Here is a 57,671-nt window from a genome sequence, read left to right on the forward strand (position 1 = left end):
ACGCTCAACAGTCCCACCATTTGGTACGCGGCCGACGGTCGGCGTATTGATCACCACCCGGCTACCATCTAGCCCTTCAGCACCAAGGCCGCCCACAATCATGCTACCTTGTGCAATCGCGTACACATTGCCATCAACCCCTTTAAGAAAAGTTTGCAGTAATGTCCCGCCACGCAAGCTACCAGCACTTCCGATAGAAGAAACTGTCACGTCAATCGTTTGACCAGGTTTAGTAAACGGTGGTAAGTCGGCATGTACGGCCACTGCGGCAACATTCTTTATTTTTGGTTTTAGCGACGCAGGTAAAGTGATCCCAAAACCACTTAGCATCGCTTTAAAGCTTTGCTCTGTAAATCGACTTGACTCACCTGTGCCAGGTAAGCCAACAACTAAGCCATAACCTACCAGTTGGTTTGAGCGAACACCTTGTACCATACTGACATCTTTAATACGTTCAGCGTTAGCGAACGGGACAAAACCAATTAAGGTAATACTTAACAATAGGTGAAATAATTTCATAATTTTCAAACCCTAAAATGGGAGCAATGTACTCATAAAGAAGGATGTTAACCACCCTGGGCTTTGTGCTTCTTGCCCTTGACCTTTGCCTGAATACTGAATACGTGCATTAGCAATGCGGTTAGACTCCACCGTGTTGTCCGCTGCAACATCAGCGGCACGAACTAAGCCTTCAAGGCGAATAAACTCTTCACCCGTGTTTAAAGTTAACCACTTCTCACCTCGGATCACTAAGTTACCATTGGGTAAAACCCGCATCACATTCACCGAAATGTTACCAAATAAACTATTTGACTGGTTTGCTTTACTATCACCTTTAAAAGAAGAATCTGATCCCATTCCAAACTGAATATTGTCACCGCCAATATTTACTGGCGTCCCATTAAAGCCTAATACAGGGTCAAGACTTACGTCAGTTTCTTTATCTGTTTCACTGTTCGCTGCTTTTGACGCCTGTGTCGATTCGCGCAGCACCACCGTTATAATATCGCCAGTACGTAATGCTTTTTTATCTGCATATAAATCGTTGGCTCGATTAGGGTTAAATAATGACCCTGTTGACACCACCTGTTCTAAATCTTCTTCAGGATACATAGGCGCATAGTAAGGATCGTCCTGCACTATCGTACTATTTTGTGTTGATACGCACCCAGATAGCGCTATCATTGTTACTACAGCCATACTAAAAGTACGCATACAACCTCCTAAGAATTTATAACTGTTGATTGATGTAACTCAGCATCTCGTCAACTGAAGAGATCACTTTCGAGTTCATTTCATAGACACGTTGGGTTTCAATTAAGTTAACTAACTCTTCCGTCACGTTGACGTTCGAGGTTTCTAACGCACCTTGCACAATAGAACCTAAGCCATCTGCTCCCGGGTTACCTTGCACAGGTGCACCACTAACAGCGGTTTCTGTGTATAAGTTTTGGCCCATTGGTTCTAAACCCGATGGATTAATAAAATCACTGATCACCAGTTGACCAATGACCGTGTTTTGCGCTTGACCTGCAACTCGCACCGACACTTCCCCATCTTGAGAGATGGTGATCGATTTTGCGTCATCAGGCACGTTCATTTCAGGTTGAACAGGAAAACCAGCTCCAGAAGTGACTACTCGACCATTTTCATCAGTCGTAAATTGACCATTGCGACTGTAGCCGATAGTGCCATCTGGCATTTGAATTTCAAAAAAGCCCGGCCCTTGGATCATCCAATCTAAAGAATTCTCAGTGCTTAGCATATTACCTTGAGAAAAGTTCTTTTGGTTGGCAACCACTTTAGCACCGGCGCCTAGCATTAAACCTGAGGGTAGTTCAGTATCTTGTGACGAGCGGCCTCCAGGTTGGTTAATATTCTGATAGAGCAAATCTTCAAAAATTGCTCGGCTTTTCTTATAACCTACCGTACTAGCATTCGCGAGGTTATTCGAAATTACCGATATATCAGTTTGTTGGGCATCTAAGCCAGTTTTACTGATCCATAACGCTGGATTCATAACATATACCTCACTTCGTTAGACTATACGCAGCAGCGATACATGACGTTCGTCAATTTCTTCTGCTGTTTTCATTAGTTTCATTTGCATTTCAAACTGGCGTTGATGGTTGATCATATCGACCATTTCATGCACGGGATTGACGTTTGACATTTCAAGCGTGCCACTCATTACTTTTGCAGTCGGTGACACATCACAAAAGCCGCATAAACCGTCATCAAGACTGCCTTCTTTAGGCCTAAATAACCCGTCATTGCCTTTTTCGAGTTTACTGTTATCAGCTTCAATGATTTTTAAGCGATCTACCACCTCTAAGAAGTTGGCTGGGGCACCTTGAGGCCGTACTTGAATTGAGCCATCATCACTAAATGTGACCTTCTCTACCGGGATGGGCAGAATAATTGGGCCCCCTTCGCCAACAACTTGGCGCCCATGACTGGTGACTAATGCACCGTCAGCTGTAATGTTCAAAGTTCCGACTTTGGTATAAGCCTCATTGCCACTTTTGTCCATAACACTGATCCAAGACTTATCTGACACTGCAATGTCTAAGTCTCGGCCGGTTTCAACAATCGCACCACTGGTCATATTAGTACCTGGTCGCTCTTGCATAGCAAAAACACGGGTCGGTAACCCTTCACCAAATGCCTGCATAGACCGCGCTTGCGCAAAATCGGATTTAAATCCAGTCGTATTTGCATTGGCTAAATTGTTTGCTTTAATAGCAACACCACGCAGGTTTTGTTTCGCACCAGACATAGCGATATAGAGCATTTTATCCATTGCATTGACCTAAAAATTCATCATATGTATAGCAATGCAATTAAAGTGCCAACTAAAAATTGACAGATTATTCAAATAACCGTGAAGACTTTTTAGGTAAGGAAGTGTGAAGAGTGACAAAAAAGGCCGCAATGGCGGCCTTATGTATAAAAATAATCGAATTATCGAATTTGTAGGATTGCTTGCTGCAAGGTTGAGTTCACTTCAAGTGCTCTTGAATTGGCCTGGAAGTTCCGCTGCGCACTGATCAAATCAACCAGTTCATTTGTTAAGTTTACATTAGATTGCTCTAAAGCAGATGAATTAATCGACCCTAGGGTTCCTGAGGCAGGCTCACCCGCAATCGGCTCACCCGATGTTAAGCTTTTCTTCCATGACGTATTTCCAACCTGTTGCAAACCCTGCGAGTTTGAAAAGCGTACCATTGCGACTTGGCCTAAATAAGTTGAGTCGCCATTACTATAAGACGCCACTATTTTACCATCAGTACCAATATCAACACCAGCCAAACGGCCCACTGTCGCGCCATCTTGTTCAAGTGCTTTTACTTCAAAACGACTTGCATATTGCGTTGGTAATTTATTGGTTGTATTCGCTTCATCTCGCCAGTTCATTGTTAATGCTGCAGGAAAGGTAGCACCGTTACTTAGCAAAGTCGATAAACCGGTACCTGCGCCACTTGGTAATGTTAGCGGATCAAAAGTACCACCAGCGGCCACTGCTACTGGAGCACCTGCGGCACCTGCAGCAGAGTAAGGAATAGTCGCACTCGGAACACCCGTCGCATCAAATGTAAATCCAGCAATTGGAACTGGACCACCCGCAGTACCATCAGAAGTAAATGGCTGATTATCAAGCGTACCGTAAACTTCCCATTCGTTTGCCGTCGCTGTTTTTCTGAAATACAGCTGAGTGGTATGTGGCTGACCTAACGAATCATAAACTGTAGTTGAGGTTGAGCTATTAAATGATGCGCCGACACCCGGATCAAACGGTATCGTTGGCTGAACAGCAGTTGAGTCTAGGTTAAACGACGAATATACGTTAGTCGTAGCTCGAGGTGCACCTGAAGCATCTGGGATCTGCATCGCAGCAGCTGTACTTAAGCTCACTGATGTGGTTGCACCAGTGCTAGCATCGACAGGGAACCCTTGCAAAAAATTACCTTGTGCGTCTGAAATAAAGTTATCTTTATTTAACTTAAATGCCCCTGCGCGAGTGTAGCTATAATCTTGTGAGCCCAACTCAGAACTCATGGCAAAGTAACCTTCACCAGTGATCGCTAAATCAAGCGAGTTAGATGTAAACTGCAAAGACCCTTGGTGGAATTGCTGGGCCACCATCGTCGTTTGTGCACCATCACCATTTTTAGTTTTTCCAGAACTAAATACTGACGAAGCATATACATCAGCAAACTCTGCACGTGACTCTTTAAAGCCTGTGGTATTCACATTGGCAATGTTATTTGCGGTGGTATCTAGATCTTTTTGAGCCGCCGCTAAACCTGTTAATGCAATATTGAAACTCATACTCTCACCTCTTGTACGTAAGGCCTATTCTATAAACTTGAATTAAGCGATTTCAGCGACGTCAGTAAGCCTTACTGCGCCTGCTTTTGTGTTAATAATTATGCCATTGGCGCCATTCACGTTGACGCTATCGATATTTTTAAAGGTGGCCGTGGGTAAAGTTGAAAATTCGCCATTAATATTCGCTTCGGCTTTAATTTCATACTCGCCTTGAGGCATCACCTCCCCTTTATCATTTTTTCCATCCCACTCAAAACGAATGGCACCTGTGTCTTGTTTACTCATGTCAATAGAGCGGACCAACTGATTTGATTCGTCATATATATTCACAACTAACTTATCGACCGGTTCAGTCGCAATAATCGAAGCCCTTGCTGATCCACTCGTGCCAAGCTCTAGAGTGTCTGATTCTAGTAGCGCTTTCTTCCCTACAAGCGTAGATGCTTGTAAAGCGGAATTTGAAGTCATTGATGCCGACAAAGACTCGAACTTAGTATTTAGGTTTGAAATACCCTCAGCCATTGTAAAACTTGTCATTTGCGCAATCATTTGATCGTTATCAGCCGGTTTACTTGGATCTTGATAAGATAACTGCTGCGTTAACAGCTTAAAAAAGTCCTCTTGCTTTAACGTATCATCCTTTTCAGCGGTCTTAGGCTTTTCGGACCACCGTAACGAATCAACTTGACTGGTCGTTTGACTTACTTCGCTACTCATCAGCTAGCACTCCCGTTAACGCTTGCCAAGTAACAAGGTTTTGCTAAGCATTTGTTTTGCCGCATCTGCTACTTGAACATTAGTTTGGTACGAACGTGAAGCGGAAATCATATTGGCCATTTCCTCAACTACGTTTACATTTGGTTTATAGATATACCCGTCTTTATCAGCACTCGGGTGATTAGGACTGTATTCCACTTGCAGAGGCTTATCACTTTCCACAATGCCTAATACTTTCACTCCGACAGACGACGCAGCAGCGTTTGAACTTTGTAAGTCGTTCGCCTTATTCAGCTCAGCTGCAAATACCGGATGCCGTGCTCGATACACTTTATCTTGACTGGAACTGATACTATTAGCGTTCGAAATATTACTCGCGGTTGTATTCAGCCGAATATTCTGCGCGCTCATACCGGAACCCGCGATGTCAAATACATTGTATAAACTCATAATTATGATCCTTGACCGGCAAGGGCTTTTTTCAACCCTTTAAACTTACCCGTGAGAAACTGCAAACTTGCTTGATACTCTAATGCATTCTGTACATACAAGTTCCGTTCCACTTGTATGTCTACCGAGTTACCATCGCCTGTATCTGCTTGATTTGGATTACGAAATAGCTCGACACCATCATTTAAACGGGTGCCACCAGAGATATGTTTTTCGTTGGTGCGCAGCATTGTATTGCCACTTTGCTGGTTAGACTTTGCCGCTTTAAATGCCCGAGCAAAGTCAATGTCTTTTGCTTTATAACCGGGGGTATCCGCGTTGGCAATGTTACTTGCTAACATTTCCGCACGTTGCGATCTGATAGCTATTGTCTGAGGGTGAACACCTAAGGCTTTATCAAAACTAATCGCCATAACGTAACTCCAAAAATTTGACTATATGGAGTTTTCTGCAATTCTTAGGCCAAAATAGAAGAGGCGGTGAACACCGCCTCAAGTTATTGTTTTTTCTGGTATATAATACCCGGATTACATCTTATCATATCAAATTCATCGCTTAGACCAGCCATGGATTCTGATGCTCCGAGAAACAAATAGCCCTTAGGATTAAGTGCTTGCGCAAATTGAGAAATGATTTTTGCTTTTACTTCTGGTGAAAAGTAAATTAACACATTACGACAAAATATAACGTCAAACTTGCCCATTAATGCATATGAATCAAGCAAATTTAAATGCCTAAAATTCACCATCTTTTTAACTGGGTCAACAACCTGCGCCATCCCGTTGCCACTGTCTTTAAAAAACTTTTGTCTACGCTCAGCAGAAAGACCTCTCGCAAGCGCCAAAGCGTCGTACTCAGCATTCTTACACATGTCGAGCATTGTATTTGATATATCAGTGCCGATCACTTGAACGCCCATTTTTAAAGCGCCCGGGCTTTTCTGCTGATATTCACTGGCAGACATGCCAATTGAGTATGGTTCTTGCCCAGAAGAGCTTGCAGCAGACCATATCTTAACAGCACGACGTAACTCCCCAAACTCAGGAAATATTTTCGTTTTCAATAGCTCAAATGGATACGAGTCCCTAAACCACAAAGTCTCATTTGTTGTCATTGCATCAACAACAGCGGCGCGTAATTGCCGCTCATGAGGGCTAAGTGTTTTTGCAACCAATTCAGATAATGACTCAACACTGAAACGAGCCATTAACGGTGCTAAACGACTTTTTACTAAATACAGTTTATTGTCCCCAAGCACAATACCACACTGCTGCTCGAGAAAAGTTCTAAACTGGTCGTATTCGTTTTGTTGAAGGTTCTTGTTTTCCAAAGTATTACCGCCATTCATTAATCACAGTGAACCCATTTCTTCACAGCTGTAGCCAATTCATCTGGGTTAAATTTTGCGATAAAGTCATCAGCACCAACTTTTTCTATCATGGCCTGATTAAATACACCGCTCAAAGAAGTATGTAAGATAACATGTAAAGGTGCCAATTTAGGATCTGCCTTTATTTCAGCGGTGAGTGTGTACCCATCCATCTCTGGCATTTCAACATCTGAAATTAACAGCCCTACCCTTTCCGTGATGTCATTTTGGCAATCATCTTTTGCAATTTCACGTAACCGAATAAGCGCTTCCTTACCGTTCTTTGCTAACTCAGTTTGCACGCCTAAAGGTTCAAGTGCTCGTTTTACCTGGTTTCTCGCAACAGCTGAATCATCCGCGATAAATACAATCCGTTCACCCAAATCTTTCTGCATTTCGCCATCAGAGACAATATCTTGACTGACTTCGGTATTCACAGGGCAAATTTCATTCAATATTTTCTCAACATCGAGTATTTCGACCAGCTCTTTTTCAATCTCTGTTACAGCAGTCAAATACGAATACCTACCAGCGCCATCTGGCGGTGGCATAATTTTTTCCCAGTTCATGTTCACGATACGCTCGACCGCACCAACCAAAAACCCTTGAACTGAACGGTTATATTCTGCAATGATAATAAAACAATTGGTTATGTCTTCAATTGGTGGCCCACCGACTGCCAAGGACATATCAATAACTGAAATAGTTTGCCCACGAATGTGCGCAACCCCTCTAATATACGAATTTGACTTCGGCATATTAGTAAGTGGAGGGCATTGTAGTACTTCTCGTACTTTAAATACGTTTATGCCAAAACGTTGACGCCCCTTCAATCTGAACAGTAATAACTCTAGGCGGTTTTGCCCTACCAACTGCGTTCGTTGGTTGACCGAGTCTAAAATACCAGCCATTTCAATCTCCTACATATAAAACTGCTTGCCGGAACGATATTTGCTTACACTACTAAGGATAAGATTTACCTTGAAGAGGTGTCACAATTAACGCAAAATCTTTATACCTTGTTTCCCATGATAAGCATAGTCGAAACATCATGTGTTTGTTAAAAAAAACCAAAACCTACGGGTTTTTTTGCTCAATGGCTTATATTCTAGCCAGTTGTCATGTCTATGCAAAGGACTATAGCACTAAAGAACTAGAGCAATTAGCACAAAACTTTATTGCATCACAAACAATAACTAAGCCAGATGTAAAAACGGAAATTAAATCGCTAACGCTCGATAAACGTATTGCAACTAAATTTTGTGCTCAACCCGTTAATCTAACGACGGCTGCAAAGCCCCCCTTTAATCGCCAAGTCACTGTGCAAGTTCGCTGTGAACAAGCGCCTCTTTGGACACAGTATGTCCATGTGAGAATTAATGAAATGCACCCAGTGATTGTTAGTACACAACTGGTCTCTAAAGGTGAGTTGCTCACACAGAGTCATTTAAAAATTGAGTATCGTGCGAAGCAATTTGTGAGAGCGGCCTACATGAATGACTTATCTTTATTGATAGGCAGTAAAAGTAAACGCAACATACGTGAAGGAATGCCCGTTGGTACCCACCAAGTGTGTATGGTCTGTAAAGGTGACAAAGTCACTATATTTGCTAAAACACGCTCTTTAACAATAAAAACCTCAGGTATTGCACTCCAAGATGGTAATTTAGGTGAACAAATTCGTGTTAAAAATCAAAAGTCTGGAAAAACACTTTCAGCTCGTGTAAAAGATGTTGAATCAGTAGAGGTCAATATCTAAAAAATTTGCTAAAGTTAAAGGTAAGTAGGTCGATAACCTAAACAAGGTGTTTAATAACCAAGGGTCGAAAGTTATGGTTAATAATATTAAAGGTCAAGCACAGCCAAACAGTGTGCTAAATAATGTTAAGCAACAAAAAGCTGAATTGCAAAAAAATGATGCTCAAAATGCAGCGTCTAACGCAAAAGCGCCACAAAAAGCAGCTACCGATTCAGTCAGCTTAACGCCTCAAGCACAACAGTTGAAAAGCTTACAAGAGAAAGCGCAAGATGCGCCTGCATTTGATAGTAAGAAAGTCGAAGAGCTAAAAAAAGCGATTAGTGAAGGTAAGTATCAGATTGATGCACAGAAGCTAGCTAAAAATATTGCCGCTTTTGAGTTTGATGTCTATGGCTGATCAAACCACCTTATGTATACATAAATTAGAAAATCAGCTCTCCAATTTAGCAACTTTGACCCAGTTGCTCGATGGAGAGCTTGACATTTTAGCGTCTAAAAAAGGGGAAGGTCTAAAAGAAGCTGCTCGGGAAAAGTTAACTCTACTCACTGCAATTCAAAAATTGGACAAAGAGCTAGCCACATTTCCATCTGAAATATATCAACAAGACGCCGTTAAAGATCTCACTGCAAGTATTAAAACACTTTTACTCGAATGCAAAACTAAAAATGATGTCAATGCCAAAGCAGCTCATCAGGCACAGCTCAGCGTTAGACAGTTAAAAGAGATTTTAATTGGCAGTCCAAGTTCAATTACATATGGCCAAGACGGTAGTGTTGTCGCTGACAATAGTGAATTAGTGAAAGATATCAAAGCATAAAACCACACTGGCAAACGCTTTGATATCAAAAAAAATCTACGATAATCAAGTTTCCCCTTTCACCGCTCTGAGACTCAAAGCTTAGTAATAGGTCACTCTTTTTACCTTTCTTGGTTTTACCTGAGTGATGTATAGATCGTGAACACGTTTCATATCCAATTCAAGCTCAGTAGTATAGGTATCGCCTACTGCGTATGACTTTACTACCCGTGCCCCTCTAATTAGTCCTTTGACTTGACTCTTTAATCCATCATTTTGTGCAATCGCGCCTTTGACCGTCATGTCTGCTGACAGGCTTTGACCATATACTTGCTCAGCAAGCTCGCGATAAGCTTCCAGCTTAGACACCTTGAGCGCCATAAGCATTTTCTGTGCGTCACTACTTCCAGGCTGAGCACTTAGTGGTGCATAACCTATCGCTTTTATTACTGGGTAGTTATCCGGTTCAACAATGCCGTATTCAATATGCTTGTCGAACATTGAGCTACATCCCGCTAGCCAAAATATGATCACAATCAACACAATAGATTTGGAGTTTACAATCGAGTATGGCGAAGGTGCTTTCATAATCACTTACCTTTTCAACTTAAGTGAATTTCTTAATGCACATTCCTTGCCAATAAATATGGCATAGCTATTGCTGTAATCATATTGTTCGTTTTGATGGGAATCAGTCATGAAGCAGTTAGTCTTAATTTTTACAGCATTTTTGTACACTACTATCGCCAAAGCAGAGTGGTATGAGGTAACAGGTTATGCAAATATACTCGATAGTAATGTAGCTGACGCAAGAAAAGCGGCAGTTAAAGATGCTATTACACAGGCGTTAATCTTTTCAGGTGCGACAGTCAGCAGTGTACAAACTGTTGCTGATGGCTTGCTAAGCCAAGATCAATTGAAAATCAAAGCTCATGCTGAAATACAGCAAGCAACGCTTGTCAGTGAAGAGCAAAATAACAACGATTACATAGTCACGCTTCATTTAGATATTTACTCAACCAAAGAGCAATGTACACAGCAACAGTTTCATAAACAAGTTACCGTCACACAAAGTCAACTTATCCAACCCCATCAAGCACGCTTAGGTCAAATATTTGACATAGCAAAAGCCAGTTCACAAAGACTATATAATACGCTCAGTGGGCGCGCCACGGCCATCAAAGCCATACCCTATATAAATAGTGCAATAAATGTGAGACCTTTTTTCTCTCAAAGGTTCGACTATGACCCAGCCTTAATTGAAACTTTGAGTAACAACAGCAACAGTCAGTATGTGTTGTTTAGCCAAATTACGGACATAGCACAAGGTAAACAGCTTAACAGTGATTACGCTTTTTGGGAGGGTGACCGGTACTTACGCAGCTTTAAGGTAGACTTTGCGCTTTATGATGCATTGACCAGAGAGCAAGTATGGCAAAACCACTACGCAGTGCAAGGTGTATGGCCATTCGAGAAAACCACGCTGATCGATGTGTACAGTGATCAATTTTGGCAGTCTAACTACGGTAGCCAAATACAAGGGGTATTTAATAAAGTCTCACAGGACCTCAATACCGCTATAGGTTGTATGCCAACAAAAGGAAAAATTTTACATATTGATGGCGACAGACTCGCAATTAACTTAGGAAAAGCACATGGTATAAAAGCAGGACAAACTTTAGCCATAATGCAAAAAAACAACTTTACGACTCAACAAGGCATGATGTTAAGTAACCATAGGCAAACAATTGACCAGCTTAAAGTTATTCAAGTAAACGAGCAAACTGCTATCACCACCAATTTACATATTCGACCACTGAGTAACATTCAACTCAATGACATTGTTCAAGTCATTATTAAAGAAGATGACGCTTTTGCCCTTAATTAGTCTAAACTGATGGTGTCAGCGACTGATTAAAAAAACAGATTGCTTTAATCTAAGTAATTAATTTTACTGAATGTGAATGAACCATCATAATAGCGGCATCAAATTAAAGGAGCGCACTATGCTAAGCAATATCGAAGGTAAAACTATTCCACAGGTTACTTTTTCCACCCGTAATAATGAACAATGGGAAAAAGTATCCACCGATGAAATATTTAAAGGTAAAACAGTAATTGTCTTTGCACTACCAGGGGCTTTTACACCGACGTGTTCATCGACTCACTTACCTCGTTATAATGAGCTAGCAAGCACCTTTGCTAAAAATGGCGTAGATGAAATAGTGTGTTTATCAGTGAACGATACTTTTGTAATGAATGCATGGGCGCAACACCAAGAAGCCGATAATATCCGTTTATTACCAGACGGAAATGGAGAGTTTACCGATGGAATGGGTATGCTCGTTGATAAAAACGACCTAGGCTTTGGCAAGCGTAGCTGGCGTTATTCTATGCTAGTAAAAGATGGCGTTATCGAAAAAATGTTCATTGAACCAGATGTCGCAGGTGACCCATTTGAAGTATCTGATGCTGACACCATGCTAGATTACATCAACCCGGATCAAGTTAAACCACAAGCCATTAGCCTATTTTCCAAAGCGGGTTGCCCATTCTGTGAAAAAGCAAAGCGCTTATTGTCTGAGCAAGGCTTTAGCTATGAAGAAATCGTGATTGGGCAAGACATCACATCAACAAGTTTAAAAGCAATGAGCGGACGCGAGACTGTACCTCAAGTATTTATTGCTGGTGAACATATTGGTGGTTCAGACGACCTTGAAAATTATTTGGCAAAATAAAATGTATGGCGTCCCCGGCAAGAATCGAACTTGCATCTAAAACTTAGGAGGTTCTTGTTTTATCCATTAAACTACGGGGACCTCTAAAGCAATTTTAGTATAACAATTTATAACGGTATTTGAAGCGCTTACAGTCATATATAGCCAATTAAATCAGTTATAAATACAACAATTGGGGTAACGCGTTATGCGCATATCCCCTCTTGTCGAAAAGTAACCATGAGTGATGCTTTATCAACATACCCCACCAAATTAGCCACAACCTGCCAATCAGCACCCACCACGATGATGCGAGGAACATGGTTATTTTCTAGCCCAGCATGTAACGGCTTCGGCGCTATAATCGCCGGAAATTCATTAGACATCCGTCGAAGTGCGCGTTTATAGCCGCTGTCATTTCCATTTATTCCGACCATCACAGGGTTTATACCCCGACAAACAATACTTAACTCTTTCAATACGCGATGCTGTTTCTTGCACCATGCGCATTCTGGGGTAAAAAAACTGAGAGTCATTGCCGAGCTGTGTAATGCCTGCAACGAACTATAAGTTTGACTATCTAGCCTTTTTAAAGGCAACTCTACAAAGCCATAACTCAAACCCGCGCTTAAAGTTAACCCTATCCATACAACCAGACGTACGAGCTTAAAATGCCCAATCAAACCCCGCATATATGAGCCACCCTCGCAGCGGCGCATAAATATACGTTACGTCGTACCCACCTTCATCATCAAATAGCAATGGTGAACTTCCCTCACTCCCCTGATTATAATCAAACAAGTTATTCACTCCGACGTATAATCCCAAAGATGCTCTTAGCTTATAATTGTACTTGGCATCCAAGGTTGAAAAAGCAGATACAGACGTCGGCTTTTGTTGCGTTGCAAATCGATTTTCATACCCTGAATACTGATAATCTGACAGATCTCTGCTCGGTATATAGACCAAAGAAGCATCAACTGTATGTGATTCATGTTGCCAATTAATTGATACTGTCGCTCGCTGCTCTATCGGTGCAATGGCAAACGACGTTTTAAATACATCATTGTAGTGATAGGCTTCGCCAGTGACTGTGATATTCAGGTCGCTGAGAAGTCTACCGCGAGCACTCGAGCAGTTTCCTTAAGCTGGCTTAATACAGGCACTCCTAATGTATTATGCTCTAACGTAGCCAAATCTTTGACTGATGTGTGCGCCATCGATAAAGTGCTTACCCACAGCGCATTTTCAAAATTCAGAGAATAATTGATGCTCGTTGATCGCTCTGGTTCAGATACATTCAATAAATACCCTTTTTCCGCATCTAAAATCCCATGATCACTTTCAAAGAATGATAAGGGTGCTCGGTATCCCTGACCAAAAGACAGTCTAGAGGTTAATTCATCAGTGTGAAAAAAGCGGCTATCAATACGCGGTGATAATAGGGTTTTATCTATTTCAACACCCGGTTTTTTAGGTCAACAAAATCGGCTTTAATACTATCAAGCCTCGCCGCCGCAGATCTTTCCAGTGCAGGTGTTACCATCCAAGAGTCCTTTATATAAATACCCTGTACAAGGTAATCAAAACTATCTGATACATAATTTTCTACACCAATTAAAGCATCTGAATGCGATCGCATTCTTTCTTTACGATAGTCCACGCCAAAAGTAATAAGGTGCGACGCATTTAAGTCAAAATTAAACCGCGCATCCGCGTAATACATTGTGTCTGTCGCATCATAATTTATACCTTCATAATATGAGACTTGTTTATGATTAACATGCGCCAGACTAAAAGTGCCATTTAAACGCGTATTAAAGTCGTGCAGTATTGAGGCGAGTACTTCATTGCGCTGAGTTTTAACCCATTCTGCCGTTTGCCAGGGCTGACCGATATAACGATTCGCTACGTGACCGTTTTCAAATAAGTTATCTGAGGTACCTAACTTTTCACTCGCAATCGCGTCTTCAATAGATGCCGTGATATCACCCAACATAGGCCCGCCAAACACTTCCGATTTAGTGTGATTAAGCCTTAGCCTCATATTGGTGTCGCGGTCATAATCGTATGAAAAAAGTGTGGTCAGCGATGTATTGTCTAAATAGGGGTTTTCACTCACCCCATTTTTGTCACCATCAAACTGCTCTCGTTCATCGACCTGAAGGATCACACTGGCGCTCATATTTTTCTGTTGAGGTACTAGCGAGCCCATTAAAGCGGCTTTTTTATAGCCCATGTTTCCCACTGAGACATCAAGATCTCCACCACTATTTGTCGGTACTTGTGTTACTAAGTTTATGGTGCCACCAATTGCTTCTGGCGCAGTGAGGGATGCGCCAGCGCCCCTTGCTATTTCAATTTGACCAACGCCAGACATAGCGACAGCATCCATCCCATAAAAACCAGATAACATAGTGTGTAGTGGGATCCCATCAACCAAGACATTGGTATGCTCACCTTTTAAGCCATTTATCATGACACGCTTGGCACCACACATTGAACACTCATTAGACACACGAATACCAATAGAATTTGATATAGCATCACTTAAGTTAGCCGCTTGATTTGCTTTGATCTGTTGTTGTGAGATTAATTCAGTTTTTACTGTACTGTCTTTCAGTAATCCTTGTTGATATAGCCGTTTTCTAACTCCGACAACTTCAATCACTTCAGTTTTGTCAGTCACAGATATTAGGTTAATGGGTAAGTCAACGGGTTTAGCAAATGTAACACTTGGCAGACACAGTAGAATACAGAATAAAAAATGAGATGGACTAACTAACAAAATTTACACCAGAAATAATTAATGATATTGATTGCCATTAAGATTAAGGCTGATGTAAACCTCTTTTTATAAAACTAAGTACAGCAAACGTCATTAAGACCCAATTGCGGCGCTGTTAAGGACATAGCTTGGCACCAATTTAGTACTGCTTGCTATAACACGTTTCGAATCAATATCAATCACCCGAGCATTCACTTCAACACCATTCGCTCGATACAGCAAAGTCCCCGACAAGACATGGCTCGCGATCCTTTCGCCTGACAGTTGCTGTATATCCCTTGAAAAAACAAAGTCTCCAAAATGCGTTACCGCGACTTGATCGGTGGTTTTAAAGTCAACCACGCCATAGCCAAATTTTTGCAATTGGTGAATAAATGTTTCCGATAATTGATTACCCAGTTGCGTGCTTTTTTGCAAAGTTTTATCTAAATTAACAAAAGACACCACTGCAATATTAATTGCTTGATCAGACACCATGGTATCTACAAGATCAAGTGCCATTTGCTCAACGTAGCTTTCTAGTTTTACATGATGACTATGTGGGGTATAGACTTGATTTACAGTCAACTGTTCGTGTTCTTCATGTTGACTGGCCTGCATTATCATCTTTTCGATCACGGTCTGCGACTCAGCAGGTTTTGCAGGGCTTTTTACTGCATACCAATCAGTGGTACTGCATCCTGTCATTAACATCACGATGCCGCATGCCAAATACGTTTTTCTGTTACGATTCATCATAGTTACCTCATCGACCTGCTTTTTTCATCATAATGCCATCTGTGCGATAACTGCTACCCAGTGCATCAACGACTGTCTGAGGAATGAATCCTTGTGCAGAGCCAACAACCGCTTTACTCATCAGTCCAATGATCCGAGCATTCACCAGTACACCACCTTGATGGTTAACCAAGGTACCGGCCAAAACATATTGAAAGTTTTGCTCTTCATTGAGTTCTAAGTAGTCCCGGCTGAAAACAAAATCCCCCTGTGGCGTGACCCGCATATAATCCGTAGTTTTAAAGTCAATCACTGATACGCCAAAATGATGAAGTTCATGCATAAAGCTCTCTGACAACTGATTACCCAGTAGTGAGGCATCATCATATTCATCATCTAAAAATACAAAACTCGACACTGCCAGTGGTGTTTTCTGATTCACATACTGCAGGTTTTCTGCCATGTCTTGCATCATTCCACGCACGTAGTGGTTAATATTTTTACGACTTACCGATGCCATTTGAGAGGCGGTATTTGGCACCGCTTGTTTAGACTGAAATAACTCTGCATTTGCCATAGGTGCTGCCACAGAACGTGCGTCATTTGCGATAGTCTGCTCTGCTTGCATACCCATTTTTTCTGTAAACATAGAACACCCGGCACTACACAGTAATGTTATCGAGATCAAAAAATGTTTCATGATAAATCCTCTTAATATTCTGTTCGGTAAATCAAGCCATCACGTTGCTGCACTTTTTCATCCGTCCACATCGTATTGATTGGGATTTCAGTAGTAGCAGCAGATACGATCCGCCCATCCTGCATATTGATGAGCCTTGCATTGACAATATAGGCGTGTTGCTGTTGTGTGAGCGTTCCAGTCACAACAAAGTCAATATTTTGGCGTAACCTTAAGGTGTTTACATCTCGGCTTAAAATGCTTTCTGCGTTATCTAATAACGTGATATGTCCATCCAATCGATGTTCTATCGTATGATAACCAAGCTGAGTAAACTGGGTGAGTAAGCTTTCTTGTATTTGTTGGCTTAAACCAACGGCTTGCTGATCTGCCAAACCCGAATTAAGCGCTTGTGCATCAAAAAAGCTCGTAATGGCAATACGCGCATTATTTTTTCGCATACCCGTGATATTGCTTAATTGTACACTTAAGCTGCTGACATATTCATGCACCGTATAAGGCGCCATTGTTTTAGCCGGCGCCATATAGGCCACATGCTTAGGGGCAGGTTCCTCTACAAGCTGACAGCCAGTCAAAAGTACACTTAGTATCAATAATAAATATTGCATTGTCAGTATTCCAATAAAGTTTGGGTAACTAATGCAAAAAGCATACCTAAAATTAGTGTCTAAAGTAGCCCAGTATTTCCCTGCTCAGTATAGTAACTCACTATGCAACTCACCTGTTTTAATTTCAGTCGGTCACATTGTGCTTGGGCTGCAAATTTATCACTGAACGCCCCTAGCTTAAGACGATAGTATTGTTGCTCTCTAATATTTTTCACTTCAACATTCACAGCTAACCTCTCTGCCTCAGGCGCTTTTTTCACAACAGCGTCTAATGATTTTTGCACTCTTTCTTGTTCCGTTACTGCAGCAACTTGTAACGCATAAAGTGCTGAGGCCCTATTTGTCTCAACCGGTTGCGTTGCAGGAGATATGGGTTGAGCAAGGTCTTTTTTGGTAACTGTACTTACAATAGGCTTTCCTGCTGGCGTTTTTTGCTCTGACTTAAGTGCTATAATCGAATTGTCATCTTTAACATTCTCTAACACAGGTTGTGGTTCAGGTTTATCGTCTAATGGCGTCAATGTTTCGGTGAATTTCTCACGTCGAGGAGTAGAAGCCACTACCGGCTTTTCACTATACGTTTCCTCTTTAACCAAAACATCTAACTGCCCTATCAACATTCTCAGGTCACCTTCCACAGACAATAAGCGCTGTATCCCTTCTTTTGACTCATGCCACTGCTCTGACACCTCAATCAGCTCCAGATACTCCTTTTTTGTTAACTCTACTATTTCAGGTTTCTTCGTTGATGTACTTTTACAGCCTGTAATGCTCAAGACCAGTAAACATATATACCAAAACTGAATGAAAAACTTGTAATACATCATAATTCCTTTTAATTAGTGGCGGATCAGTGTGCTATCCAGTTCACACGCAAGCCCTTTCTCTTTGACTCTGTCACATACATCATGCAAGGTCTTGGTCGTACTTATCGAAAAGCCGGCGGCCAAAATATACTTTTTCTCCAATTCATCATAGATATAAAATGGTTTCATAACCATTGCGTTAATTAATTTTTCCTTCGTCAACATTAAATATATTTTTAATGTATTTAAAGAAGTAAATTTTCCTAAGCTGGCTGTATACCCTTGTGTTTTCTTCAATTCTGCTAAAGTAAAATCAACACCTGCAACGACTTCACCATGAACAGGCAGCTCAACCGTTACTTGTTCATTGACCTTCAAACTCTTACTATTCACTTGTGCCGATTCTAACTGGGCTTGGTAAGTACCCGGCCGAAGATTAGTGAATAAATAGTAACCATCATACGCTGCTTCAGTCTCCGCTACTTTCACGCCTTGTTCATCAACAAGCTTGACCTTCGCATAGGGCAAAACGTTGCCGTTTTCAATATAAATGCTTCCTTCCACCTCGCTGGCATTAACTAATGGAAAGTCCAAATATTCAACATACCCAGAGCGCGGAGTGATAGATAGTCCATCGCCAGCAGGTACCATAAACGGATCGTCAATGCTGTCGGTATCAATCAAAATATCGGTGCGTCTATTTGCAACCATACTTGATAACAACGCAATGCCACGTTCATCAGAAGAAGCAAATCGATGAGCTTGTACTGCATTGATTTTTACACCCTCTACAGGCAACTCATTTGCGTCAAATACCCCATTATCATTTTCATCTAAGAACACACGTATCATTGCGGTACCATGACCTGTAAGTCCTCTTCTAGACATAAAGTACGGTGAACCAAATTTGCTCGCACCTAAACTCATTCTCCCTGATAGTCCAAACTGCCAATCATTATTACTGTCAAATGCCATGGAACTATTTAGACTCAATTTGTCTGACTGCCAATTGAGGGATAAGCGACCCTCAGTGTTATCATCATCCACATTATTTTTAACCCCAGCCTGCAGCTGCCATTGTTCAGATAAAGTGGTATTTAGTTCAAGATTATAATCTCTAACTTTGCGCTCAGGCTGAATTTGATACCCCATAGATAATCTGCCAAATACACGCCCATACCTACTTTGCACTCTGGCAATGCCGGTACTGACCTTATCTTTGTGTTCATTCGACACCCAAGTTATTTGATTGCCTAAACCGAATACGCCGTTTACATAGTTCAATGACTGAGATAGCCGCTGTCGAGACCCTTCCCCTTCCCTATAGTGAAACAAGCTACTCTGATGACTCATTCGCCCATAACTGTTATTAAACAGTTCACCAGTAAATTCCAGCCCAAGTTTTTTCTGAATATACGTATCCGAACTATTGAGGTCATTCAATACAGGTTTTGAATGATAACTCATAAGCGCCCTCACTGACTGTTGTGCAATTTTACTTCTTAGAGAGGCAGAAACACTTTTGTCTTTATTACTTGAAGACTGTGCATCAACAGTAATAAGCGCACGATTGGCTAAGCTCATATTTGACCCCACAGCAATATTGTGTGCAGTTTGTCCACGCTCATTATCTATGATTGAACCTGCACCAAAAATACTCATCTGATCACTCAGACCTGTTTCAAAGCGTCCAGCTACCTGCCAACCACTATCTGACACCTTATACTTACTACTATCTATGATCCTGTGCCCTTGCTGGGTGATTGATACATCATAAAAACGTTGATTGCTGGTCAATGTATTTCCATCGATAATATATTGCTCCGTACGCCGCTCTACTTGACCTTGAGGTCCATACAAAATGATTTCAAATTCATTGTGGCCATACAAGAGCGGAATATCATCGAATAAATACTGACCTTGTGTATGATCGATTAATTGCTCTATGAGCACGCCATTATGATAGAGTTCGACATCCCAGCCAGATTGAACTGCACCTGAAATAATGGTGACATTGACATCTTTTACATGTCCAATAGCATAATTACTTACTCTCGCTCCACGCGCATACGTATACTGTCCATCAGAACCTACCTTTGTTGGTAATACATCCCCCATTTCTAATTTAGTAGCACCAAGCTGACCCAGCAGGCCACCTTCAGTATCTTCACGTGATAAATGAACTCGAGATTGATTAAAAAAATCACCTTCTTTACCTGAGATAAAGTATTCGCTTCGAAAAAAAGCAAGGTCTTGTGCGCCAAGGACAGAGTAGGACAATGCGTCTTTTGAATTACGTTTTGTATATCCAAATTGCACATCTGCCAACGGTGAAGACAGACTTTGGTAAGGGCTTGGTTTCCAGGGCATAATGGATTCTCGCGACACGTTAGCTTGTCCCGTTAGCCTGTTTAAACGGTCTAACTTTGCCTCAATAGGCAAAACATATTTAGACTCTACATACATTTCTTGTACGCTGTAATCAATCTGTAGCGCTAATGAGAACCAAGCTTCAAGCACAGAAAACGACACGAATATATCGCCATTATCAATATAGAGATCAGACTGTTTTAGTGTGATCTTTTGAGCATTACTTTGACCATTCAGTAACTCAAAATCAAACGTGAATTGCTTATTAGGATCGGCAAACCAACCTGAAGCTTGCATTGATGTAACGTCGATAGCAAACCCCAAACTTTCAAATAAGCTCACGATTTCCAACCAAGCTCCCTCTTGACTTTTAACCGCCACAACCTCCCCTAAGTAATTATTTCCTTTAATGAAGGTTGAAAAAAACAGCATTTCGCCTTCGGGGATCCCCACCCCTTGCTTTTCTCGTGCAGCAGCATTGTTAATAGCACGGGTTTTCGCTTGCACTATCTTGCTGTCGAGTTGTCGTAAAACATCCAAAATGCGAGTGAGGCGCTCATTATCAGCACTCAACGCATAACTACTAACAAAGATCGCACTCACTAGAAAGCAATGAATTAAGCGCATCTAGAGTTACAGTAGTGAGTCTACGTTGATGGTTTTTTCAGCAAATAAGACTTTTTTATATTCTTCTTTACCCATATATTTAATCGTAATATCGCCAGGTTCTGTCACTCGAAAGCCATCTAAGAATTTAAGCGTGGTACTTAACGAAGTTAACTCAGGATAAATACTATAACCCGCGATTAAGCCTATACGCTGAGGTTTTGAACTATTTTTACTATTAAAATAAACCGCAACATCACCAAAGGCACTAAAGTCACCAGTGTGATTAAAGTTGAGGCTGACTTTATCTTTCGCAACTTTAACGTCAGATATAGACACTTTCGGTAAATCAGATCCATATTTTAAGATTACAGGAATAGAGTAACTTAAAACCATATTTAGATTTATCCCAAGCTCTTTTTCCGCAGCTGGGCTTTGATTTGGCAAAGCTTGGAATAGAAGGTGTGATCGGTATTCTTGAGATTTTAGTCCCTTAGGCTTTCTCACTGCCAGCTTTACGACCTGCTTTTCACCCGCTTTTAATGTCACTTGGCTCGGGCTCATACGCATCATAGGACTAAGCGAAGTAGGCAGTAGCCCCTCATGATTTAAATACCCCCCTTCTGACTTCGCAAGCTTTTCAGTCCAAATCAAACGATATGTTTTAGTTTCATTGGAAGTGTTGATTATATACACTTTAGTCGTTCGGTCTCGCTCAGCTAAACTAACCCGTGTAGGTGTGATCATTAAGTTAGCAAGTGCATCAACGCAGAAAAATAAGCTTGTAAATATAATAAATAAATTTGAAAAATAACGCATAGAGATAAGCTTAATAAGAAAGGGTAACTTCAATTAATCCTGAATACGCACCATCGTTATACGACATGGCATTACCCGAAGTGCTTATTTTTGCACCAACAGATAATAAAACAGCCCCAACTTCATCAGTAAATACTGAGTTACGATATAGTAAAGTATCAATCGTAAAGTAATTACCTGTAGACGGGCTAGTTAGCCTTGTAGCAGCTGCATTATCGCTAAAAAACACTTGCTTTCTAGCTGGCAGGTTTTCAAACAACAGTTTAGCAGGGTTACCGGTTTGTATTATATGTAGTGAATCACTACGAGATGTATTATTAGCAGATAATACTAATGTATGTGGCTTAGAGTTATCGGGGATCACAATGATGCCAAAATTAAGGGGATCAATTTCTATCCCCTTAGAATATGGAATATAAAGTAACATCAGCAATAAAAACCATGCCGTACACTTCATCGAGATATACCATTTAACCCGTAAAAAGCGTCAACCTTAGTAGGCTACTTCTACAGAAAATGTGCCCTCGTAAGCACCATCAATGTAATCACTGGTTGGCGTAGAGCCATCAGTTGATAATGTGGCACCTAATGTAAACGTAGCCTTACCATCGCCATCTACCTGTATTCTATTAGCAGCAACTAAAGAGCCCGCATCAGCCCCTTCTACAACGAAGTACTCATATGTGCCCAATGTGAACGCAGCTGCGCCAGGAGGTGCTGAATCTTTTGCTGTAATGGCAGTTTCTGTTGGGTCTGTAATTGTTAATTCAGTAAATGCGGCAACGCCTTCAATGGTAAACTTAGCCGGTGCGCCTTCTTCTAAAATAGCGATCACGGCATCTGCGGTATTAGCCACAACGGCTGAGGCGTTCGGATTTGCTGGCATCACTAATGTTGCCTGAGTTGTACCTGTGGTATCAGCACTTGCTCTGATCTTACCAAAGTTCAATTGATCGACAACATTTAACTCAAATGTATTTTTAACTTCTACTGAGGCTGTAAATGATGCTGTTTTACTGATAGCTGAGAAAGAAGAAAGTGATAACAGGGCTGGCACCGCAACTACTGCAATTTTTTTGATTGATAAATTCATAATATATCCTTATTTCCATTATATATTTAAATTGGCTGTATTTATTAGCCTTCCATTTATCGTCTATTTATAGCATAACTTTAGATTAATTTAATTATTTTCAGAATATTCTGCAAAAAATAATAATATAGTACCAAAAACCTGAGTTAAAAGCATACAATTCAGAGGGCTAAGTCAGTTGTGATCACCTCACAGCGTTGTGATAATTGTTTTAATAATAAACACAACTCATGAGCTTCTTGCATTGAGCTTAACTGTTCTCCCACCAATATATGCCGTTCACTCTGGTTTAGGTTAATTTTCTTTATATGAGTATTCATTGCCGAAGCTAGTTCAGGGAATTGTATATTAAACTTTTTTAATGCTGTATCGGCACGTAAAGCGTTAAAGTATGTTCCTAGCTTTACACTGACTTCTGTTGTTTCACCCGAGGTATGATTTTCAGCCCTATGTTCAATCTGCTTAATCTCGCCTCTTAGAGATTCAGGTAATTCTGTAACATTCACCTGTTTAGAGACCAACTCCAATAATATTTTCAAATCCCCTTCTAATGCAGCTAATCGGTCTAGGCTCTCTTTCTGACTGTTCCATTGTGTTAAAAAAGGCTCAACCTCGCTTCGGGTGATAAATTCACTGGTATCAGTTGGCTGTTGGGAAGGGAGAGGTACAGAGCGACTGCAACCAGCTACTGTAACCATAACAAAGCACAGGCTTAAACATGCTCGTAACCTTTTAAAATTCAACATATCCTTTGCACTCTTTGTCGTTTAGAGGGCGGCTATCGGCCACCCTCTAAACAACTTCTATAATATCGCGTTAATATGCGCCTTTAAATCATCCGCAAACTCAGTCCGTCGTAAAGCGTATTCAATATTGGCTTGTAGATAACCTAATTTACTACCGCAATCATGGCTACGCCCTTTAATTGCATAGGCTTGCGCTGCATCATCATCCATCAACATTGCAATAGCATCTGTTAATTGAATTTCATCCCCCGCACCCAAAGGCGTTTTAGCAAGTAATGGCCAGATCTTTTCACTGAGAACATATCGACCTACCACAGCAAGGTTAGACGGTGCTTGATCTATGGCTGGCTTTTCTACCAGTAAATTTAGATCGCAACTATCTCCTGCATTAAGCACTACGTCACCAATGTCGGCAATACCAAATTTATTAACATCTTCATTTGCAACAGGCTCAACCATTATCTGGCTTTTCCCTGTTTCTTGATAACGCGCTAACATTTCTGCAAGGTTATCCTTGCGTAAGTCACTGGCTGCGTCATCAATTAATACATCTGGAAGCATAACCACAAAAGGGGCATCGCCAATAATTGGGGCTGCACAATTAATTGCGTGGCCAAGGCCTTTGGCTTCACCTTGCCTTACATGAATAATTGTCACATCATTAGGGCAGATTGACTGTATCTCTGCAAGTAACTGCCTTTTCACTCGCTTTTCAAGCGTGGCTTCAAGCTCAAAACTGGTATCAAAATGATTTTCAATAGAATTTTTACTTGAGTGTGTTACCAACACAATTTCTTTAATGCCTGCAGCGACTGCTTCACTTACCACATACTGAATTAAAGGTCGGTCAACAATCGGTAGCATTTCTTTTGGAATCGCTTTTGTTGCAGGTAACATGCGAGTTCCTAGCCCCGCAACAGGTATAACGGCTTTCATTTTATCTCCTAAATAGCCACTGGCGCTTTGATATGTGGATGAGCCTGATAATCAACAAGCTCAAAATCATCATACGTAAAGCCAAAAATATCCTTTATTTCTGGGTTTATTTTCATTGTTGGTTTTGCAAACGGCACACGTGATAATTGCTCATCCACCTGTTCCATATGATTAGAATATAAATGCGCATCACCAAATGTATGAATAAAATCCCCCGGCTCTAAATCACAGACTTGTGCAACCATCATTGTCAGTAAAGCATAGCTTGCAATATTAAACGGAACACCTAAGAAAATATCAGCGCTACGCTGATATAATTGACAAGATAGCTTGCCATCCAGTACATAAAACTGAAATAACGTATGACACGGTGGAAGTGCTTGCTTACCTTGCTGCGCATTTTCCTTGGGCGTGTATTGTGTATCGGGCAACAACGCGGGATTCCAAGCACTCACAATTAAGCGACGAGAGTCAGGGTTCGTTTTAATCTGCTCAATTAACTCTTGAATTTGATCAACTACTTCACCGTTTGGGCCACTCCATGAGCGCCACTGTTTGCCATATACTGGCCCAAGTTCACCTTCATCTGTAGCCCAACCATCCCAAATGCTTACGCCATTTTCTTTCAAATAAGCAATATTGGTTTCACCTTTTAAAAACCACAATAACTCATGAATAATTGACCGTAAATGGCACTTTTTGGTTGTTACAAGTGGGAAGCCTTCTTGTAAATTAAAGCGCATTTGATAACCAAATACGCTGACGGTACCAGTACCTGTTCGATCTTCTTTTTTTGTGCCTTGCTCTTTAACATGGCGCATAAGTTCTAAATATTGTTTCATCTTTTATCTAACTTAATTTGATACTTGTGATTGAGTTTCTGACTTACTTTTGTATGCCCAAGCCATCAATGCGGCACCAGCTACTACCATAGGTAATGACAATATTTGACCCTGAGATATAACACCTGCATATAGGCCAATATGTGCGTCAGGTTCGCGGAAGTATTCAATACCGAATCGGAACGCGCCATAACCTAATAAAAATAGACCCGCGACGCTACCAGCTGGCCTTGGCTTTTTAGCAAACCAGATCAGTATAATAAATAATACTAGACCTTCAAAAAAGGCTTCATAAAGTTGAGATGGATGCCTAGGTAGAGGACCACCGGTAGGGAATACAAACGCCCACGAGACATCCGTTGTTCTGCCCCATAGTTCTCCGTTTATAAAGTTACCAATGCGTCCAGCTAATAAGCCAACAGGGACCAATGGCACAACAAAATCACCGACTGATAAAATAGATTTTTGCGTACGAATAGCGAAAATAATAATTGCGGCAATAACGCCCAGCGCACCGCCATGAAAAGACATGCCACCTTGATCTATTCTAAATAGATATAAAGGATTTTCTATAAAGTGGCCAAATTGATAAAATAATACATAGCCTATTCGGCCACCTAATATGACACCTAACATGCCATAAAATAACATGTCACTCACTTGCTCTTTTGTCCAACCAGAGTTAGGTTTTTCTGCTTGACGATTTGCCAACCACATAGCAAATGTAAAACCTATTAAGTACATAACGCCATACCAGCGTACGCTTAATGGACCAATTGAGAATATAATTGGATCAATTTCAGGGAACTGCAGAGCCATAACTGTCCTTTAATGCATTATCATATTAGCGGCAATACCCAGTAGTAATGCAGCAAATATTTTTTTAATTATAGAAATTGGTAAGAACTGTGTGGCCTTTGCACCAAGTGGCGCCATAAACCATGATGTTAGTACAATACCAAGCAGAGCTGGTAAATAGACAAAACCAGCAAAGCCTTCAGCCCACGTATTATGGATACTACCAGAAGTCACGTACCCTAATGAACCAAAGAGCGCAATAACAATACCGCACACAGAGGCACAACCAATTGCTTTTTTCATATCAACAGAAAAATAAGTCAAAAAGGGGACTAATAACGCGCCCCCTCCAATGCCTATCATTGCTGATAGCCCTCCCATCATAGCGGTTAAACTGGCTAAAACAAGATGATTAGGTAACGTTCGAATCTTTTGCTCTGTTTTTGTACTGCTATATACCATTTTTAATGCAATGAGTACCAAGCTTACAGAGAAAATGATCCTAATGACCGATTCTGGTAATGACCCAGCTAAAAAGCCACTCATTAATGCACCACCAGCAACTCCGCCAATAACCCAAGGGGCAATTTCCCATGGCACATTGCTATTTCTATGGTGAGCCAAAGCTGAAGCAGTTGATGTAAACAAGATTGATGCCAGTGATGTTGCGATTGCAACAATTAATACCAAAGATGAATCTACCACTTGAAAATGACGTAAAATGCCACTCAATACTGGCACAATAATTAACCCACCACCAATACCCAATAACCCGGCTAAAAAACCAACGCCACAGCCTAATACAGCACAATAAGCTATCAATAACATGGTGTCGGACATTATTTTATCTCTTTTTATTATTCGCCGTTATATTAACGTATTCTTGTGTATTAGACACTATCGAAGTAATTATTTTGAGTGGTACAACAACTCACTGAAACCATGCTTTATCATGAAGCTGCGTAATAACCTGTGCACCTGCTTAACCGAAGATTGTACTAAGCAATCATTCAGTAACAGTTCCATATCTTCAACTCGTAAACGCCTAAGCACCCACTTCACTTTATTTAATGACAAGATATTCATACTCAGTCTACGATATCCCATCGCCACCAATAAAATGGCCCCCTCTGGCTCGCCCCCTAACTCACCACATAAACTAAATGGTAGTTCAATGTCTTGGCACGAGTTTGCTATCTGGTTGAGAACACGTAAAACACTTGGGTGATAAGGGTCAAATAATTCTGCAACTTGTGTATTATTGCGATCCACAGCTAATAAATACTGTGTTAAGTCGTTACTCCCTACAGAACAAAAATCAATTTTTTCCGCCCAATCCTTTAGTAAGTATACACTCGATGGTACCTCTAACATTACTCCCATTTCTGGTTTATCGACTAATAGAAACTGATCAGCCCACTCATCCTGCAACTCAAAATACGCTTGCTCAATTAACAATTGAGCCTCATCTATCTCATCTGTGTGACTCACCATAGGCAACATTATACGTAAATTACCTAACCCAACGTTTGCTTTGATCATCGCCTTGATTTGATCTAAAAATATTTCAGGATGGTCCAGTGAGACTCGAATACCACGCCACCCTAGAAATGGATTTTCTTCTTTAATATCAAAATACTCTAAAACCTTATCACCGCCAATATCAAGTGTTCTCATTACAACCGGATCTGGGTGGTATCGACTTAATACCTCTCGGTACCATTTTTCTTGCTCACTTTGTGTGGGAAATTGGCCTTTTTGCATAAACCATGATTCAGTTCTATACAAACCAACACCATCGCAGTAATGTGCCGTCATTTGTTCTGTAGATAAATCCAAACCAGCGTTAAGTAACAAACTGACTTGCTCACCATCTAAAGTGACAGACTCCAATGCATGCTCAGCTTCAAACTTATCATGTAACGCACTATCTTGATGCCTGAGTTGTTCATACTCTTGTCGCAAACTATGCGAGGGAGAGATGTATACACGGCCTGAATATGCATCTAAAATAATATCCTTTGCGTCAAGTTGTAACAAAGGAATATCTTCAATCCCCCAAATCGCAGGAACCCCCATAGCGCGAGTCAAAATAGACGCGTGAGAGTTTGCCGCACCTTGAACACTGACGACCCCCTTTAAGCGCTCTTTTGGTATGTCAGCTAACATGGAAGGTAATAATGTATGTGTCACCAAGATGGTATTTTCAGGATAGACTTTAACTGCGTGTTCTGTCGCCATCAGATGATGTAAAATCCGCAACCCAATATCTTTAACATCGGCCGCTCGCTCTTTAATATAGGGGTCATGCATCTCATTAAATTGAGAAACCAAAGATTCAATAACATGCTTTAGCGCACTTTTAGCACACCACCCTTCAGCCAATTGCTGTTCAACTTGAAGGCCCAAACTGCGTGCATCGAGCAGCTGCTGGTATACGTCAAAAACAGCCAAGGCCTCTTTTGGAATATGCTCACTTAACGTATTAGCAAGTACATGAAACTCTTGTCTTGTTGCAGCCACCGCTTGCAAGAAAAGGCTTCGTTGCGATTGTGGGTCCGCCACCTTTTGTGAGTCCACACTAGAGAACTCTAGCTTTGGTAGTACAACAAAGGCTTCTCCTATTGCAATACCGGGCGTGCTCGACACACCTTTCAGTACGGAGGTTTGATGTGAAGAAGCTTCATGAGTAAGTAAAGACTGTATTTCAGCGTGTGCTAGCTGAGACGCTAACTGTGCCGATAAAGTAATAAGAAATGACTCTTCATCATGGCTAAATACTCTCGCAACACGCTGCTGCACCACGATGACTCCCAGCACTTTTCGCTGATGAACGACAGGTACAGATAAAAAGGCATTAAAGCCTTCTTCATTGACTTCTGGTGCATGTTTGAATCTTGGGTGGGACTGTGCATGGGCAATATTGATTGGCTCTTCTCGCTGTGCGACCAGACCAACGAGCCCCTCAGTAAAGCCAACACTAAAATGCCCTATTGCCTCGGGGTTTAAGCCATCGCTGGCCATTAATATAAAGTTATCTTTACTATAATCGGCAAAATAAATCGAGCAACACTCTGTGTTCATAGCCTCTTTAACCATGAACACAAAACGGGTAAGCGCCTCATTTAAAGTGGGCTGTTGTGCAACAGATTCTACAATACTCCGTAATGTCGCTAACACAGTGCCTCACTTACTATTTACGATTACGCCATGGTTGTTCGCGATGGCTATGCTCTCTTTTATGAAAAGGCATTGCAAACGGCGCAAATTCTTTCATTACCCTACGATACACATCTCTTTTAAATGAAACAACTTGCCGGACCGGATACCAGTAACTCACCCAACGCCAATCATCAAATTCTGGATGGTGAGTATGTAATAAATCGACATCCTCATCTTTACATCTAAGCTTTAACAAAAACCACTTTTGTTTTTGACCTATACATACAGGGCTTGAATCTCGTCGGATCAACCGTTTTGGTAACTTGTACCTTAACCAATGCTTTGAGCTAGCAACAATTTCAACGTCCTCAGGCTTTAACCCGACTTCTTCGTTGAGCTCTCTATACATTGTTTGTTCAGGGGTCTCACCTTCATCAACACCGCCTTGGGGAAACTGCCAAGAGTGTTGTCCATATCTGCGCGCCCAAAACACCTGTCCTTGATTGTTACAAATAACAATTCCGACATTGGCACGAAAGCCTTCGGCATCAATCACCTTAGTGCCTCTTTTATAAGTCGATTTTTAATGATTGTTCCACAACTTATGTCACACAGCAAATATTATTCACGCTTTCCCTCAAGTTATCCACAGCTTGATAGGTAAAATCAGTAAACAAGTGCAATATACAAACAAATCCACAATTTAAGTTGAAATATGTAAGCTTTTCCACAGTTTCTGTGGATAATTATGTTCATATAGTTGTATTTATCCAAAATCTAGTACAGTAACCAATATATGCCGGTTTACTTAACAGCGCCATTTCATTTAGTATCAACAACTTAAGACTAAACACTGTATAAATATACGGTTTTTATTTGAACAAAAAACAAAGAGTACAAAAAACCACCACACAATTGGTAAGATCACTCTTATTTTAGCTTAAGCTTTTCACTAGGTTCCTATCTTACTGGTTCAACTACGTTTGATAATTTTGATTAGAGCAAATAATCACAATGAAAACTAACTGAGCTTTTTCTACAAACGTCGCAACTAAACTCACCATAACGCCTCGGCGCCAAAATATCAGCACTCCCCACACAAACTCTACACATGTAATTCCATTAACCGCTCATGAAATATAAATATTTAGGTTACAATATTCGCATCTCCATTTTGTTCATTAACTAGGTAAAGTCGTGCGAAAACCAAACCCGCCAGAGACGATAAATGAGCTCATGCAACGCGTAAACGATATCGCAGGAGTAACATTGGGCGAACTCGCCAATCAATATCAATTTAAAACACCTGAGCACTTACTTAGAGAAAAAGGTTGGCCGGGACAGTTATTAGAATATGTACTTGGCGCAAGTGCAGGCTCTAAACCCGTTCCAGATTTCGAGCGGTTAGGTATAGAATTAAAATCATTACCTATCGGGTACAATGGCAAACCGCTTGAAACGACCTACGTGACAACAGTACCTCTGACAGGCCTAACCGGCGCAACATTTGATAATAGCAGTGTTAAAAAAAAATTGGCCCATGTACTTTGGCTCCCTATTTTAGCCGAAAGAGCATTGCAGCCAGTTGAACGAGTCATTGGGTCCGGCTTTTTATGGCAACCTAATGCATATCAAATAGCTCAATTACAAAGGGACTGGGAAGAACAGATTGAACTTATCGCATTAGGAGAGATAGAGCAGATATCGGGTCATCTCGGAGAAGTAATGCAGATCAGGCCAAAAGCTGCAAACAGTAAAGCATTGACTGACGTCATCGGTCCAAATGGTCAAATTACCAAAACTTTACCAAGAGGGTTTTATTTAAAAACACAATTCACGCAACAAATATTAGCAGATCACTTTCAAGGGTGATCTTGTCTTTTATTAATTGCAAACAGCCCTTACTGAACCTGAGTTACAAAAAAGCCGCTTTAGAAAGCGGCTTTTTATCAGGCGTATTATTTATTGGCCTTTGATTTCACTACGACCTTTATAAGTTGCTTTTTCACCTAGCGCTTCTTCAATACGAAGTAGCTGGTTATATTTAGCAACACGGTCTGAACGACATAGTGAACCAGTTTTAATTTGACCGGCGGCTGTTCCTACTGCAAGATCGGCAATCGTTGCATCTTCTGTTTCACCAGAACGGTGAGAAATTACAGCTGTAAAGCCAGCATCTTGCGCCATTTTAATCGCGTCAAGTGTTTCTGATAGTGTACCAATTTGGTTAAACTTGATTAAAATCGAGTTACCAATTTTCTCTTCAATACCACGTGTTAAAATTTTCGTATTCGTTACGAATAAATCATCACCTACCAATTGTACTTTGTCGCCAATTTTATCGGTTAAGATTTTCCAACCAGCCCAATCACTTTCGTCTAGGCCATCTTCAATAGAGATAATTGGGTAGCGTGCGGCTAAATCAGCTAAGAAACCAGCAAAACCTTCTGAGTCGAATACTTTACCTTCACCTTTTAGGTCATACTTACCATCAACATAAAACTCTGATGCAGCACAATCTAGCGCAAGTGTTACATCCTTGTTCATTTCATAGCCTGCAGCATTTACTGCTTCAGTGATCACTTCAAGCGCTTCTTCATTTGACTTTAAGTTTGGCGCAAAGCCACCTTCGTCGCCAACTGCTGTATTTAAACCACGAGCACTCAACACCTTTTTCAGGCTATGGAATATCTCAGCACCAATGCGTAATGCTTCACGGAAGCTTGATGCACCAACAGGCTGTACCATGAACTCTTGAATATCAACGTTATTATCCGCGTGCTCACCGCCATTGATAATATTCATCATTGGTACTGGCATTGAATACTGACCAGATGTGCCATTGATATCAGCAATATGCTCGTATAGTGCAACACCTTTTTCTTGGGCTGCTGCTTTTGCCGTTGCCAAAGACACCGCTAAGATTGCATTTGCACCAAACTTTTCTTTGTTCTCAGTGCCATCTAAGTCAATCATAATTTGATCAACATCACGCTGTGCTAACGCATCTTTACCTTCTAACGCCTGTGCTAAGTCAGCATTGATGAAGTTAACTGCAGTTAATACACCTTTACCTAAATAGCGTGACTTATCACCATCTCGTAACTCAAGTGCTTCTCTGGTGCCAGTTGATGCGCCAGATGGCGCACATGCGCGCCCCCATGCACCTGTATCTAGGTGAACATCAGCTTCAACTGTTGGGTTACCGCGTGAGTCCATAACTTCACGGCCAATCACTTTTACGATTTTTGACATCTTGATTCCTCTTATTCCCAAAATGGTGAGTTTATTGTTAAGTGCTTACTATCCTGTTATTACTAAATAAGCATTGCATTAAATACGGGTATTGCTTTACTGCGATGCATACTTTTTTACACAATAAAAAAGCCGTGCGATTGCACGGCTTTTTTTAGATTATGATTCCGCTTTTTGGAAACTATGTGCAGCTGCAACAAAGCCTTCAAATAGTGGGTGTCCATCTCGCGGCGTTGAGGTGAACTCCGGGTGGAACTGTGCGGCGACAAACCAAGGGTGATCTTTGTTTTCAATGATCTCCACCAGCTTTTTGTCTTCTGACAAACCTGTAAATTGCAATCCAGCTTGCTCTAATCGCTCTACATAGTTGTTATTTACTTCATAGCGGTGACGGTGGCGCTCAAAGATTTCGTTGCTACCATACGCTTCGAATACTTTAGAGTTATCTTTCACATGACACTTCTGAGAACCTAGGCGCATAGTCCCCCCTAAATCAGAAGCTTCGTCACGCAATTCTACATTGCCTTCTGCATCTAACCATTCAGTAATCAAACCAACCACTGGATGCGGTGACTCAGCATCAAACTCTGTCGAGTTTGCACCTTCAAGGCCGGCAACATTTCGAGCGTATTCAATCAACGCAACTTGCATACCCAAACAAATGCCTAAGTATGGTACTTTATTTTCACGTGCATACTTTGCCGCAAGTATTTTACCTTCAACACCACGGCTACCGAAACCACCAGGGACTAAGATAGCATCAAGGTGCTCTAAAAGCTCAACCCCTTTGCTTTCTAAGTTCTGCGAGTCAACATACTCAATGTTGACAGTGACACGGTTTTTCAATCCCGCATGCTTCAAAGCTTCATTCACTGATTTGTATGCATCAGGTAATTCGATGTACTTACCCACCATACCAATTGTGATTTCGCCCGTCGGGTTTGACTCTTGATACAAGACTTGTTCCCACTCGACAAGGTCGGCCTCAGGCACATCTAGGTGGAAACGACGACATACTAGATTGTCTAAATCTTGAGATTTAAGCAACGCAGGGATCTTGTAAATGCTATCAACGTCTTGTAAAGAAATAACGGCTTTCTCTTCAACGTTCGTAAACAATGCAATCTTTGCACGTTCATTCGCTGGCAATTTACAGTTTGAACGACATACCAAGATATCAGGCTGAATCCCGATTGAACGTAGTTCTTTTACTGAGTGCTGGGTTGGCTTAGTTTTTACTTCTCCAGCAGCACCTAGGAATGGCACCAGTGTTAAGTGCATAAACAACACACTTTCACGGCCAAGTTCTGTACCTAACTGACGAATAGCTTCTAAAAACGGTTGTGACTCAATATCACCCACCGTACCACCAATCTCCACGATTGCGATATCATGACCCTCAGCGCCTTCTAATACTCGGCGTTTAATGTCATTAGTAATGTGTGGGATCACTTGGATTGTTGCGCCTAAGTAACCACCTTTGCGCTCTTTGCGCAGAACATCTTCAAATACACGGCCCTGTGTGAAGTTGTTACGGCTGGTCATTTTGGTGCGAATAAAGCGCTCATAGTGACCTAAGTCTAGGTCAGTTTCAGCACCATCTTCAGTTACGAATACCTCACCATGTTGAATCGGGCTCATTGTGCCAGGGTCAACATTGATATAAGGATCCAGCTTAAGAATAGTTACATTCAAGCCACGTGCTTCTAAAATAGCGGCTAATGATGCAGCTGCAATACCTTTACCCAAGGAGGAAACAACTCCGCCCGTTACGAAGATAAATTTTGTACTCATGCGAACCCTAGAATATCAGGAAAAATGGAATTTAAATAAGAATCAAGACGGGGCGATAGTGTAGCAAAGTTACCCCCATCAATCCAGCTATAATTACGAACAGAACGTTAAATAATTTAATTTATCTTATTTTTTAAGTTGTTTCTTCACCTGTTCCCATGCAGCATCCATTTGTTTTAAATCAGCTTGCTCTAAACTCACACCTTGGTTTCGTAACACTTCATCGACCGCTGCAAAACGCATAACAAATTTATCACTGGCTTGACGCAGTATTTGCTCAGGATCATGCTTGGTATGACGTGCTACATTAACCGTTGCAAATAATAAGTCCCCAATTTCCTCTGCGCTATGGTCTGACTGCGGATCACATGCTAGCGCTTCACTCACTTCAGCCACTTCTTCCACCACCTTATCAAGTGCGCCATGGTAAGTTGGCCAATCAAACCCTAATGCCGATGCCCGTTTTTGGATCTTTTGAGCTCGGGATAAAGCAGGTAGCACTCGAGGAATGTCTGACCATAGTTGGTCATCAGCTGCCGACTTTTCAGCTCGCTCTGCTGCTTTGATCGCTTGCCATTGCTTCTCTAATGCCGCTTCTGACAACGTGGTTTGCTCTGAAAAAATATGAGGGTGACGTCGCTGTAACTTATTATCGAGAGAGCTTACAACATCATTAAAATCAAATAAGCCCTTTTCCTTTGCAAGTTCAGCATAAAACACCACTTGAAAAAGTAAATCAGCAAGTTCATCTTTTAAACCCACCATATCTTTATTTTCAATCGCACTGGCCACCTCGTACGCTTCTTCTATGGTATGCGGGACAATTGAATCAAAGGTCTGCGCTTTATCCCATTCACATCCAGTATCAGGATCTCGCAGCGCAGCCATAGTCTTTAATAACGCAGATAATTTATCGCTCATACTCTACTCATTGGGTTTAACTTAGTGCTGACGTTTTGCATCAAATACACCATCAATTTGATGTAATTTAGTCAGTAAACGGTTCATTGCAGATAAATCCGACACCTCTATTTTCATTTCAAAAATTGCCACATCACGTGCATCGTCAGTCTGTACATTCATATTCAATACATTGGCTTTTTCGTTTGCTAAAACAGAACTAATATCACGAATAAGCCCTTGTCTATCATTGGCTTCAATACGTACCGTAATAGTGTACGCACCTTGAATGTCAGACGACCAACTTACTGCTATTTCTCGTTCTGGATGCTGTTTGCAAATATGCGAAAATGAATCACAGTCACTACGGTGAACCGCTATACCGCGCCCCTGAGTAATATAACCAACAATATCATCCCCCGGAACTGGCTGACAGCATTTGGCCACATGACTCATTAAACTACCCACGCCATCAACAACAATGCCATTTTTGTCGCCACGATGCTTACGCGGTGACGAGATTTTTACGGTTGCTTCTTCTTCGGGCTTATCAATTATAAAGTTCAAAAACTGATTAATTCGCACATCACCGGCACCAATTGCGACCATCAAATCATCAAGAACTTTAAAATTAAAGCGCGCAATAGCGGGTTCCAAATGTTTATACGTCAGGCCAAGTTTATGTAATTGAACATCTAAAATTTCTTTACCTGCCACTAAGTTTTTGTCTCTATCCTGTTGTTTAAACCAGTGATGAATTTTGCTCCGTGCACGTGAAGAGTGAATATACCCCAATGACGGATTTAACCAGTCTCGGCTTGGTGATGCATTTTTTTGCGTCAAGATTTCAACTTGATCGCCGGTTACTAATTTATGTGTAAACGGTACAATTTTGCCAAATACTTTTGCACCAATACATCTATGCCCAACATTAGAATGAATGTAGTATGCAAAATCTAACGGGGTCGCCCCCAACGGAAGATCGAATATGTCGCCTTTCGGTGTAAACACATAGACTCGGTCTTCTACCACTTGGTTTTTCAGCTCGTCTGCGAGGTCGCTACCATCGACCACTTCTTCTTGCCATTGTAAGAGTTTTCTCAACCAGCTAATTTTTTGTTCGTACCCTGACCCTCGACCAGGCAAAGCGCCTTCTTTGTACATCCAATGTGCTGCAACTCCTAGCTCCGCATCTTGGTGCATTTCATCAGTACGGATTTGGATCTCAATGGTTTTACCCTGTGGCCCAAAGACCACCGTATGGATAGATTGATAGCCATTTTGCTTTGGGGTCGCCACATAATCATCAAACTCTTTGGGCAAATGACGCCAATTGGTATGCACAATGCCCAAGGCGGCATAGCAATCTTGTAGTTCATCAACAACAACCCGCATAGCTCGAATGTCAAACAGCTGATCGAACTCATAGCTCTTTTGTGACATTTTCTTGTAAATACTGAAAATGTGCTTCGGTCGCCCATATACTTGTGCTTTTACACCCGCTTCTGCCAGTTTAGTGGTGACTGACTCCACCATATTTTCCATATAGGCTTCACGGTCTAACCGCTTATCCGCTAATTGTTTGGCAATGGTTTTATAAGTCTGAGGATGTAAATAGCGAAATGATAAATCTTCCAACTCCCACTTAAGTTGACCAATACCCAGTCGATTAGCCAAAGGAGCAAATATATTCGCGGTCGCTTTGGCTGCAATAACGCGCTCTTCCTCATCCGCGTTTTTTACCGCACGTAGATGACAAATTTGCTCGGCAAGTTTTATCACCACAGCACGTACATCTTCGACCATAGCAAGTAACATACGACGCACATTGTCAATTTGAACATTCCCTTTGCCTTGGTGTGCTAGCGTACTGATGGTTGCCATTTGTTCAACACCTGTAAGTAACAACGACACATTGTCACCAAATTCTAGCTGAATCTTTTCTTGCTCAATTTGCTGATTTAAAAAGTAGGGTGTTAAATACGCCGTCGCCAATGATTCGGCATCAAAATTTAATTCAGCCAGAATTTCGACCATTTCAATTGCGTTATTTAGCATTGCTGCATCTAGTTCCGCAGGGCATAAATCATGCGCACGTTTTAATAATGCCAGTTTATCCGCTGACAAATTAAGTTGAGCTAGTCTAGTCGAAAAATCATCTGACTGCTGCTGTTGATGCGATTGGCGAGTGGCAACCATCTTTTACTATCTCCTTTGGAACAACACCATTGTTTCTATATGACCAGTATGTGGAAACATATTCATTAGCCCTATCTTTTCAATTGAAAAACCGGCCTCTATTAACAGTTTGCTATCTCGTGCTAACGTAACGGGATCGCATGATACATAGAGCACTTTCTCAAACTGCGCTAAAGGCATTTGTTCTAAAATATCATATGCCCCCGTACGTGAGGGGTCGAGAACCAATACTCTAGCCTGAGGGTTAAACCAGTTAGCCTGGGTCATATCTTGCGTTAAATCAAAACAATGGAATTCAACATTTTCTATCTGATTAGTGTGCGCATTTTGCTTTGCCATTGCAACAGAAGAAGCCGAACCTTCGACGCCAATAACACTAGTTGCTTGTTTTGCAAACAATAGTGAAAAGTTTCCTATGCCACAAAATAAATCTAATACGACGTCATCTTCCGATAATGCCAACCAGTTAGATGCCTGTGCTAACATAGCGACATTTACATCTGCATTCACTTGCACAAAGTTGTCTAGTGTAAACTCAAAGCGCACACCCTCTGCGCTGTAATACGGTAATACTGCCAGATCCGAAGATCCTTCCCCTTCATCCCAAATTAAGTGCCACCCAAATACTTTACTATGTTCAGCTAAATAGCTTTTATCACTAACGGAGATAGCCTTGGTATGACGAAGTAATACAAATTGGCCGTTATCAGCATCACACAACTGGATGTGTGTAATAGAACGGAACCCTGATCGACTATTCAAAAGTTGGCGTAACTGTACAAACACATCTTTAAACTGACGTGACAAAACTTGGCACTCAGTAACCTCTACTATTTTTTTACTTTTGAAGCCTCTGAAGCCCAGCTTCAATGATTGCGCAGTTTTATCGTAAAAGCTGGCGATACGCGCACTTCTTCGGTAATGAGTCGACTCACTTTCAATTGCACTTTGCCAATTTAACACTTGTTGTTGTGCAAACTTTTGAAACAACTTATCAACGGCCTGCTGCTTATGTTGCAACTGTGCAGACAAAGCCAAATGCTGCATTTGGCAGCCACCACAAAAATCATTATGCTGACAAAATGGTGCTACCCGTTCCGAGCTTGCCGTTACCACTTTAATCATTCGGGCTTCAATAAGCTTCGCTTTATTATGGGTGATTTGTGCTTTAACTTGTTCATTAGCGAGTCCGCCGTCAACAAAGCATACTTTACCTTGATAACTTGCCACGCCCCGACCTTGATGATCGAGTGAATGTATTTTGACCTCAATGGCTTGTTTATCAACAGCCCTTTTTTTAGCACGAAAAATCTGTGCCATAACATTGCCCCTTAAACATTGCTAATCAGCGTTGAAATAGATAATCTAAGGCCAAAATAATTACAGCGGTTAACTGCCATATATGACCAAATTTAGCCTGCGTGACAGCATACTTGTACTTACTTTAATCCCAACGGTACTGATCGGCTTAATCTTAGGAGGTTATTTTACAGTAAATCGCTATGTTGAGCTTGAACAAATTCTCAATCAACAAGGCAGCAGTATCTCTGAGCCGCTCGCAATTGCCACAGAACAAACTATCATCTCCCAAGATCGTGTGAATTTACACCGAATTTTAAGTACCGCGCATAATAAACACGCACCTTTAGTTAAAAGCATTTCCGTCTTTGATAGCGATAATCAATTGTTATTGACCAGTAATTTTCATGAAAAATTTAATAAGCTCCACTACTTTGGCGATATCAGTCAGCTGCACAAAACAGAAATGGTCAAACTATCTGATACCTTCGTTTTTTATACACCAGTAAAGCATTTTACTGCTCATTCCAATGAATGGCATGAAGCTCACTCTGAAACACTGGCTATCCTCGCTGTCGAGATAAGCCAAGATCAAGCCTTAATATCACAACAAAAGGCACTGATATTAAGTAGCAGTATCATATTGATCGCCATATTATTAAGTGCACTACTCTCTTTAAGGGTGAGTAGAATGTTCACTATGCCTTTATCAAGCTTATTATTAGCCACCGATAAGCTCGTTGAAGGTAAACGAGACATAGGCATACAGCATATAATGCAAGGAGAATTCGAATTACTTAGACAAGGCCTAAATACAATCAGTAATAAAATGACCGGTCAACGTGATGAAATGCAGAAACATATTGACCAGGCTACCAGTGATTACCGTGAAACACTTGAGCAATATGAAACCCAAAATATTCAATTAAATATAGCAAAAAAAGAAGCGCAAGACGCCAACCGAGTAAAATCTGACTTTTTAGCAAAAATGAGTCATGAACTACGCACACCTTTAAATGGCGTTATTGGTTTTACCCGACAGCTGTATAAAACACCTCTGAATAAACACCAAAAAGACTATTTAGATACTATCGAGCTATCAGCCAATAGTCTTTTAACTATCATCAGCGACATATTAGACTTTTCTAAATTAGAAGCGGGTGCTATGGACCTTGAAAATATTCAGTTTCAGCTTAGAGACGCCGTTAACGAAGTGATGACACTATTGGCACCTAGTGCCCATGATAAGCAGCTAGAACTATCAATTTCAATTAATAGACAAGTACCTGACAACTTAGTCGGCGACCCAACTCGACTTAAACAGGTGCTCATAAATTTAATCAGTAACGCCATCAAATTTACTGAGCAAGGCTCTGTTAAAGTAGATATTAGCCACCGCTTGCTTAATGATACGCACGCCTCTTTATTGGTATCAGTCAGTGATACCGGTGTTGGTATCGCGATGGACAAACAAGATGCGTTATTTACTCCATTTGCCCAAGCTGATTCAAGTATCACCCGTAAATTCGGCGGGACTGGCCTGGGACTGATCATTACCAAACACATCGTAGAAGCAATGAAAGGCCGCATAACGCTCAACTCTGCGTCAGGCAGCGGCACCTGCTTTACATTTAACTCAGTTTTTGAATTACCTAATCGCTTATATAACGATGATTTGCCTTGTGGATCGCTGCACAACAAACGGGTTCTTTACTTTGAACCGCAAGAACATACTCACTACGCTGTCGTTGCACAATTACACGAATGGGATATGCAAGTAACCGCCTGTCAAACTGAAGACGATTTCTTAGCCGCATTAACTCAAGACTTTAACTTTGATGTGTGCTTGATTGGGAATATGGCAAGCGTAGAGCAAATGCAAACCGTTAAAAGCTATATTAGTAAAGCAAGAGAGTCAGCAGACTACCTATACCTAATGCTCAACACCATATCACACAATATGCGTGAATCGCTTATTGGTAGCGGTGCTGATGCGTGTTTAAGTAAACCACTCAATCACCGAAAACTTTGTGAGATCCTCGCAGCCCCTTATCGTCTTGATCACCCAAGTATTGGCGTTGAAGAAAGCAGCGAGCAGATACTGCCATTAAAAGCACTGATTGCCGATGACAATGACGCAAACCTTAAGCTCCTTTCGACGCTGTTATCTGAGCAAATTGAAGCAATTGACACTGCACACAATGGTGCTCAAGCTGTTGGATTATGTAAAACACATAAATATGATTTGATCTTTATGGATATTCAAATGCCGATAATGGATGGGATCACTGCATGTAAAACCATCAAAGAGGCCTCTTTAAATGAAGATACACCGATAATAGCAGTGACGGCACATGCGTTAGCAGGTGAGAAGAACCAATTACTCAAAGACGGCTTCAGTGGTTACCTTACTAAACCTATTGATGAAGATATGTTAAAACAAACCATTTGTGATCATGGTCAAGCTTCTCCAGTTCTAACCCCACGAACAAAAGCGACACCACCAATCAGTGATGCGCCATTTAAAAGCTCTTTACTTGACTGGCAATTAGCATTACAACATGCAGGTGGCAAGCCAGACCTCGCAATTGAAATGTTAAATATGCTACTAAGCAGCTTAGACGAAACAATAGATAATATACAAAAAGCACAACAACAGCAAAACACCGAGCAACTCTTAAGCGTGATACATAAGTTTCACGGAGCCTGTTGCTATACTGGGGTACCTAAGCTCAAAAAGCTTGCTGAAGCTTTAGAAACTGCGCTTAAAAAGCAATCCTCTCTTGCAGATGTAGAGCCTGAGTTGTTCGAACTTATTGATGAACTGCACAACCTTAAACTGGATTCATCCAAAACAACTGCTAACGGATTTACTAAATAAAACCTATCTATGATCACATGCCGATAAGCGCCCACCTTATCGGTGTAACAACCTTATGGCCCTATGCTAGTGAAATTGCTCGTCTTGTTTGAGCAATTAACAACCTATAAATCACCTTAGCTCATACACGTCGTTAAATCTCTCACTAAATTCTGCCTCATATACATCACCACAAGCACTTATTAATAACTAAGCTACAATTACCAATGCTTTTTAACTAAAAATACAATAGGACTCTCTATGTTTGACCTGTCTAAAATTGATGCTGAACATCTGATAAACACCATTACCGAAATGGCTATTTTATATGCACCACGCATAATACTGGCGATAATCACACTATTCATTGGACTGTGGGTAATCTCACTTATCAGCAAAGGTATTGACTTCCTACTACAAAAAAAAGAGTTTAACGTGTCTTTAAGAAAGTGGCTTTGCAGTATGGCCACTGTCATGCTAAAAGCCTGCTTGTTTATTTCTGTGATTTCTATGATAGGGGTTCAGACTACGTCCTTTATTGCTATCTTGGGTGCCGCTGGCTTAGCGGTAGGCTTAGCATTACAAGGCAGCCTTTCTAATTTTGCTGGAGGCGTACTCATTCTTATCTTTAAACCTTTCCAAGTTGGTGATTACATTGTTGCGCAAGGTGAAGAAGGGGTCGTAGAAGCCATTGATGTATTTTGTACGTTTCTAACAACGCTTGATAACCGTCGAGTCATTTTACCTAATGGCCCATTAGCGAGTGAAAAAATCAAAAACATTACTCATGAGTCAATACGCCGTGTAGACTTAAACGTCGGGATCAGCTATTCCGCATCAGTAGATAATGCCGAGCAAGCCTTAACGGACATGGCGCTTACAAACCGTTCTGTCCTGAAAGATCCTAAACCATTTGTAGGCGTAACGGGATATGGTGATAGTTCGATTGATTTAACATTACGAGTTTGGTGTAAAACAGAGCATTACTGGGACGTGTATTTTGAAATGAACCGTGCAATAAAACCTGCTCTTGATAACGCAAATATTGCTATTCCATTCCCACAACGGGATATACATATAATTGGCACTGCTGCAGAATAAAGCATAGCCAAAATTAAATTAGCGACTCACTTCATAAAGCTCTAATGGTAAACCGTCTGGATCGGCGAAAAAGGTGAATCTACAGCCTGTAAATTCGTCGGTCCGAATAGCCTCCACAGCCACATCATGCATCTTTAGTACATCAATCACAGACTCTAAGTCTTTAACCTCAAATGCTAAATGGCGCAACCCACATGCTTCAGGGTGTGATACTCTGTTTGGCGGATTAATGAATGAAAATAATTCGATTTGAGCACCATTAGGTAAAGCAAGATCTAACTTAAAAGACTGCCGTTCAGCGCGGTAATTTTCCGCAATAATAGTTAACCCTAAAACCTTAGTATAAAAATATTTTGAGCGAGGATAGTCAGAACAAATTATGGCGCTATGGTGTATTGACTGTAACAAAAGGTACGTTCCGTGGCTAACATAGCTCTACCCTCATATCATGGCAGATAGAGCTAAATTTAGAGACAATTACATGATACGTGAAAGTAATCTTGGTTTTGCTGACTTTCGATTACGTCGCATTGACGCTCGAAGCTGTGAACGAGTGCCCTCTAACCAGCTTTCTCTATCAACTTTAGCATCTTCACCACGACGCGCTTCTTCAGTTGCTCTGAAGCTACAAAACTCTCTATAAGCTTGCAAGTCTAATGATAGGTCTTGTAGTACCAATTCAATCATGATCGCATCATCAATGTAGCCTAAACCCGGTATATGATCGGGCACCACATCCTCTGGCTCACTAAAGTATGCTAATGATAAAATAATTGCCTGCTTCTCTTCTTCAGGTACCTGCCACTCAACATCTTGCACTGCATCAATTAATAAAGCTAAAGACGTCATGCGGGTGCGCACAAACTCTGGTAGTTCAGCCTTTTCCATCTCTAATACGAGCGCACGTGCTTTATTAATTATTTCTTGTTCATCTGTATGACTGCTTTTTGCAATCACATTTTGCATCATGGTTCTAAAGTGCACTAAATCTGCATCAGACAACTCAAAACTAATTTCTATAGGCATAATATTTCCCTGATTCCATTTTATTCTTATCAATTTCTGACAACGACCGCTGTCAGCCTAAACTATGCCATTAATTGACATAATATTAAATCCTACACAACTATTAACTGCTAAAATATAAACACAAAAAAGGCATCATTACGATGCCTTTTTCATGTTAGCAGTTTTATTTAATTTTGCTCTGAAACTTGCACCTGTGGACGTACCACATCTGCTTTAGCTTCCAGTGCATTAACAAACGCTAAGTAGTTCCTATTTATTTGAGAGTTTGTGATGCTTTGTTTTTGCTGCTCATCTAACTCAGCTGTTATTGCTGCGTCATTAACGCTATTTAATTGCACAAGGGCCGCATCGCCATTATTTAGCTCAATCACAGCAACCTCGAACTTTCCTTCAGCAGGGTGTGGCAACTTAAAAGCTTCCTTTAAAATTGCCGGCGCAACAGAGTATGTTTGACGTGCAAGTGACTTTTCAGAGCTCACTTCAACTTCTTCAGCAGTCGCTATTTCTGCAAGTGGCTTACCCGCCTGTAATTCACTGAATAATGTTTGTGCATGCTCATTCACAAGCCTTGAAGCTTGCTCGTTAATTAAGCTAGTTTCAATTTGAGCTTTAACATCATCAAACGGTTTAGTCGCCGCAGGCGCATAATCTAAGACTCGAACAACGATTATATGCTCAGCCCCGACTTCTAATACTTCAGAATTCACGCGGTCTTCAAGTAGTTCCGGCGTAAATACCACGTTACTCACCACTGGAGTATTCAACGGTGCAGGCAGTGCTAAGCGATTGATAAGACCTGTTGATTTAAGCTCAACACCCGCTACTAAAGCTGCATCTTCAAGCGTATCTGACATCTCAAATGCTAACTCAGCAATCTCTGCTTGCTTTTGGTAGAACGCATCAATTTTCGCATTTTTTTCTAGCTCTGCACGCAGTTCTACTTTAACGTCATCAAACGCTTGAACTTCTTCACGCTCAATATCAGTCAACTTAATAATGTGGTAGCCAAACTCCGATGCTATAACATTTGAAATATCACCTACATTTTCAAGCGAAAATGCAGCAGTTTCGAACTCAGGGTCCATCATATCGAGTTCAATCCAATCTAAATCACCACCAAGTTCGGCACTCACGATATCATCTGATTGAGTGCTTGCTAGCTCTGCGAAATCAGCGCCATCACGTAATTGTGCTAACAGTGACTGTGCTTGAGTATTAGCCGCTGCATCATCTTCACCAGTTTCTATCAGAATATGAGATACGCGACGCTTTTCTGGCTCTAAATATTGCGTTTTACTTTCTTCGTAGTAGGCAAGTACATCGGCATCAGAAACTGCAACTTCAGGCTCCACATTTTCAGCATTCAGTTCCAAATATTGCACTGACACTTGTTCAGCAGACTGGTATTTATCTTGGTTAAGCTCGTAATAGTTAATTACTGCATCTTCTTCCAGTGAAACTTGGGCTTTCATTTTATCTTTCCCAAGTACAATATAATCTAGTGCACGCGTTTGCTGTTGTAGCGCAACGGTGTTCTGTAATTCATTTGAAAGTACAAATTCAGTGCCTGCAACCGCTGACACAAGTTGCGAACGCGTCATCTCCTCTCGTAAATACTCACGAAATGAGTCTGGTTGGAAGTTCATTTGTCTGATCACTTGCAAATAACGATCATTACTAAACTCTCCACCAAGTTGAAAATAAGGCATTTCAACAATCGCTTTCTTTACTTGCTCATCGCTCACACGCAAGCCAAGCTCAGTCGCAAGTTGATTTTGTAATTCTTGCTGCACTAATCTATCGACAACCCCTTTACGGATCTGGGCCATATATGTCGGATCTGACGAGATTTGTGCAAAGTATTCACCAAATTGCTGCTCTAAACGAGCTCGCTCATTTTGGTACGCCCTTGCAAAATCTGTTTGGCTAATTTTTATTCCATTGACTTCTGCAACAGGTTGCTCTGTGGTTTGACCTAGGTAACCACCGATCCCTGCTAACGCAAAAGACAAGATGACTGCGCCAAGAATAATTTTGGCGACTGGCCCTTGCGAGCCCTCTCTGATCTTTTCAAGCATTTGTTCTTTCTCTTATCTAAGCCAAAGCACATAAGCGCTTTAGAAATTTCTTGCTAATGTAAAAAAAGCGTATCTTATCAGATACGCTTTTTTTCTTGAAGCAACACACGGCTTTGAAATGCAAATAGTGTGAAACAGTGTAAAACCGCGCTTAATTCAAATGAATTAGTTTACTGCGTCTTTTAACGCTTTACCCGCTTTGAAAGAAGGGATATTTGCTGCTGCAATTTGGATAGTCTCACCCGTTTGTGGGTTGCGACCAGAGCGTGCGGCACGTTCGCGCACTGAAAAAGTACCAAAGCCAACAAGTGCAACTGAGTCACCGTCTTTTAATGCCCCTGTTACAGATTCAATGAATGAATCTAGTGCACGACCTGCAGCCGCTTTAGAAATATCAGCATCAGCTGCGATATGATCGATTAATTGAGATTTATTCACAATATCATCCTCTTACATTGTTATTATCAAAAGCGAGAGCCGACTTTGATAACTACCACTTTTATTATTCATATTAGAGATATCACAGCGATTCTCTAATTCGTAATCTTGCTCAAGCCTAGGCTACATAAGGCCTAGGCTTGAAACCAGTGCCTAAGTTAACACACCTTTTAGATTTGAAAACCCTTTTACAGCACTTTTTTCGATTTTTTCTTACTTTTTTGAGTTTTCCACTGAAAAACTCTCAACAGGATTGGCCAAAGCCAATGACAGTACGTCATCAATCCAAGTAACAGGGTGAATTTCTAGGCCCTCTCTAACATTATCAGGGATCTCTTTGAGGTCGCGCTCATTAATTTTGGGGATGATAACCGTTTTAATTCCACCACGGTGTGCCGCCAACAGCTTTTCTTTTAGTCCACCAATAGGTAACACTTCACCACGTAATGTAATTTCTCCCGTCATTGCGACATCAGAGCGCACTGGATTCCCAGTAAGACTTGAAACTAACGACGTCACCATTGCAATACCCGCACTTGGCCCATCTTTAGGTGTCGCACCTTCTGGTACGTGTACATGAACATCACGCTTTTCATGAAAGTCTGCATTAATACGCAATTTCTCTGCTCTATTACGAACCACCGTCATAGCAGCTTGAATAGACTCCTGCATAACATCACCTAGAGAACCAGTAAATGTTAGCTTGCCTTTGCCTGGAACTGCGGCACATTCAATCGTCAGTAAATCGCCTCCTACCTCGGTCCAAGCTAGGCCTGTTACCTGACCAATTCGGTCGCCATCTTCTGCTTTACCATAATCAAAACGCTGCACACCAAGGAAAGCTTCTAAGTTTTCCTGGTTAATCACAACTTTTTTAGTCTCTTTATCCAGTAAAATCTCTTTCACAGCTTTACGGCATAATTTAGAAATCTCACGTTCTAGATTACGTACACCCGCTTCACGCGTATAGTAACGAATAATTCCAATAATGGCACTGTCTTCAATGTCGACTTCGTTGGCTTTTAATCCATTGCGTTTAACTTGTTTAGGGATTAAATGCTGAATAGAAATATTTAGTTTTTCATCTTCGGTATAACCAGACAGTCTTATAACTTCCATTCTATCCAGTAATGGACCTGGAATATTAAAACTGTTTGATGTCGCAACAAACATCACATCAGACAAATCATAATCTACTTCTAAGTAGTGGTCAGCAAAGTTACTATTTTGTTCTGGATCCAATACTTCGAGCAATGCTGAAGCTGGGTCGCCTCGCATATCTGATGACATTTTATCAATCTCATCAAGCAGGAATAGTGGGTTTTTAACGCCAACTTTACTCATACTTTGAATCAGTTTGCCCGGCATAGATCCGATATACGTACGTCTATGACCTCGTATCTCAGCTTCATCGCGCACACCACCCAAAGCCATTCTGACGTATTTACGGCCCGTAGAACGCGCTATAGATTGCCCTAAGCTCGTTTTACCAACACCAGGAGGACCGACTAAACACAATATTGGCCCTTTAAGTTTATTAATACGCTGTTGCACGGCAAGATACTCAATAATGCGCTCTTTAACCTTCTCTAAGCCATAATGATCCGCATCTAAAATCTTTTGCGCGCCGGCTAAATCTTTTTTCACTTTAGAGCGTTTCTTCCATGGCACATTGATCATGGTATCAATGTATGAACGTACCACGGTTGCTTCAGCCGACATCGGCGACATCATTTTTAGCTTGTTTAATTCTGAGGTCGCTTTTTCTTGAGCTTCCTCTGGCATTTGCGCTTCGCTAATACGCTTTTTCAAAGCCTCAAACTCATCGGGTACATCATCCAACTCACCAAGTTCTTTCTGAATGGCCTTCATTTGCTCATTCAGGTAGTACTCTCGCTGTGATTTTTCCATTTGTTTTTTGACACGTGAACGGATTTTTTTCTCAACTTGTAATAAGTCGATTTCACCTTCCATCAATGCCATTAAGTACTCTAAACGTTCAGTAACACTGCCAAGCTCGAGTACTTTTTGCTTTTCTGGTACCTTAATAGGCATGTGCGCAGCCATTGTGTCTGCCAAACGAGCAGCTTCATCAATGCCTGAGACCGATGTCAGAACTTCAGGAGGTATTTTTTTATTTAGTTTTACATACCCTTCAAACTGGCTCACCGCACTGCGAATAAAAATATCTTGCTCTTGTTCTTCTATGTCTTGTGATTCAATGAATTGTGCTTGAGCTAAAAAATATTCGTCTGAAACAATAAACTCCTCAATTTTTGCACGCTGGGTACCTTCGACAAGCACTTTAACTGTTCCATCAGGTAACTTTAATAGCTGCAATACCGTCGCAATTGTACCCACGTCATAAATTTCATCTGTACTTGGATCATCAACAGACGCATCTTTTTGCGCAACTAAAAATATTTGTTTATCATTTTCCATTGCCGCTTCTAAGCATTTTATCGATTTCTCTCGACCGACAAACAATGGGATCACCATATGTGGGTATACAACGACATCTCGCAGCGCCAACACAGGGATTTCGACTCGATCCGTTCTCTCAAGCGTCATTTGATTCTCTTCGCAATTCGTTATTTTAATAATAGATAGCTATATGGGGATAGTTACCATAAAGTTCAATATGTTGATAAAAAAAGGAGCACTAGGCTCCTTTTTTTAAAATGGTAATACTACTCTGAGACAGCTTTATCTTGACCACTATTTTCATAAATCAAGATAGGGTCTGATTCACCCTTTATTACTGTTTCATCAACAACCACCTTACTGACATTGTCAATTGATGGCAGTTCATACATAGTATTAAGCAACACACCTTCAACTATTGAACGCAGACCACGTGCACCTGTTTTACGCTCCATGGCTTTATGAGCAATCGCCTTGAGTGCATCTTCACGGAACTCCAAGTCAACATCTTCCATTTGGAACAACTTAGCGAACTGTTTAGTTAGTGCGTTCTTTGGTTCGTTCAGTATTTGAATTAACGCATCTTCATCAAGCTCTGTGAGTGTTGCCACAACAGGTAGACGACCAATAAACTCTGGGATCAAACCATATTTAACAAGATCTTCTGGCTCTACATCTTTAAACGTTTCACTTAAAGAACGTGAAGAGTCTTCAGACTTGACTTGCGCGCCAAATCCAATCCCGGCATTTTTATGGCTACGTTGGTCGATAACCTTATCTAATCCTGCAAATGCACCACCGCAAATAAACAATATCTTAGATGTATCAACCTGCAAAAACTCTTGTTGCGGATGCTTACGGCCACCTTGTGGTGGTACTGAAGCAACAGTCCCTTCAATTAGTTTCAATAGTGCTTGTTGTACACCTTCACCAGACACATCTCTGGTGATAGATGGGTTATCAGACTTTCTTGAAATCTTATCGATTTCATCAATGTAAACAATACCACGTTGTGCTTTTTCAACGTCATAGTCACATTTTTGGAGAAGTTTTTGGATAATATTCTCAACATCTTCCCCCACATAACCCGCTTCGGTTAATGTAGTAGCATCTGCCATAGTAAATGGCACATCCAGCAACCTCGCAAGTGTCTCTGCTAGTAATGTCTTACCACTACCTGTTGGACCTATCAAAAGAATGTTACTTTTGCTAAGTTCAACATCACCTTTGGCAGAACCTTGGTTCTTCAAGCGCTTATAGTGGTTATATACTGCAACAGACAGCACTTTTTTTGCGTGCTCTTGCCCGATAACGTAATCATCTAAATGATTACGAATTTCTTTTGGCACTGGTAATTTATCTGCTGCGTCATGCTTCGGCGCAATATCTTTAATTTCTTCACGAATAATGTCGTTACACAGATCAACGCATTCATCACAAATATAAACAGAAGGTCCCGCAATTAACTTACGTACTTCATGTTGGCTCTTACCGCAAAACGAACAATATAAGAGTTTGTTACTTTTGTCGCCGTCTGTTGGAGTGTCGGACATTCAGCTACCTCATTTTCTATTAGTTATCCCGTTAGATAACCATCTACAATGTCTTCACTATACCAAATATTTTTCAATTTGGCATAGTCGGGATTGCGATAACATCGCATTCCTTATTTGTTTATTTAAGTTCTCGACGCGTATGAACTGCATCAATAAGACCATATTCCACTGCTTCATGCGCATTCATGAAATTATCTCGGTCAGTATCACCTGCTAGCACTTCATAAGGCTGCCCAGTGTGTTCAGCCATTAATCTATTCAGTTTTTCCTTAATAGACAAAATTTCTTTCGCATGGATTTCAAAATCAGATGCCTGACCCTGGAAGCCACCTAATGGCTGATGGATCATCACGCGCGAATTTGGCAAACAATATCGCTTACCCTTCGCACCACCTGATAATAAAAATGCGCCCATGCTTGCCGCTTGACCAACACACACCGTACTAACATCTGGTTTGATAAAGTTCATCGTGTCGTATATCGACATCCCCGCAGTGACTGAACCACCTGGTGAATTGATATACAAGAAAATGTCTTTATCAGGGCTCTCTGATTCCAAGAATAATAGCTGAGCTACAATCAAATTAGCCATTTGATCTTCAACTTGTCCAGTTAAGAAAATAATACGTTCTTTTAACAAACGTGAAAATATATCAAAAGAGCGCTCACCTTTAGCTGTTTGCTCAACAACCATAGGTACTAATGCATTGAAAGGATCGATCATACCGTCGTTCATATTTTTCATTCCTTATGCGCAGCGATACTTTGGATAGTGCTGCGAATTGGTTGGTCTTGGTAGCCTAAAAACTAAAAAGGCTCGGACACGCTGCAAATTTGCAGAATGTCACGAGCCATTAAATCGTTAGCTTAGCGTTAAGTCAATGACTTATTACGCACCTTGCTGAGGATTCATGATGTCATCAAACGCTTTCTCAACGTCAGTAACAGATGCAGCAGCTAAAATAGACTCAACGGCTTGCTCTTCCATTGCTACGTTACGCATTTGTTGCATCATCTGTTCATTGCCTTTGTAGTAGGCAACAACTTCAGTTGGATCTTCGTATGCAGAGGCAACAGTTGCAATTAACTCTTCAACTTTTGCATCATCTACTGTGATCTCGTTTGCTTTAATAACTTCACCTAGTAATAGGCCAGTTTTAACACGCGTTACAGCTTGTTCATGGAACAATTCAGCTGGTAGCTCAGGCATATTTTGCGCGTTGCCACCAAAGCGTTGAGCCGCTTGTTGACGTAGTGCATCAATTTCTTGATCTACGAGTGCTTTTGGCACGTCTGTTTCGTTGTGCTCAAGAAGACCTTTGATAGCTTGATCTTTCACATTAGCTTTAACAGCTTGAGAAAGTTCACGCGTCATGTTTTTCTTCACTTCTTCTTTAAGTGCGTCAACACCACCTTCAGCAACACCAAACTTCACTGAAAACTCATCATTAAGCTCTGGAAGTTCTTGAACTTCTACTTTCTTAACAGTGATCGTGAACTGTGCAGGCTTACCTTTTAGGTTTTCTGCATGGTATTCTTCAGGGAATGTTACGTCAGCAACAACTTCTTCGCCCGCTTTTTTACCAATGATGTTGTCTTCGAAACCTGGGATCATACGACCTTGTCCAAGCTCAAGTGGGAAGTCTTCAGCTTTTCCACCTTCAAATACTTCACCATCTACAGTACCAACGAAATCAACTGTTACACGGTCGTTTTCACCAGCAGCTGCATCGCTTTCTGCCCAATCAGCATGTTGCTTACGAAGCGTTTCTAGCATATTTGCTAGGTCTGCATCAGTTACGTCAACAACTGGCTTTTCAACAGCGATTTTGTCTAGATCTTTAATCGCTACTTCTGGGTATACTTCAAATGTTGCATCGAATTCAAGATCTTTACCAGCTTCTAATGACTTAGGTGCAAAAGTTGGTGCACCGGCTGGGTTGATTTTTTCAGCAACAATTGCATCAATATAGTTACGTTGCATGATATCGCCTGCAACTTCTTGACGCACTGCAGCACCAAAACGCTTTGTGATCACAGACACTGGTACTTTACCAGGACGGAAACCGTCGATACGCTGAGTTTTTGACAGTTGTTGTAAGCGTTTTTTAACTTCAGTCTCAACGTTCTCTGCAGGAACGGTGATAGTCAGACGGCGCTCAAGGCCTTGAGTCGTCTCAACAGAAACTTGCATGATTTACCTCAATCTTCAATTTTGGGCGACAACGCGCCTTCCTTACAAACAAGTGATCCACCCTGTCAAAATTATGCTAAAAACGAAACTTCGCTTAAAGACTAATTACAGGAGTGACCCTTGCTGCCTGCCCTTACTGGGCGCTATGTTTAATAATAGACGCGGCATTATAACCTATAAAATTCGATAGTCGAGTCATGAAAAGAAATTAATAAGGAATAAAGAGTTAAGTGGTTAAAATATGATTGAATAAGATGAATTTTGAAATTTATGGGGAGATGGTCGGCGATGCAGGATTTGAACCTGCGACCCCTTGGACCCAAACCAAGTGCGCTACCAAACTGCGCTAATCGCCGATAATATAAAGCTGTTTTTTGAAAAGTGGTCGGCGATGCAGGATTTGAACCTGCGACCCCTTGGACCCAAACCAAGTGCGCTACCAAACTGCGCTAATCGCCGACTTTATATTTTCAATGTAGATGGGGCGACTGATGGGGCTCGAACCCACGACAACCGGAATCACAATCCAGGGCTCTACCAACTGAGCTACAGCCGCCACTACATAGAGTCTTACTAATTTTAAAATGGCGCACCCGGAAGGATTCGAACCTTCGACCAACGCCTTAGAAGGGCGTTGCTCTATCCAGCTGAGCTACGGGCGCATCGTCAGAACCATGTTCTTCCTTACTTTCTCTTTAAAATAAAAGAGAGAAAGTGGTCGGCGATGCAGGATTTGAACCTGCGACCCCTTGGACCCAAACCAAGTGCGCTACCAAACTGCGCTAATCGCCGTTACCATTTTTGTTGTTTCGGAGAGTCCTCGTTGACAACGGGGTGCATAATAGTGATTTGACCGAGGTAGGTCAAACACTTTTTTAAAAAAACATTCCAACTGCCTACTTTTACCTCAAAAAGTACAATTTTTGGATCAGTTTGCTGAAAATTATACAGTTTTTGATGTTTCTCTGAATATCTACTTATATTAAAGTTGCTTTGTTTTGATTGTTCCTTGGCCCAGTCATGCTTTTTATGAGAAAATACTTACATTGCTTCACTAATATTCAGTGGCAATTTCAGAGCAACCCCTTTACGCTCTTTATCGTTCAAGTTTTTAACTCCTAATAAAGGTCAACCATGACGGCAAACATCATAGATGGTAAGGCTATCGCCAAACAGGTTCGTAACACAGTCACGAAACGTGTAGAACAAAGAATAGAGCAAGGCCTGCGGGCACCAGGACTTGCAGTAGTCCTCGTCGGTCAAGATCCGGCAAGCCAAGTTTATGTAGGCTCTAAACGTAAAGCCTGCGATGAAGTTGGCTTTATATCTAAATCTTTCGACCTTCCAGGCGATACCAGCGAAGCGCAATTGTTAGAGCTTGTTGACTCATTGAACAATGACCCTGAGGTAGATGGCATTTTGGTACAACTCCCCTTGCCAGAAAACTTAGATGCAGAAAAAGTATTAGAACGTATTCACCCGCATAAAGATGTTGACGGGTTTCACCCATATAACATTGGCAGACTAGCACAACGTATGCCTGCGCTGCGCCCGTGTACACCTAAAGGGATCATTACGCTGCTCGATTCTACAGGCGTGCGCTATAAAGGTATGCACGCTGTCGTGGTGGGTGCATCCAACATAGTTGGTCGCCCTATGTCTCTAGAGCTATTATTAGCTGGCTGTACAACAACAGTATGTCATAAATTCACTAAAGATTTAGAAGCACATGTACGACGCGCTGATCTATTAGTTGTTGCGGTAGGTAAACCTGAGTTTATCCCTGGTGACTGGGTGAAAGAAGGTGCAATGGTTATTGATGTGGGTATTAACCGATTAGAGTCGGGCAAATTAGTTGGTGACGTGCAATATGATGTCGCCGAGCAGCAAGCAAGCTTTATAACACCTGTTCCTGGTGGTGTTGGCCCGATGACAGTTGCAAGCTTAATTGAAAATACGCTTGAAGCATGCGAAAAATATCACAGTTAACATAATGTACTAACTTCATACACCCTAAATATGGCCGCAAACACCATGCGGCTATATTATAGATACGCCTATAATCCACGATACGAAGCGCTGTCATTAGCAGCTTTAAGTAATGTCCTCTTCCCCACCCAGTGGCTTATCTTTTTCGCGCTCAGCGCCTTTTTGATATTCTTCAGTCATTTCCTTTTCTATTAGTTCCCGTTGCTCTTGGTATTCTTCTTGAGAAATAGTGCCATTAGCAAGTAATTTATCGAGCTCATCCAGTTTTGCACGCAACTCATCTACCTTTTCTTTACTGACCCCCATCCGATTTAACAGTAAGGCTTCTTTCATTTGACCTAAGAATGAGTCATCTTTTGAGTAAACCGAGACATTTTTGTTTTGGAGTGACTTTGTCATTTCGGAGGGCGTATAAGTTGCCATCTCTTTGGCAAATTCTTGCCGCTCTTGTGGCGCTTGTGGCTGGCTTTTTTCACTCTGAGGGGCTTGCTTCACTTGGAAGCTTGATTCTGTGGTGCTTCTGAACAATAACATGCTGATCTCCTTATTTACCTAGAAAGAGACCAGCAAGTAATACGCCACAATGTAGTAGTATCAAAAATTATTAATCTATTTGGCCTTTAATTGGCCCATGAGCCAAATTAACATTGGGGTTTTGCCCACGCTGGCGTAATACATGATCCATTAAAGTAATGGCCACCATTGCTTCAGCAATAGGAATAGCACGAATACCGACACACGGATCATGTCGACCTTTGGTAACAATCTCTACGGATTCGTTTGACGTATTAATACTTTGGCCTGGTATTGTAATACTAGACGTTGGTTTCAACGCAATAGACGCAACAATTTCTTGCCCTGTCGAAATACCAGCAAGTACCCCACCAGCATGATTACTTGTAAAACCCTCTGGGGTTAATTCATCGCGGTGCTCAGAGCCTTTTTGCGTAATACAGTCAAAGCCATCGCCAATCTCAACCCCTTTAACAGCATTAATACTCATCAATGAGTGCGCCAGCTCAGCGTCTAATCTATCAAAAACAGGCTCACCTAAACCAACTGGCACATTTTTAGCAACAACCGTTACTTTAGCTCCAACCGAGTCACCTTGCTTTTTAAGATCTCGCATATATTCATCGAGTGCATCCAATTTAGTCGGATCGGGAAAGAAAAACGGATTATGCTCTACTTGTAACCAGTCAAACTGCTCAGCACTGATAGGACCAAGTTGAGATAAACATGCGTTAACCTCAATCCCATGTACCTGCTTTAAATATTTTTTTGCAATGCCACCTGCGGCAACACGAATAGCGGTTTCTCGAGCAGATGAACGTCCACCCCCTCGATAATCTCGATGTCCATACTTATGCCAGTACGTATAGTCCCCATGGCCCGGTCTAAACGTTTCAGCTATTTTTCCATAATCTTTTGAACGTTGATCCGTATTTTCAATTAATAAACCGATACTCGTGCCCGTTGTCTTGCCTTCGAAGACACCAGAAAGAATTTTAATTTCATCGCCTTCGCGTCGTTGTGTGGTATATCTGCTTTGACCAGGCTTACGCCTATCTAAGTCAAACTGCAGATCTGCTTCGCACAGCTCTAAGCCTGCTGGCACACCATCCACTACACCGCCTAAAGCAAGACCATGACTTTCACCAAATGTACTTACTTTGAATAGCTGTCCTATACTGTTACCTGCCATTACTCCTCCTCATTCCAAATGACATTGCCTAGCGCTGCTGTGTTACCAAATCAGCTCTAGCGTTTAATCAGCCTTAGCGATTAAAGTACTCAACTAATTGCTGTTTCGAGATCATAAATACCCCAAGGCCACCACGCTCAAAATCAAGCCAAGTAAAAGGCGCCTCTGGATATAAAGCATCCATATGTACCATAGAATTACCCACCTCGACAAATAATAGGCCCTGATCTGTTAAGTGCTCAGCAGCCTCCATCAAAATAGTGCGGGTTACATCTAAGCCATCATCTCCCGATGACAACCCAAGTTCAGGCTCATGATGAAATTCATCAGGTAAATCTTCCATGTCTTCAGCATCAACATAAGGAGGGTTAGCCACTATAAGGTCGTATTTTTGCCCTGGAACGCCGCTAAATACATCAGACTGAATAGCAAAAACTCGGTCATACAGCATATGTTCGCTAATATTGATATTAGCCACTTCCAGCGCATCATATGAAATATCGACCGCGTCGACTTGTGCATCATCAAATTTATTAGCGAGTGCGATTGCAATACATGCTGACCCTGTACACATATCTAAAATACGCGTAACAGGTTGAGAATCAGATAGCCATGGCGCAAATCTACTATCTATCAATTCTGCAAATGGAGAGCGCGGGATCAATACACGCTCATCAACATAAAATGGTAACCCTGCAAACCAAGCTTGATTGGTTAAATAAGGGACAGGTGTTCTATCTTCGACTCTTGCTACAATATAACTCATCAGTCGAATTTTCTCGGTACGCGTTAACTTAGCTTGCATCAACTCAGTTGGCGCATCTAATGGTAAGTTCAAAATTGGCAACACTAGGCTAACAGCTTCATCCCACGCATTATCGGTGCCATGCCCAAAGAATAACCCATGACTAACAAATTGACTCGTAGTCCAACGTAGCCAATCCTGGATGGTCAATAATTCACTATACGCCTCTTCGGCAATCTCTTCGGTGATCTGTAATTCACTCATTGCGTGTCTCAATTTAATGGTACTTAATAAGGTTATTGTAACGGTTTTTACGCTAGGTTTTTACGCTTTTTTTATTTAGAATGCGCTAATAAATGCTGCAAGATGTGAATTCTATGACCGATGAAGATGATTTTAATTTATTCCGCCAATCGATTACAGGCGCTAAAGAGATAAAACAAGATACCGTACGCTTTAAGAAACCGGTGAAAACTCACATGGGAGAAGCACTCGCTGAACAGACCAAACAACATCAAGCGGAATTCTATTTTTCTGATGAATATATTCCAGATATTGATACCCATGGAACGGTCAATTATGTTCGTCCTGGTGCAGACAAATATTTAGCTAAGCAACTACGTCGAGGCGATTTTGCCCCAGAGTTAATGCTTGACTTGCACGGCTTAAATAAAGACCGCGCAAAAGACGAACTTGCCGCATTGATCCATGCTTGTAAAAAACAACATTATTACTGTGCATGTATTGTGCATGGTATCGGTGAGCGTGTATTAAAGCATAAAGTGCCACAATATTTGGTACAGCACCCGGATATATTAGCAATACATCAAGCACCGCTAGAATATGGCGGTAAAGGTGCGGTGCTTATCTTAGTCGATTTACCTCAATCGGATGAGTTTAGGCGCTAATACTGACAATAATTCTGTAAAATAGCTGTAAATTTTCTAGCTGGGGTATTACTAATACGTTATAT

The 57,671-nt window shown here is 41.2% G+C and carries 56 protein-coding genes and 6 tRNA genes (1 of these 62 cut by a window edge); 10 read left to right on the forward strand and 52 right to left on the reverse strand.

Annotated features, from left to right (window positions below):
* From PCIT_RS05585 to PCIT_RS05630, 10 genes are all read right to left on the reverse strand, one after another.
* Positions 1 to 519, reverse strand: partial view of a flagellar basal body P-ring protein FlgI gene (locus PCIT_RS05585; protein ID WP_010362179.1) — the start only. Its footprint begins 576 nt before the window's first position; 519 of the gene's 1,095 nt are visible here — the first part of the coding sequence; its start codon is at positions 517 to 519; the stop codon falls past the left edge of the window.
* Positions 520 to 531: 12 nt separating this feature from the next.
* On the reverse strand, positions 532 to 1,215 hold the full coding sequence (flgH, locus tag PCIT_RS05590; RefSeq protein ID WP_010362180.1) for a flagellar basal body L-ring protein FlgH: 684 nt from the start codon (positions 1,213 to 1,215) through the stop codon (positions 532 to 534).
* A gap of 16 nt (positions 1,216 to 1,231) precedes the next feature.
* Positions 1,232 to 2,020, reverse strand: coding sequence for a flagellar basal-body rod protein FlgG (gene flgG / locus PCIT_RS05595; protein WP_010362181.1), 789 nt, complete (start codon positions 2,018 to 2,020; stop codon positions 1,232 to 1,234).
* Positions 2,021 to 2,038: 18 nt separating this feature from the next.
* The gene (locus PCIT_RS05600; protein ID WP_010362182.1) at positions 2,039 to 2,803 is read right to left on the reverse strand and encodes a flagellar basal body rod protein FlgF; all 765 of its coding nucleotides are present in this window, start codon (positions 2,801 to 2,803) and stop codon (positions 2,039 to 2,041) included.
* 161 nt (positions 2,804 to 2,964) lie between these two features.
* The gene (gene flgE, locus PCIT_RS05605) at positions 2,965 to 4,332 is read right to left on the reverse strand and encodes a flagellar hook protein FlgE (protein ID WP_010362183.1); all 1,368 of its coding nucleotides are present in this window, start codon (positions 4,330 to 4,332) and stop codon (positions 2,965 to 2,967) included.
* Positions 4,333 to 4,374: 42 nt separating this feature from the next.
* Positions 4,375 to 5,049, reverse strand: coding sequence for a flagellar hook assembly protein FlgD (locus PCIT_RS05610; protein WP_010362184.1), 675 nt, complete (start codon positions 5,047 to 5,049; stop codon positions 4,375 to 4,377).
* Positions 5,050 to 5,064: 15 nt separating this feature from the next.
* Positions 5,065 to 5,499 (reverse strand): flagellar basal body rod protein FlgC, encoded by a 435-nt coding sequence (flgC, locus tag PCIT_RS05615; RefSeq protein ID WP_010362185.1) that lies wholly within the window; start codon positions 5,497 to 5,499, stop codon positions 5,065 to 5,067.
* A gap of 2 nt (positions 5,500 to 5,501) precedes the next feature.
* Positions 5,502 to 5,912, reverse strand: coding sequence for a flagellar basal body rod protein FlgB (flgB, locus tag PCIT_RS05620; protein WP_010362186.1), 411 nt, complete (start codon positions 5,910 to 5,912; stop codon positions 5,502 to 5,504).
* 83 nt (positions 5,913 to 5,995) lie between these two features.
* On the reverse strand, positions 5,996 to 6,829 hold the full coding sequence (locus tag PCIT_RS05625; RefSeq protein ID WP_010362187.1) for a CheR family methyltransferase: 834 nt from the start codon (positions 6,827 to 6,829) through the stop codon (positions 5,996 to 5,998).
* Between the two features lie 17 nt (positions 6,830 to 6,846).
* On the reverse strand, positions 6,847 to 7,779 hold the full coding sequence (locus tag PCIT_RS05630) for a chemotaxis protein CheV (protein ID WP_010362188.1): 933 nt from the start codon (positions 7,777 to 7,779) through the stop codon (positions 6,847 to 6,849).
* Positions 7,780 to 7,964: 185 nt separating this feature from the next.
* Between PCIT_RS05630 and flgA the strand changes: the two genes are divergently transcribed.
* The 3 genes from flgA (at position 7,965) to flgN (ending at position 9,445) form a co-directional block, all read left to right on the forward strand.
* Complete coding sequence (flgA, locus tag PCIT_RS05635) at positions 7,965 to 8,627, forward strand: flagellar basal body P-ring formation chaperone FlgA (RefSeq protein WP_052023347.1); 663 nt, start codon at positions 7,965 to 7,967, stop codon at positions 8,625 to 8,627.
* A 73-nt stretch (positions 8,628 to 8,700) separates the two neighbouring features.
* A complete protein-coding gene (flgM, locus tag PCIT_RS05640) occupies positions 8,701 to 9,024 on the forward strand; it encodes a flagellar biosynthesis anti-sigma factor FlgM (protein ID WP_010362190.1) in 324 nt (107 codons plus the stop codon).
* Positions 9,017 to 9,445 (forward strand): flagellar export chaperone FlgN, encoded by a 429-nt coding sequence (gene flgN / locus PCIT_RS05645; protein WP_010362191.1) that lies wholly within the window; start codon positions 9,017 to 9,019, stop codon positions 9,443 to 9,445. Before flgM ends, flgN begins: the two co-directional genes overlap by 8 nt.
* A gap of 81 nt (positions 9,446 to 9,526) precedes the next feature.
* Here flgN and PCIT_RS05650 read toward each other — a convergent pair whose 3' ends face one another.
* A complete protein-coding gene (locus PCIT_RS05650; protein WP_010362192.1) occupies positions 9,527 to 10,012 on the reverse strand; it encodes an LPP20 family lipoprotein in 486 nt (161 codons plus the stop codon).
* A 109-nt stretch (positions 10,013 to 10,121) separates the two neighbouring features.
* On the opposite strand from PCIT_RS05650, the gene PCIT_RS05655 reads away from it, so the two are divergent.
* Together PCIT_RS05655 and PCIT_RS05660 are read left to right on the forward strand one after the other, a co-directional pair.
* A complete protein-coding gene (locus PCIT_RS05655) occupies positions 10,122 to 11,312 on the forward strand; it encodes a flagellar assembly protein T N-terminal domain-containing protein (RefSeq protein WP_010362193.1) in 1,191 nt (396 codons plus the stop codon).
* Positions 11,313 to 11,430: 118 nt separating this feature from the next.
* A complete protein-coding gene (locus PCIT_RS05660; protein WP_010362194.1) occupies positions 11,431 to 12,162 on the forward strand; it encodes a glutathione peroxidase in 732 nt (243 codons plus the stop codon).
* 6 nt (positions 12,163 to 12,168) lie between these two features.
* Here PCIT_RS05660 and PCIT_RS05665 read toward each other — a convergent pair.
* The 20 genes from PCIT_RS05665 to rppH form a co-directional block, all read right to left on the reverse strand.
* Positions 12,169 to 12,243 (reverse strand) — tRNA-Arg (locus tag PCIT_RS05665).
* Between the two features lie 104 nt (positions 12,244 to 12,347).
* Positions 12,348 to 12,833: a thioredoxin domain-containing protein gene (locus PCIT_RS05670; protein ID WP_010362195.1), complete on the reverse strand. Its 486-nt coding sequence runs from the start codon at positions 12,831 to 12,833 to the stop codon at positions 12,348 to 12,350.
* Positions 12,808 to 13,110 carry a TonB-dependent receptor gene (locus tag PCIT_RS05675; RefSeq protein WP_157592914.1) on the reverse strand — a complete coding sequence of 101 codons (303 nt, stop codon included), beginning with the start codon at positions 13,108 to 13,110 and terminating at the stop codon, positions 12,808 to 12,810. The genes PCIT_RS05670 and PCIT_RS05675 overlap by 26 nt, the downstream gene beginning before the upstream one ends.
* A 131-nt stretch (positions 13,111 to 13,241) precedes the next feature.
* On the reverse strand, positions 13,242 to 13,445 hold the full coding sequence (locus tag PCIT_RS05680; protein WP_052023345.1) for a hypothetical protein: 204 nt from the start codon (positions 13,443 to 13,445) through the stop codon (positions 13,242 to 13,244).
* A 149-nt stretch (positions 13,446 to 13,594) separates the two neighbouring features.
* Positions 13,595 to 14,929: a TonB-dependent receptor plug domain-containing protein gene (locus PCIT_RS05685; RefSeq protein WP_162144431.1), complete on the reverse strand. Its 1,335-nt coding sequence runs from the start codon at positions 14,927 to 14,929 to the stop codon at positions 13,595 to 13,597.
* A gap of 93 nt (positions 14,930 to 15,022) precedes the next feature.
* A complete protein-coding gene (locus PCIT_RS05690; protein WP_040698381.1) occupies positions 15,023 to 15,667 on the reverse strand; it encodes a FlgO family outer membrane protein in 645 nt (214 codons plus the stop codon).
* A 7-nt stretch (positions 15,668 to 15,674) separates the two neighbouring features.
* On the reverse strand, positions 15,675 to 16,346 hold the full coding sequence (locus PCIT_RS05695) for a FlgO family outer membrane protein (RefSeq protein ID WP_010362197.1): 672 nt from the start codon (positions 16,344 to 16,346) through the stop codon (positions 15,675 to 15,677).
* Between the two features lie 11 nt (positions 16,347 to 16,357).
* On the reverse strand, positions 16,358 to 16,954 hold the full coding sequence (locus PCIT_RS05700) for a FlgO family outer membrane protein (RefSeq protein WP_010362198.1): 597 nt from the start codon (positions 16,952 to 16,954) through the stop codon (positions 16,358 to 16,360).
* A 59-nt stretch (positions 16,955 to 17,013) separates the two neighbouring features.
* Positions 17,014 to 17,781: an SPOR domain-containing protein gene (locus PCIT_RS05705; RefSeq protein WP_084622711.1), complete on the reverse strand. Its 768-nt coding sequence runs from the start codon at positions 17,779 to 17,781 to the stop codon at positions 17,014 to 17,016.
* A 12-nt stretch (positions 17,782 to 17,793) separates the two neighbouring features.
* A complete protein-coding gene (locus PCIT_RS05710) occupies positions 17,794 to 20,733 on the reverse strand; it encodes a hypothetical protein (protein ID WP_157592916.1) in 2,940 nt (979 codons plus the stop codon).
* Positions 20,734 to 20,763: 30 nt separating this feature from the next.
* Complete coding sequence (locus PCIT_RS05715) at positions 20,764 to 21,555, reverse strand: fimbrial biogenesis chaperone (protein ID WP_010362201.1); 792 nt, start codon at positions 21,553 to 21,555, stop codon at positions 20,764 to 20,766.
* A 10-nt stretch (positions 21,556 to 21,565) separates the two neighbouring features.
* Positions 21,566 to 22,012, reverse strand: a complete 447-nt coding sequence (locus tag PCIT_RS05720) for a DUF4402 domain-containing protein (RefSeq protein ID WP_010362202.1) — start codon at positions 22,010 to 22,012, stop codon at positions 21,566 to 21,568.
* Positions 22,013 to 22,048: 36 nt separating this feature from the next.
* Positions 22,049 to 22,648, reverse strand: coding sequence for a DUF4402 domain-containing protein (locus PCIT_RS05725; RefSeq protein WP_010362203.1), 600 nt, complete (start codon positions 22,646 to 22,648; stop codon positions 22,049 to 22,051).
* A gap of 161 nt (positions 22,649 to 22,809) precedes the next feature.
* Positions 22,810 to 23,394 carry a hypothetical protein gene (locus PCIT_RS05730; protein ID WP_010362204.1) on the reverse strand — a complete coding sequence of 195 codons (585 nt, stop codon included), beginning with the start codon at positions 23,392 to 23,394 and terminating at the stop codon, positions 22,810 to 22,812.
* 57 nt (positions 23,395 to 23,451) lie between these two features.
* Positions 23,452 to 24,330, reverse strand: a complete 879-nt coding sequence (gene galU, locus PCIT_RS05735; protein WP_010362205.1) for a UTP--glucose-1-phosphate uridylyltransferase GalU — start codon at positions 24,328 to 24,330, stop codon at positions 23,452 to 23,454.
* 8 nt (positions 24,331 to 24,338) lie between these two features.
* Positions 24,339 to 25,172, reverse strand: a complete 834-nt coding sequence (locus PCIT_RS05740; RefSeq protein WP_010362206.1) for a thymidylate synthase — start codon at positions 25,170 to 25,172, stop codon at positions 24,339 to 24,341.
* A gap of 12 nt (positions 25,173 to 25,184) precedes the next feature.
* Entirely contained in the window at positions 25,185 to 25,991 is an 807-nt protein-coding gene (gene lgt, locus PCIT_RS05745; RefSeq protein ID WP_010362207.1) for a prolipoprotein diacylglyceryl transferase, read from the reverse strand.
* Positions 25,992 to 26,000: 9 nt separating this feature from the next.
* The gene (locus tag PCIT_RS05750) at positions 26,001 to 26,810 is read right to left on the reverse strand and encodes a sulfite exporter TauE/SafE family protein (RefSeq protein WP_010362208.1); all 810 of its coding nucleotides are present in this window, start codon (positions 26,808 to 26,810) and stop codon (positions 26,001 to 26,003) included.
* A 69-nt stretch (positions 26,811 to 26,879) separates the two neighbouring features.
* On the reverse strand, positions 26,880 to 29,150 hold the full coding sequence (ptsP, locus tag PCIT_RS05755) for a phosphoenolpyruvate--protein phosphotransferase (protein ID WP_010362209.1): 2,271 nt from the start codon (positions 29,148 to 29,150) through the stop codon (positions 26,880 to 26,882).
* Between the two features lie 13 nt (positions 29,151 to 29,163).
* Positions 29,164 to 29,688 (reverse strand): RNA pyrophosphohydrolase, encoded by a 525-nt coding sequence (gene rppH, locus PCIT_RS05760; protein ID WP_010362210.1) that lies wholly within the window; start codon positions 29,686 to 29,688, stop codon positions 29,164 to 29,166.
* A 641-nt stretch (positions 29,689 to 30,329) separates the two neighbouring features.
* On the opposite strand from rppH, the gene mutH reads away from it, so the two are divergent.
* Positions 30,330 to 31,004 carry a DNA mismatch repair endonuclease MutH gene (gene mutH, locus PCIT_RS05765; RefSeq protein WP_010362211.1) on the forward strand — a complete coding sequence of 225 codons (675 nt, stop codon included), beginning with the start codon at positions 30,330 to 30,332 and terminating at the stop codon, positions 31,002 to 31,004.
* A 90-nt stretch (positions 31,005 to 31,094) separates the two neighbouring features.
* Here the strand turns inward: mutH and eno are convergent, their stop codons facing one another.
* The 5 genes from eno to rlmD all read right to left on the reverse strand — a co-directional run bounded on the left by eno (position 31,095) and on the right by rlmD (position 38,600).
* Positions 31,095 to 32,387: a phosphopyruvate hydratase gene (gene eno, locus PCIT_RS05770; RefSeq protein ID WP_010362212.1), complete on the reverse strand. Its 1,293-nt coding sequence runs from the start codon at positions 32,385 to 32,387 to the stop codon at positions 31,095 to 31,097.
* A gap of 159 nt (positions 32,388 to 32,546) precedes the next feature.
* Complete coding sequence (locus PCIT_RS05775) at positions 32,547 to 34,181, reverse strand: CTP synthase (RefSeq protein ID WP_010362213.1); 1,635 nt, start codon at positions 34,179 to 34,181, stop codon at positions 32,547 to 32,549.
* A 126-nt stretch (positions 34,182 to 34,307) separates the two neighbouring features.
* Positions 34,308 to 35,102, reverse strand: a complete 795-nt coding sequence (gene mazG, locus PCIT_RS05780; protein WP_010362214.1) for a nucleoside triphosphate pyrophosphohydrolase — start codon at positions 35,100 to 35,102, stop codon at positions 34,308 to 34,310.
* Between the two features lie 21 nt (positions 35,103 to 35,123).
* On the reverse strand, positions 35,124 to 37,280 hold the full coding sequence (gene relA / locus PCIT_RS05785) for a GTP diphosphokinase (RefSeq protein WP_010362215.1): 2,157 nt from the start codon (positions 37,278 to 37,280) through the stop codon (positions 35,124 to 35,126).
* A gap of 6 nt (positions 37,281 to 37,286) precedes the next feature.
* Positions 37,287 to 38,600 (reverse strand): 23S rRNA (uracil(1939)-C(5))-methyltransferase RlmD, encoded by a 1,314-nt coding sequence (gene rlmD / locus PCIT_RS05790; protein ID WP_010362216.1) that lies wholly within the window; start codon positions 38,598 to 38,600, stop codon positions 37,287 to 37,289.
* An 82-nt stretch (positions 38,601 to 38,682) separates the two neighbouring features.
* Here rlmD and barA point away from each other — a divergent pair, with 82 nt between their 5' ends.
* Together barA and PCIT_RS05800 are read left to right on the forward strand one after the other, a co-directional pair.
* Positions 38,683 to 41,460: a two-component sensor histidine kinase BarA gene (gene barA / locus PCIT_RS05795; RefSeq protein WP_010362217.1), complete on the forward strand. Its 2,778-nt coding sequence runs from the start codon at positions 38,683 to 38,685 to the stop codon at positions 41,458 to 41,460.
* Between the two features lie 240 nt (positions 41,461 to 41,700).
* A complete protein-coding gene (locus PCIT_RS05800; RefSeq protein WP_010362218.1) occupies positions 41,701 to 42,540 on the forward strand; it encodes a mechanosensitive ion channel family protein in 840 nt (279 codons plus the stop codon).
* Between the two features lie 18 nt (positions 42,541 to 42,558).
* Here PCIT_RS05800 and gloA2 read toward each other — a convergent pair whose 3' ends face one another.
* The 13 genes from gloA2 to PCIT_RS05865 all read right to left on the reverse strand — a co-directional run bounded on the left by gloA2 (position 42,559) and on the right by PCIT_RS05865 (position 53,051).
* Positions 42,559 to 42,948, reverse strand: coding sequence for an SMU1112c/YaeR family gloxylase I-like metalloprotein (gloA2, locus tag PCIT_RS05805; protein WP_010362219.1), 390 nt, complete (start codon positions 42,946 to 42,948; stop codon positions 42,559 to 42,561).
* Between the two features lie 69 nt (positions 42,949 to 43,017).
* Complete coding sequence (locus tag PCIT_RS05810) at positions 43,018 to 43,566, reverse strand: YkvA family protein (protein WP_010362220.1); 549 nt, start codon at positions 43,564 to 43,566, stop codon at positions 43,018 to 43,020.
* Between the two features lie 170 nt (positions 43,567 to 43,736).
* Positions 43,737 to 45,647 (reverse strand): SurA N-terminal domain-containing protein, encoded by a 1,911-nt coding sequence (locus PCIT_RS05815; RefSeq protein ID WP_010362221.1) that lies wholly within the window; start codon positions 45,645 to 45,647, stop codon positions 43,737 to 43,739.
* 165 nt (positions 45,648 to 45,812) lie between these two features.
* Positions 45,813 to 46,085, reverse strand: a complete 273-nt coding sequence (gene hupB / locus PCIT_RS05820; RefSeq protein ID WP_010362222.1) for a nucleoid-associated protein HU-beta — start codon at positions 46,083 to 46,085, stop codon at positions 45,813 to 45,815.
* 213 nt (positions 46,086 to 46,298) lie between these two features.
* The gene (gene lon, locus PCIT_RS05825) at positions 46,299 to 48,656 is read right to left on the reverse strand and encodes an endopeptidase La (RefSeq protein WP_010362223.1); all 2,358 of its coding nucleotides are present in this window, start codon (positions 48,654 to 48,656) and stop codon (positions 46,299 to 46,301) included.
* A gap of 119 nt (positions 48,657 to 48,775) precedes the next feature.
* A complete protein-coding gene (gene clpX / locus PCIT_RS05830) occupies positions 48,776 to 50,062 on the reverse strand; it encodes an ATP-dependent protease ATP-binding subunit ClpX (RefSeq protein ID WP_010362224.1) in 1,287 nt (428 codons plus the stop codon).
* Between the two features lie 121 nt (positions 50,063 to 50,183).
* Positions 50,184 to 50,801 (reverse strand): ATP-dependent Clp endopeptidase proteolytic subunit ClpP, encoded by a 618-nt coding sequence (gene clpP / locus PCIT_RS05835; protein ID WP_010362225.1) that lies wholly within the window; start codon positions 50,799 to 50,801, stop codon positions 50,184 to 50,186.
* A 153-nt stretch (positions 50,802 to 50,954) separates the two neighbouring features.
* Positions 50,955 to 52,259: a trigger factor gene (gene tig, locus PCIT_RS05840; RefSeq protein WP_010362226.1), complete on the reverse strand. Its 1,305-nt coding sequence runs from the start codon at positions 52,257 to 52,259 to the stop codon at positions 50,955 to 50,957.
* A gap of 279 nt (positions 52,260 to 52,538) precedes the next feature.
* A tRNA-Pro gene (locus PCIT_RS05845) sits at positions 52,539 to 52,615 on the reverse strand.
* Positions 52,616 to 52,641: 26 nt separating this feature from the next.
* Positions 52,642 to 52,718: transfer RNA gene (locus tag PCIT_RS05850), tRNA-Pro, on the reverse strand.
* A 21-nt stretch (positions 52,719 to 52,739) separates the two neighbouring features.
* Positions 52,740 to 52,815 (reverse strand) — tRNA-His (locus tag PCIT_RS05855).
* Between the two features lie 29 nt (positions 52,816 to 52,844).
* Positions 52,845 to 52,921 (reverse strand) — tRNA-Arg (locus PCIT_RS05860).
* A 53-nt stretch (positions 52,922 to 52,974) separates the two neighbouring features.
* Positions 52,975 to 53,051 (reverse strand) — tRNA-Pro (locus PCIT_RS05865).
* Between the two features lie 342 nt (positions 53,052 to 53,393).
* On the opposite strand from PCIT_RS05865, the gene folD reads away from it, so the two are divergent.
* Positions 53,394 to 54,248 (forward strand): bifunctional methylenetetrahydrofolate dehydrogenase/methenyltetrahydrofolate cyclohydrolase FolD, encoded by an 855-nt coding sequence (gene folD, locus PCIT_RS05870; protein ID WP_010362227.1) that lies wholly within the window; start codon positions 53,394 to 53,396, stop codon positions 54,246 to 54,248.
* A gap of 105 nt (positions 54,249 to 54,353) precedes the next feature.
* Here the strand turns inward: folD and PCIT_RS05875 are convergent, their stop codons facing one another.
* The 3 genes from PCIT_RS05875 to prmB form a co-directional block, all read right to left on the reverse strand.
* Positions 54,354 to 54,782 (reverse strand): SHOCT domain-containing protein, encoded by a 429-nt coding sequence (locus tag PCIT_RS05875; RefSeq protein WP_010362228.1) that lies wholly within the window; start codon positions 54,780 to 54,782, stop codon positions 54,354 to 54,356.
* A gap of 70 nt (positions 54,783 to 54,852) precedes the next feature.
* On the reverse strand, positions 54,853 to 55,953 hold the full coding sequence (gene aroC, locus PCIT_RS05880; protein ID WP_010362229.1) for a chorismate synthase: 1,101 nt from the start codon (positions 55,951 to 55,953) through the stop codon (positions 54,853 to 54,855).
* A 73-nt stretch (positions 55,954 to 56,026) separates the two neighbouring features.
* Complete coding sequence (gene prmB, locus PCIT_RS05885; protein ID WP_010362230.1) at positions 56,027 to 56,962, reverse strand: 50S ribosomal protein L3 N(5)-glutamine methyltransferase; 936 nt, start codon at positions 56,960 to 56,962, stop codon at positions 56,027 to 56,029.
* 92 nt (positions 56,963 to 57,054) lie between these two features.
* On the opposite strand from prmB, the gene smrB reads away from it, so the two are divergent.
* A complete protein-coding gene (smrB, locus tag PCIT_RS05890; protein WP_010362231.1) occupies positions 57,055 to 57,606 on the forward strand; it encodes an endonuclease SmrB in 552 nt (183 codons plus the stop codon).
* The last annotated feature ends 65 nt before the right edge of the window (positions 57,607 to 57,671 follow it).

Origin of the sequence: Pseudoalteromonas citrea, from assembly GCF_000238375.3 — a bacterium.
Classification (GTDB): domain Bacteria; phylum Pseudomonadota; class Gammaproteobacteria; order Enterobacterales; family Alteromonadaceae; genus Pseudoalteromonas; species Pseudoalteromonas citrea.

Coding starts and splice junctions, on each gene's coding strand:
- flgH (WP_010362180.1), bottom strand. CDS start 1,215: ATGCGTACTTTTAGTATGGCTGTAGTAACAATGATAGCGCTATCTGGG.
- flgG (WP_010362181.1), bottom strand. CDS start 2,020: ATGAATCCAGCGTTATGGATCAGTAAAACTGGCTTAGATGCCCAACAA.
- PCIT_RS05600 (WP_010362182.1), bottom strand. CDS start 2,803: ATGGATAAAATGCTCTATATCGCTATGTCTGGTGCGAAACAAAACCTG.
- flgE (WP_010362183.1), bottom strand. CDS start 4,332: ATGAGTTTCAATATTGCATTAACAGGTTTAGCGGCGGCTCAAAAAGAT.
- PCIT_RS05610 (WP_010362184.1), bottom strand. CDS start 5,049: ATGAGTAGCGAAGTAAGTCAAACGACCAGTCAAGTTGATTCGTTACGG.
- flgC (WP_010362185.1), bottom strand. CDS start 5,499: ATGAGTTTATACAATGTATTTGACATCGCGGGTTCCGGTATGAGCGCG.
- flgB (WP_010362186.1), bottom strand. CDS start 5,912: ATGGCGATTAGTTTTGATAAAGCCTTAGGTGTTCACCCTCAGACAATA.
- PCIT_RS05630 (WP_010362188.1), bottom strand. CDS start 7,779: ATGGCTGGTATTTTAGACTCGGTCAACCAACGAACGCAGTTGGTAGGG.
- flgA (WP_052023347.1), top strand. CDS start 7,965: ATGGCTTATATTCTAGCCAGTTGTCATGTCTATGCAAAGGACTATAGC.
- flgM (WP_010362190.1), top strand. CDS start 8,701: ATGGTTAATAATATTAAAGGTCAAGCACAGCCAAACAGTGTGCTAAAT.
- flgN (WP_010362191.1), top strand. CDS start 9,017: ATGGCTGATCAAACCACCTTATGTATACATAAATTAGAAAATCAGCTC.
- PCIT_RS05650 (WP_010362192.1), bottom strand. CDS start 10,012: ATGAAAGCACCTTCGCCATACTCGATTGTAAACTCCAAATCTATTGTG.
- PCIT_RS05655 (WP_010362193.1), top strand. CDS start 10,122: ATGAAGCAGTTAGTCTTAATTTTTACAGCATTTTTGTACACTACTATC.
- PCIT_RS05660 (WP_010362194.1), top strand. CDS start 11,431: ATGCTAAGCAATATCGAAGGTAAAACTATTCCACAGGTTACTTTTTCC.
- PCIT_RS05670 (WP_010362195.1), bottom strand. CDS start 12,833: ATGCGGGGTTTGATTGGGCATTTTAAGCTCGTACGTCTGGTTGTATGG.
- PCIT_RS05690 (WP_040698381.1), bottom strand. CDS start 15,667: ATGATGAATCGTAACAGAAAAACGTATTTGGCATGCGGCATCGTGATG.
- PCIT_RS05695 (WP_010362197.1), bottom strand. CDS start 16,346: ATGAAACATTTTTTGATCTCGATAACATTACTGTGTAGTGCCGGGTGT.
- PCIT_RS05700 (WP_010362198.1), bottom strand. CDS start 16,954: ATGCAATATTTATTATTGATACTAAGTGTACTTTTGACTGGCTGTCAG.
- PCIT_RS05705 (WP_084622711.1), bottom strand. CDS start 17,781: ATGATGTATTACAAGTTTTTCATTCAGTTTTGGTATATATGTTTACTG.
- PCIT_RS05715 (WP_010362201.1), bottom strand. CDS start 21,555: ATGCGTTATTTTTCAAATTTATTTATTATATTTACAAGCTTATTTTTC.
- PCIT_RS05720 (WP_010362202.1), bottom strand. CDS start 22,012: ATGAAGTGTACGGCATGGTTTTTATTGCTGATGTTACTTTATATTCCA.
- PCIT_RS05725 (WP_010362203.1), bottom strand. CDS start 22,648: ATGAATTTATCAATCAAAAAAATTGCAGTAGTTGCGGTGCCAGCCCTG.
- PCIT_RS05730 (WP_010362204.1), bottom strand. CDS start 23,394: ATGTTGAATTTTAAAAGGTTACGAGCATGTTTAAGCCTGTGCTTTGTT.
- galU (WP_010362205.1), bottom strand. CDS start 24,330: ATGAAAGCCGTTATACCTGTTGCGGGGCTAGGAACTCGCATGTTACCT.
- PCIT_RS05740 (WP_010362206.1), bottom strand. CDS start 25,172: ATGAAACAATATTTAGAACTTATGCGCCATGTTAAAGAGCAAGGCACA.
- lgt (WP_010362207.1), bottom strand. CDS start 25,991: ATGGCTCTGCAGTTCCCTGAAATTGATCCAATTATATTCTCAATTGGT.
- PCIT_RS05750 (WP_010362208.1), bottom strand. CDS start 26,810: ATGTCCGACACCATGTTATTGATAGCTTATTGTGCTGTATTAGGCTGT.
- eno (WP_010362212.1), bottom strand. CDS start 32,387: ATGTCAAAAATCGTAAAAGTGATTGGCCGTGAAGTTATGGACTCACGC.
- PCIT_RS05775 (WP_010362213.1), bottom strand. CDS start 34,181: ATGAGTACAAAATTTATCTTCGTAACGGGCGGAGTTGTTTCCTCCTTG.
- mazG (WP_010362214.1), bottom strand. CDS start 35,102: ATGAGCGATAAATTATCTGCGTTATTAAAGACTATGGCTGCGCTGCGA.
- relA (WP_010362215.1), bottom strand. CDS start 37,280: ATGGTTGCCACTCGCCAATCGCATCAACAGCAGCAGTCAGATGATTTT.
- rlmD (WP_010362216.1), bottom strand. CDS start 38,600: ATGGCACAGATTTTTCGTGCTAAAAAAAGGGCTGTTGATAAACAAGCC.
- barA (WP_010362217.1), top strand. CDS start 38,683: ATGACCAAATTTAGCCTGCGTGACAGCATACTTGTACTTACTTTAATC.
- PCIT_RS05800 (WP_010362218.1), top strand. CDS start 41,701: ATGTTTGACCTGTCTAAAATTGATGCTGAACATCTGATAAACACCATT.
- PCIT_RS05810 (WP_010362220.1), bottom strand. CDS start 43,566: ATGCCTATAGAAATTAGTTTTGAGTTGTCTGATGCAGATTTAGTGCAC.
- PCIT_RS05815 (WP_010362221.1), bottom strand. CDS start 45,647: ATGCTTGAAAAGATCAGAGAGGGCTCGCAAGGGCCAGTCGCCAAAATT.
- lon (WP_010362223.1), bottom strand. CDS start 48,656: ATGACGCTTGAGAGAACGGATCGAGTCGAAATCCCTGTGTTGGCGCTG.
- clpX (WP_010362224.1), bottom strand. CDS start 50,062: ATGTCCGACACTCCAACAGACGGCGACAAAAGTAACAAACTCTTATAT.
- clpP (WP_010362225.1), bottom strand. CDS start 50,801: ATGAACGACGGTATGATCGATCCTTTCAATGCATTAGTACCTATGGTT.
- tig (WP_010362226.1), bottom strand. CDS start 52,259: ATGCAAGTTTCTGTTGAGACGACTCAAGGCCTTGAGCGCCGTCTGACT.
- folD (WP_010362227.1), top strand. CDS start 53,394: ATGACGGCAAACATCATAGATGGTAAGGCTATCGCCAAACAGGTTCGT.
- PCIT_RS05875 (WP_010362228.1), bottom strand. CDS start 54,782: ATGTTATTGTTCAGAAGCACCACAGAATCAAGCTTCCAAGTGAAGCAA.
- aroC (WP_010362229.1), bottom strand. CDS start 55,953: ATGGCAGGTAACAGTATAGGACAGCTATTCAAAGTAAGTACATTTGGT.
- prmB (WP_010362230.1), bottom strand. CDS start 56,962: ATGAGTGAATTACAGATCACCGAAGAGATTGCCGAAGAGGCGTATAGT.
- smrB (WP_010362231.1), top strand. CDS start 57,055: ATGCTGCAAGATGTGAATTCTATGACCGATGAAGATGATTTTAATTTA.